At 71.4% G+C, this 57,671-nt stretch carries 46 protein-coding genes and 1 pseudogene (2 of these 47 only partly in view); 29 read left to right on the top strand and 18 right to left on the bottom strand.

Annotated features, from left to right (window positions below):
• Both Aph01nite_RS00495 and Aph01nite_RS00490 read left to right on the top strand, forming a co-directional pair.
• Positions 1-716: the 3' portion of a glycosyltransferase gene (locus Aph01nite_RS00495; RefSeq protein ID WP_239161300.1), read on the top strand. The gene continues 454 nt to the left of window position 1, outside the view; the window shows 716 of its 1,170 coding nt (coding positions 455-1,170); the start codon falls outside the window, past its left edge; its stop codon occupies positions 714-716.
• Positions 713-3,781 carry a non-ribosomal peptide synthetase gene (locus tag Aph01nite_RS00490; protein WP_204038666.1) on the top strand — a complete coding sequence of 1,023 codons (3,069 nt, stop codon included), beginning with the start codon at positions 713-715 and terminating at the stop codon, positions 3,779-3,781. Before Aph01nite_RS00495 ends, Aph01nite_RS00490 begins: the two co-directional genes overlap by 4 nt.
• A 12-nt stretch (positions 3,782-3,793) precedes the next feature.
• Here Aph01nite_RS00490 and Aph01nite_RS00485 read toward each other — a convergent pair whose 3' ends face one another.
• Positions 3,794-4,915 carry a glycosyltransferase gene (locus Aph01nite_RS00485; RefSeq protein ID WP_239161289.1) on the bottom strand — a complete coding sequence of 374 codons (1,122 nt, stop codon included), beginning with the start codon at positions 4,913-4,915 and terminating at the stop codon, positions 3,794-3,796.
• A gap of 11 nt (positions 4,916-4,926) precedes the next feature.
• On the opposite strand from Aph01nite_RS00485, the gene Aph01nite_RS00480 reads away from it, so the two are divergent.
• Positions 4,927-5,481 carry a hemerythrin domain-containing protein gene (locus Aph01nite_RS00480; protein ID WP_204038664.1) on the top strand — a complete coding sequence of 185 codons (555 nt, stop codon included), beginning with the start codon at positions 4,927-4,929 and terminating at the stop codon, positions 5,479-5,481.
• An 80-nt stretch (positions 5,482-5,561) separates the two neighbouring features.
• Here Aph01nite_RS00480 and Aph01nite_RS00475 read toward each other — a convergent pair whose 3' ends face one another.
• The 3 genes from Aph01nite_RS00475 to Aph01nite_RS00465 form a co-directional block, all read right to left on the bottom strand.
• Complete coding sequence (locus tag Aph01nite_RS00475) at positions 5,562-6,062, bottom strand: DinB family protein (protein ID WP_204038663.1); 501 nt, start codon at positions 6,060-6,062, stop codon at positions 5,562-5,564.
• A 99-nt stretch (positions 6,063-6,161) separates the two neighbouring features.
• On the bottom strand, positions 6,162-6,788 hold the full coding sequence (locus tag Aph01nite_RS00470; protein WP_204038662.1) for an NADPH-dependent F420 reductase: 627 nt from the start codon (positions 6,786-6,788) through the stop codon (positions 6,162-6,164).
• A gap of 49 nt (positions 6,789-6,837) precedes the next feature.
• A complete protein-coding gene (locus Aph01nite_RS00465; RefSeq protein WP_204038661.1) occupies positions 6,838-9,315 on the bottom strand; it encodes a GH116 family glycosyl hydrolase in 2,478 nt (825 codons plus the stop codon).
• Between the two features lie 153 nt (positions 9,316-9,468).
• On the opposite strand from Aph01nite_RS00465, the gene Aph01nite_RS00460 reads away from it, so the two are divergent.
• The 8 genes from Aph01nite_RS00460 to Aph01nite_RS00425 all read left to right on the top strand — a co-directional run bounded on the left by Aph01nite_RS00460 (position 9,469) and on the right by Aph01nite_RS00425 (position 18,596).
• Positions 9,469-10,473, top strand: coding sequence for a LacI family DNA-binding transcriptional regulator (locus Aph01nite_RS00460; protein ID WP_204038660.1), 1,005 nt, complete (start codon positions 9,469-9,471; stop codon positions 10,471-10,473).
• Between the two features lie 129 nt (positions 10,474-10,602).
• Positions 10,603-11,931 (top strand): ABC transporter substrate-binding protein, encoded by a 1,329-nt coding sequence (locus Aph01nite_RS00455; protein ID WP_204038659.1) that lies wholly within the window; start codon positions 10,603-10,605, stop codon positions 11,929-11,931.
• Between the two features lie 26 nt (positions 11,932-11,957).
• Positions 11,958-12,908, top strand: a complete 951-nt coding sequence (locus Aph01nite_RS00450; RefSeq protein WP_204038658.1) for a carbohydrate ABC transporter permease — start codon at positions 11,958-11,960, stop codon at positions 12,906-12,908.
• The gene (locus Aph01nite_RS00445; RefSeq protein WP_204038657.1) at positions 12,905-13,786 is read left to right on the top strand and encodes a carbohydrate ABC transporter permease; all 882 of its coding nucleotides are present in this window, start codon (positions 12,905-12,907) and stop codon (positions 13,784-13,786) included. The genes Aph01nite_RS00450 and Aph01nite_RS00445 overlap by 4 nt, the downstream gene beginning before the upstream one ends.
• Entirely contained in the window at positions 13,786-14,424 is a 639-nt protein-coding gene (locus Aph01nite_RS00440) for a hypothetical protein (RefSeq protein ID WP_204038656.1), read from the top strand. Before Aph01nite_RS00445 ends, Aph01nite_RS00440 begins: the two co-directional genes overlap by 1 nt.
• 46 nt (positions 14,425-14,470) lie before the next feature.
• On the top strand, positions 14,471-15,463 hold the full coding sequence (locus Aph01nite_RS00435; protein WP_204038655.1) for a LacI family DNA-binding transcriptional regulator: 993 nt from the start codon (positions 14,471-14,473) through the stop codon (positions 15,461-15,463).
• The gene (locus Aph01nite_RS00430) at positions 15,460-16,959 is read left to right on the top strand and encodes an FGGY-family carbohydrate kinase (RefSeq protein WP_204038654.1); all 1,500 of its coding nucleotides are present in this window, start codon (positions 15,460-15,462) and stop codon (positions 16,957-16,959) included. Before Aph01nite_RS00435 ends, Aph01nite_RS00430 begins: the two co-directional genes overlap by 4 nt.
• Positions 16,956-18,596 carry a hypothetical protein gene (locus Aph01nite_RS00425; RefSeq protein WP_204038653.1) on the top strand — a complete coding sequence of 547 codons (1,641 nt, stop codon included), beginning with the start codon at positions 16,956-16,958 and terminating at the stop codon, positions 18,594-18,596. The genes Aph01nite_RS00430 and Aph01nite_RS00425 overlap by 4 nt, the downstream gene beginning before the upstream one ends.
• A 45-nt stretch (positions 18,597-18,641) precedes the next feature.
• Here Aph01nite_RS00425 and Aph01nite_RS00420 read toward each other — a convergent pair whose 3' ends face one another.
• A complete protein-coding gene (locus Aph01nite_RS00420; protein ID WP_204038652.1) occupies positions 18,642-21,431 on the bottom strand; it encodes a hypothetical protein in 2,790 nt (929 codons plus the stop codon).
• Positions 21,432-21,597: 166 nt separating this feature from the next.
• On the opposite strand from Aph01nite_RS00420, the gene Aph01nite_RS00415 reads away from it, so the two are divergent.
• Both Aph01nite_RS00415 and Aph01nite_RS00410 read left to right on the top strand, forming a co-directional pair.
• A complete protein-coding gene (locus Aph01nite_RS00415) occupies positions 21,598-22,170 on the top strand; it encodes a DUF6232 family protein (protein ID WP_204038651.1) in 573 nt (190 codons plus the stop codon).
• A gap of 10 nt (positions 22,171-22,180) precedes the next feature.
• Positions 22,181-22,528: a hypothetical protein gene (locus tag Aph01nite_RS00410; RefSeq protein WP_204038650.1), complete on the top strand. Its 348-nt coding sequence runs from the start codon at positions 22,181-22,183 to the stop codon at positions 22,526-22,528.
• Between the two features lie 338 nt (positions 22,529-22,866).
• On the opposite strand, the gene Aph01nite_RS00405 is transcribed toward Aph01nite_RS00410, so the two are convergent.
• Positions 22,867-24,660 (bottom strand): sensor histidine kinase, encoded by a 1,794-nt coding sequence (locus Aph01nite_RS00405; RefSeq protein ID WP_239161288.1) that lies wholly within the window; start codon positions 24,658-24,660, stop codon positions 22,867-22,869.
• Positions 24,647-25,348 carry a response regulator transcription factor gene (locus Aph01nite_RS00400; protein ID WP_204038649.1) on the bottom strand — a complete coding sequence of 234 codons (702 nt, stop codon included), beginning with the start codon at positions 25,346-25,348 and terminating at the stop codon, positions 24,647-24,649. The genes Aph01nite_RS00405 and Aph01nite_RS00400 overlap by 14 nt, the downstream gene beginning before the upstream one ends.
• 182 nt (positions 25,349-25,530) lie before the next feature.
• On the opposite strand from Aph01nite_RS00400, the gene Aph01nite_RS00395 reads away from it, so the two are divergent.
• From Aph01nite_RS00395 to Aph01nite_RS00380, 4 genes are all read left to right on the top strand, one after another.
• Positions 25,531-26,595 carry an efflux RND transporter periplasmic adaptor subunit gene (locus Aph01nite_RS00395; RefSeq protein ID WP_204038648.1) on the top strand — a complete coding sequence of 355 codons (1,065 nt, stop codon included), beginning with the start codon at positions 25,531-25,533 and terminating at the stop codon, positions 26,593-26,595.
• Complete coding sequence (locus tag Aph01nite_RS00390) at positions 26,592-27,272, top strand: ABC transporter ATP-binding protein (protein ID WP_204038647.1); 681 nt, start codon at positions 26,592-26,594, stop codon at positions 27,270-27,272. Before Aph01nite_RS00395 ends, Aph01nite_RS00390 begins: the two co-directional genes overlap by 4 nt.
• Entirely contained in the window at positions 27,269-28,480 is a 1,212-nt protein-coding gene (locus Aph01nite_RS00385; protein WP_204038646.1) for an ABC transporter permease, read from the top strand. The genes Aph01nite_RS00390 and Aph01nite_RS00385 overlap by 4 nt, the downstream gene beginning before the upstream one ends.
• An 89-nt stretch (positions 28,481-28,569) precedes the next feature.
• The gene (locus tag Aph01nite_RS00380) at positions 28,570-29,178 is read left to right on the top strand and encodes a hypothetical protein (RefSeq protein ID WP_204038645.1); all 609 of its coding nucleotides are present in this window, start codon (positions 28,570-28,572) and stop codon (positions 29,176-29,178) included.
• 108 nt (positions 29,179-29,286) lie between these two features.
• On the opposite strand, the gene Aph01nite_RS00375 is transcribed toward Aph01nite_RS00380, so the two are convergent.
• Positions 29,287-31,575 (bottom strand): NACHT domain-containing protein, encoded by a 2,289-nt coding sequence (locus Aph01nite_RS00375; protein WP_204038644.1) that lies wholly within the window; start codon positions 31,573-31,575, stop codon positions 29,287-29,289.
• A 229-nt stretch (positions 31,576-31,804) separates the two neighbouring features.
• Here Aph01nite_RS00375 and Aph01nite_RS00370 point away from each other — a divergent pair, with 229 nt between their 5' ends.
• Positions 31,805-32,305, top strand: coding sequence for a hypothetical protein (locus Aph01nite_RS00370; protein WP_204038643.1), 501 nt, complete (start codon positions 31,805-31,807; stop codon positions 32,303-32,305).
• Positions 32,306-32,336: 31 nt separating this feature from the next.
• Here Aph01nite_RS00370 and Aph01nite_RS00365 read toward each other — a convergent pair whose 3' ends face one another.
• Both Aph01nite_RS00365 and Aph01nite_RS41955 read right to left on the bottom strand, forming a co-directional pair.
• Positions 32,337-33,185, bottom strand: a complete 849-nt coding sequence (locus Aph01nite_RS00365) for an SAM-dependent methyltransferase (RefSeq protein ID WP_204038642.1) — start codon at positions 33,183-33,185, stop codon at positions 32,337-32,339.
• A gap of 279 nt (positions 33,186-33,464) precedes the next feature.
• Positions 33,465-33,587, bottom strand: coding sequence for a hypothetical protein (locus tag Aph01nite_RS41955; RefSeq protein ID WP_275418137.1), 123 nt, complete (start codon positions 33,585-33,587; stop codon positions 33,465-33,467).
• A 226-nt stretch (positions 33,588-33,813) separates the two neighbouring features.
• Between Aph01nite_RS41955 and Aph01nite_RS00360 the strand changes: the two genes are divergently transcribed.
• Positions 33,814-38,745 (top strand): hypothetical protein, encoded by a 4,932-nt coding sequence (locus tag Aph01nite_RS00360; RefSeq protein ID WP_204038641.1) that lies wholly within the window; start codon positions 33,814-33,816, stop codon positions 38,743-38,745.
• Between the two features lie 12 nt (positions 38,746-38,757).
• On the opposite strand, the pseudogene Aph01nite_RS00355 reads toward Aph01nite_RS00360, so the two are convergent.
• Positions 38,758-38,937, bottom strand: a pseudogene (locus tag Aph01nite_RS00355) (dihydrofolate reductase family protein); the annotation flags it as partial.
• A gap of 49 nt (positions 38,938-38,986) precedes the next feature.
• Positions 38,987-39,397, bottom strand: a complete 411-nt coding sequence (locus tag Aph01nite_RS00350; RefSeq protein WP_204038639.1) for a questin oxidase family protein — start codon at positions 39,395-39,397, stop codon at positions 38,987-38,989.
• A 116-nt stretch (positions 39,398-39,513) separates the two neighbouring features.
• Between Aph01nite_RS00350 and Aph01nite_RS00345 the strand changes: the two genes are divergently transcribed.
• Positions 39,514-42,054, top strand: a complete 2,541-nt coding sequence (locus tag Aph01nite_RS00345; RefSeq protein ID WP_204038638.1) for an ATP-binding protein — start codon at positions 39,514-39,516, stop codon at positions 42,052-42,054.
• A 6-nt stretch (positions 42,055-42,060) separates the two neighbouring features.
• Here the strand turns inward: Aph01nite_RS00345 and Aph01nite_RS00340 are convergent, their stop codons facing one another.
• On the bottom strand, positions 42,061-42,210 hold the full coding sequence (locus Aph01nite_RS00340; RefSeq protein ID WP_204038637.1) for a hypothetical protein: 150 nt from the start codon (positions 42,208-42,210) through the stop codon (positions 42,061-42,063).
• Positions 42,211-42,273: 63 nt separating this feature from the next.
• On the opposite strand from Aph01nite_RS00340, the gene Aph01nite_RS00335 reads away from it, so the two are divergent.
• Positions 42,274-42,915, top strand: a complete 642-nt coding sequence (locus Aph01nite_RS00335) for a response regulator (RefSeq protein WP_204038636.1) — start codon at positions 42,274-42,276, stop codon at positions 42,913-42,915.
• Between the two features lie 3 nt (positions 42,916-42,918).
• Here the strand turns inward: Aph01nite_RS00335 and Aph01nite_RS00330 are convergent, their stop codons facing one another.
• The 3 genes from Aph01nite_RS00330 to Aph01nite_RS00320 all read right to left on the bottom strand — a co-directional run bounded on the left by Aph01nite_RS00330 (position 42,919) and on the right by Aph01nite_RS00320 (position 46,208).
• Complete coding sequence (locus Aph01nite_RS00330; protein WP_204038635.1) at positions 42,919-44,616, bottom strand: sensor histidine kinase; 1,698 nt, start codon at positions 44,614-44,616, stop codon at positions 42,919-42,921.
• A gap of 60 nt (positions 44,617-44,676) precedes the next feature.
• On the bottom strand, positions 44,677-45,111 hold the full coding sequence (locus Aph01nite_RS00325) for a pyridoxamine 5'-phosphate oxidase family protein (RefSeq protein WP_204038634.1): 435 nt from the start codon (positions 45,109-45,111) through the stop codon (positions 44,677-44,679).
• Between the two features lie 116 nt (positions 45,112-45,227).
• Positions 45,228-46,208, bottom strand: coding sequence for an Acg family FMN-binding oxidoreductase (locus Aph01nite_RS00320; protein ID WP_239161287.1), 981 nt, complete (start codon positions 46,206-46,208; stop codon positions 45,228-45,230).
• Positions 46,209-46,407: 199 nt separating this feature from the next.
• On the opposite strand from Aph01nite_RS00320, the gene Aph01nite_RS00315 reads away from it, so the two are divergent.
• The 8 genes from Aph01nite_RS00315 to Aph01nite_RS00280 all read left to right on the top strand — a co-directional run bounded on the left by Aph01nite_RS00315 (position 46,408) and on the right by Aph01nite_RS00280 (position 55,135).
• Entirely contained in the window at positions 46,408-46,956 is a 549-nt protein-coding gene (locus Aph01nite_RS00315; protein ID WP_204038632.1) for a calcium-binding protein, read from the top strand.
• A 295-nt stretch (positions 46,957-47,251) separates the two neighbouring features.
• Positions 47,252-48,358 (top strand): alcohol dehydrogenase catalytic domain-containing protein, encoded by a 1,107-nt coding sequence (locus Aph01nite_RS00310; RefSeq protein ID WP_204038631.1) that lies wholly within the window; start codon positions 47,252-47,254, stop codon positions 48,356-48,358.
• Positions 48,355-49,134 carry an SDR family NAD(P)-dependent oxidoreductase gene (locus tag Aph01nite_RS00305; RefSeq protein ID WP_204038630.1) on the top strand — a complete coding sequence of 260 codons (780 nt, stop codon included), beginning with the start codon at positions 48,355-48,357 and terminating at the stop codon, positions 49,132-49,134. Before Aph01nite_RS00310 ends, Aph01nite_RS00305 begins: the two co-directional genes overlap by 4 nt.
• An 8-nt stretch (positions 49,135-49,142) precedes the next feature.
• A complete protein-coding gene (locus tag Aph01nite_RS00300) occupies positions 49,143-50,885 on the top strand; it encodes an IlvD/Edd family dehydratase (protein ID WP_204038629.1) in 1,743 nt (580 codons plus the stop codon).
• A 107-nt stretch (positions 50,886-50,992) separates the two neighbouring features.
• Positions 50,993-52,048, top strand: coding sequence for a LacI family DNA-binding transcriptional regulator (locus Aph01nite_RS00295; RefSeq protein WP_204038628.1), 1,056 nt, complete (start codon positions 50,993-50,995; stop codon positions 52,046-52,048).
• Between the two features lie 149 nt (positions 52,049-52,197).
• Entirely contained in the window at positions 52,198-52,944 is a 747-nt protein-coding gene (locus Aph01nite_RS00290) for a ribonuclease activity regulator RraA (RefSeq protein ID WP_204038627.1), read from the top strand.
• Entirely contained in the window at positions 52,941-54,098 is a 1,158-nt protein-coding gene (locus Aph01nite_RS00285; protein WP_204038626.1) for a mandelate racemase/muconate lactonizing enzyme family protein, read from the top strand. Before Aph01nite_RS00290 ends, Aph01nite_RS00285 begins: the two co-directional genes overlap by 4 nt.
• Positions 54,099-54,133: 35 nt before the next feature.
• Positions 54,134-55,135 carry a Gfo/Idh/MocA family protein gene (locus Aph01nite_RS00280; RefSeq protein ID WP_204038625.1) on the top strand — a complete coding sequence of 334 codons (1,002 nt, stop codon included), beginning with the start codon at positions 54,134-54,136 and terminating at the stop codon, positions 55,133-55,135.
• Between the two features lie 93 nt (positions 55,136-55,228).
• Here the strand turns inward: Aph01nite_RS00280 and Aph01nite_RS00275 are convergent, their stop codons facing one another.
• Together Aph01nite_RS00275 and Aph01nite_RS00270 are read right to left on the bottom strand one after the other, a co-directional pair.
• Complete coding sequence (locus Aph01nite_RS00275; RefSeq protein WP_204038624.1) at positions 55,229-57,592, bottom strand: beta-glucosidase family protein; 2,364 nt, start codon at positions 57,590-57,592, stop codon at positions 55,229-55,231.
• 25 nt (positions 57,593-57,617) lie between these two features.
• Positions 57,618-57,671, bottom strand: partial view of an aldo/keto reductase gene (locus tag Aph01nite_RS00270; RefSeq protein ID WP_204038623.1) — the final stretch only. Its footprint extends 924 nt past the window's final position; the window shows 54 of its 978 coding nt (coding positions 925-978); its start codon lies off the right edge, out of view — the gene reads right to left on this strand; its stop codon occupies positions 57,618-57,620.

Below are 57,671 nucleotides of genomic sequence, written 5' to 3'. Positions count from 1 at the left end.
CGCCCGGCATGGACACCGTCCGCCGAGACCTCGGCCTGAACCCTGTCACCGACTGGCGGGCCTGGTTCAGGGAGGTCGACCTGGAGCTCGGCCTGTGGCCGGAGTGGTTCGACGAGGCGGGGCTGCGCACCCCGGCCCGGGTCGTACGGACCGGGTTCGTGGTGCCGGACGAGAGCCCGGGGGAGACGCTGCCCGCCGCGGCGGAGGAACTGCTGGCCGAACGCCCGGTGCTGCTGACCGGCGGCACCAGCCGCATGCAGGACCGCGGGTTCTACGAGGCCGCGGTCGGCGGCTGCGCGGGCCGGCGGGTGATGCTGGTGGCGCGCCACGCCGACCTGCTGCCCGATCCGCTGCCCGGCGGCATGACCTGGTTCCCGCGCCTGCCGTTCCGCGAGGTCGTGCCCAAAGTCTCGGCACTGGTCCACCACGGCGGCGTCGGCACCCTCACCCGCGGCCTGGCGGCGGGCGTCCCGCAGGTCATCCTGGCCGACACGGTCGACCGGCCCGACAACGCGGCCCGGCTGGCCGGGGCCGGGCTGGCCGCCTGGCTGCCGAGCAGCCGCTGGAACCCCGGGGAGGTCTCGGCCGCGGTGGCGGCCGCGGTCGCCGACACCGGTTACCTGGAACGCTGCCGGAAGATCACCGGCGATCTCGATCCGGCGGCAGGGCCCGCCGAAGCCCGTATCCGCATCGAACACCTGGTAGGCCCGCGATGAACACGCTCCCGCTCTCCGCCGACCAGGAACGCCTGTGGTTCCTGCACCAGGTCGACCCGGCCGACCCGACCTTCCACCTCTCCCACACCGCCCGGCTCGCCGGCCCGCTCGACCGGTCCGCGCTGGCCCGCGCGCTGACCGAGATCGTCGCCCGCCACGAGTCGCTGCGCGCCCGCTTCCCGGCCGTGGACGGCAGCCCCGCCCAGGTCATCGACCCGCCCGGCGGCTTCGCGCCGGCCGTCCTCAGCCATCGGGGGCCGGTGGAGCCGCTGGTGGCCGAGCTGGCCGCCCGGCCGTTCGACCTGGCCGCCGACCGGCTGCTCCGGGTCACCCTGATCGAGACCGGTCCGGAGGAGCACGTCCTGTCGGTCGTCGTGCACCACATCGTCGCCGACGGGCGCTCGATCGGCATCCTGCTCGGCGAGCTGTCCACGCTCTACGCGGCGTTCAGCAAGGGCGAGCCCGCGCCGCTGCCGCCGCTGCCGGGCCGATGGTCCGACTTCGTCCGCGCGGAGAGCGACGACGCCGAGTCGCTGGCGTACTGGAAGGGGCAGCTGGCCGACGCGCCGCCGCTGCGGCTGCCCACCGACCATCCCCGGCCGTCCGTCGCCAGCTCCGACAGCGCGCTGTTCCCGTACAAGCTGCGGGGGCCGCTCGTGGCGCGCTTCTCGGTGATGGCCGCCGCCGCGCGCTGCACGCCGTTCATGGCGCTGATGGCCGCCTACCAGACGCTGCTCGCCGCCAGGAGCGGCCAGCACGACTTCTGCGTCGGCTTCCCGACAGCCGGGCGGGACGGCGCGGAGGACGACGAGCTGATCGGCTACTTCGCCACCAACGTGGCGCTTCGGGCGGACCTGTCCGGCGACCCCACCTTCCGGGAGCTGATGCACCGGACCAGGTCCCGCCTGCTGGCCGCCCGCCGGCACCGCACGCTGCCCCTCGACCGGCTGCTCACCGCCCTCGACATCGAACGCGACCTCAGCCGCGCCCCCCTGTTCCAGACCACGTTCGGCATGACGTACGAGGCCGGCGACCAGGCCATCCGGCTGGCCGGCCTGGAGACCCAGTGGCTGGAGTCCGGCTTCTCCCACTCCCCGTACGAGCTGAAGCTGGACATCTTCGAGAACGGCGGCGAGTGGCTCATGATGCTCGTCTACAACCGCGACCTGTTCGACGCGAGCACGGCCGAACGCTACGCCCGCGACTTCGAGGCCCTGCTGTCCCGCGTCGCCGACGACCCCCTGGTACGGCTGTCGCGCCTGACCGCCCCCGCCGGCGAGGAACGCGACCTGCTGATCCACGAGCGCAACCGGGTGGCCCCGCCCGCCACGGCCCTGTTCCCCGACCTCTTCCAGGCCCAGGTCGAACTCCGGCCGTCCGCCCCCGCGGTGAGCTGCGGGCCGGTCCGGCTCACCTACGCAGAACTGGACCGCCGCGCCGACGAACTGGCCGCCCGCCTGCGCGTACGGCCCGGCGACCACGTGGCCGTCTGCCTGCCCCGCTCGGTGGAGGCGGTGGTGGCGCTGCTGGCCGTGCAGCGTACCGGCGCGGCTTATGTGCCGCTCGATCCCGGTTTCCCCGCCGCGCGGCTGGAGTTCGTGCTGGCCGACTGCGGCGCGTCCCTGGTGCTCGCCAGCGCCGAGACCGCCGCCGTGCTGCCCGCCCACTCCGTGCGCACCCTCATGGTCGACGAGCCCGCGGAGCCGGAGCCTTTCCAGCGGGTTGCCGTGCGCGGCGTGGACACCGCCTACGTGCTCTACACCTCCGGCTCGACCGGCCGTCCCAAAGGCGTCGCCGTCCCGCACGGGGCGCTCGGCAACCTGCTGGCCGGCATGGACGACATGGTCGGCGCCACGCCCCAGGACGTCTGGCTGTCGCTGACCTCGCTGTCCTTCGACATCTCCGCCCTGGAGCTCTACCTGCCGCTGGCCACCGGAGGCCGGGTCGAGATCGCCGACGCGGAGACCGCCGCCGACGGATTCCGGCAGATCCGGCAGATCCAGCAGGCCGGGGTCACCCACGTCCAGGCCACCCCGTCCGGCTGGCGCATGCTGCTGGACTGCGGGATCGCCGAGCCGGCCCTGACCGCCCTGGTGGGCGGCGAAGCCCTCGGCGGCGAACTCGCCTCCCGCCTGCGCGCCGCCGTCGGCCGCCTCTTCAACGTGTACGGCCCGACCGAGACCACCATCTGGTCGACCGCCTGGCCCGTCCCCGCACCCCCGGGCAACCCCCTGGTCGGCGTCCCCATCCGAGGCACCCAGGTGTACGTGGTCGGCGAGCACCTCGAACTCGTCCGCCAGGGCGTCCCCGGCGAACTCCTCATCGGCGGAGCCGGGGTCGCCCACGGCTACCTCGGCCGGCCGGCCCTCACCGCCGAACGCTTCGTCCCCGACCCGTACGGCCTGCCCGGCGGCCGCCTCTACCGCACCGGCGACGTGGTGCGCTGGCGGGACGAGCACGGGCTGGAATTCCTCGGGCGCGCCGACAACCAGGTCAAACTGCGCGGCCACCGGATCGAGCTGGGCGAGGTCGAGGCGGCCTGCGAGGCGGTGCCCGGCGTCGCCACGGCCGTCGCCGCCGTCCACGAGGAGAACCTCGTCGCCTACCTCGTCGGCGACGCCGACCCCGAGGCCGTACGCGCCGCGCTGGCCGAACGGCTGCCCGCCTTCCTGGTGCCCGCCTGGTTCATCCCGCTGGCCGCGCTCCCGCTGACCCCCAACGGCAAACTCGACCGGCGCGCGCTGCCCACCCCCCAGGCTCCCGAGACGATTTTCGTCGCCCCGAGCGGCGACGCCGAGGAACTCGTCGCGGACGTCTGGTGCGAACTGCTCAGCCTGGACCGGGTCAGCGCCACCGACGACTTCTTCCGCCTCGGCGGGCACTCGCTGCTCGCCGTACGGGTCAGCGCCCGGCTCCGCGCCACGGTCGGCGTCGAACTCCCGATCCTCACCATGTTCACCCACCGCACCGTGCGCGAACTCGCCGCCGCCCTGGAAGAACTCCTTCTCACCGAACTCTCCGACCTCTCCGACGAAGAAGCCGAACGCCTCCTCAACAGCCCCTGATCGCCCCGGGCCTCAAGGCGTCGTCTGCCCGGCCGCTTCCCGCTCCGCCAGATAGTCGGCGCACCGCGGCAGTCCGCGCTCCCTGATCACGTCATTCAGTTTGAAGAAGTCGAGATTGCCGACCGCGTCCCCGACGTCGAGCAGCAGTTGAATGATGGGCGTGCCGTACTTCTCCGCCATGTACTTGTAGTTCTCGCTGACCTGGGCGATGTTCGAGTCGAAGTCCTTCTCGTGCGGGCAGTGCACCCCGGCCGCCTCCCGGTTCACCATGAACCGGGCGCCGTCCCGGTGCAGCCGGTAGCCGAGGTCGATGTCCTCCCCGCCCCAACTCCGGAACGCCTCATCGAACATCCCGATCGACCGCAGTTGCTCCGTCCGCGCCGACACGTTGCAGGTCCAGAAGTTCAGCCACGGCGCGGGCAGGTCGCCGATGTCGTCGCCGTACCGCCCGTAGAAGGTCTCCCGCACGTCCAGCCACAACTTCCTGGCCTTCAACTTCGCGACGGTGAGATCCGGATCGTCATAGTCGATCACCTGATCCATCAGCTTCGCGAAGTCGTTGTTGACGTGGAAGCAGTACACGTATCCGCAAACGGCGAGCGGCACGTCGGACGCGTCATGGCTGTCGAGATGCGCCCGCAACAACTCCGAATGAGCGAGCACCCCGCAGTCCAGCATCACGCACACCTCACCCTCGGCATGGGAAATGCCGAGGTTCCGCGCCTTCGCGACCTGAAACCCGTCCCGCTCCTGAAAGAAATACCGCACGTTGAGCCGCCCCCGGAACGACTCCACCATCTCAGCGGTCGAGTCGTCCGAGCCATCGTCCGCGACCAGCACCTCGAACTGCTCTTTCGGCAGACTCTGCCACACGAGCGAGTTGAGCGTATGACGAAGCAATTCCACCCGGTTGTACGTCGGAATAACCACACTGCACTTCAACGAGCCCGCCCCCTTCGCTGTCACGTTCCGATTACCGGAATTCTCCCCCAGAACTGATCTAGGCGGAAGCGGGAGCGCTCCCACAACCGGGCCGGCCGAGGCGGCCGTACGCGGCCCGATATGACCGGGGTTCCAGATGTTTCCGGAGGCGGCGGCGGGTAGGTGCGGCTGAGGACGACCGGCCGCGAGCATGAGGAGAGAGCATGACCCAGAACGTCATCGATCTGATCATGGCTGACCACCGCGACGTGGAAATGATCTTCGAGAAGCTGAAGAGCCAGCCGGAGAACCGCCCCGCGCTGGTGGCCGAGCTGGCCGCGAAGTTCACCGCGCACGCCCGCGCCGAGGAGGCGGAGGTCTATCCCGCGCTGGCCAAGGCCGCCCCGAGGGAGCGCGGCGAGGTGCACCACGGAGTCGAGGAGCACCACGAGGCCGAGGAACTGCTGGCCCAGCTCATGGAGGCCGACCCCGACCGCCCGGAGTTCCTGACCGTGCTGGCGCAGATGGTCAAGGCCGTCCAGCACCACGTCGAGGAGGAGGAGAGCGAGATCCTCCCCGCCATGGCCAAGGCCATCCCCGGCGACAGACTCGTCAAGCTGGGCCGGGTGTTCAGCCAGGCCAAGGCAGAGGAACTGGCCAAGCCGCCCAAGCCGAAAGGCCGTACCAAGCAGGAACTGCTCGAACAGGCCAAGGAGAAGGGCATCGACGGCTACAGCTCGATGACCAAGGACGAACTCGTCACGGCTCTGGGCAAGTGAGCGGCTCGGCCTGCCGTCCACTCGGACATCGCGAACCGGATCGCTGAGTTTCGGGAGGCGGCGAGCGTCCGCTGGGGGCGTTATTCGCCGGTGGTGCCGTCGATGCGTTCGCGGAGGAGGTCGGCGTGGCCGTTGTGGCGGGCGTACTCCTCGATCATGTGGACGAGGATCCAGCGGTGGGTGCAGTCCTGGCCGTTGCGGTCGCCGACGGCGTCCAGGGGTTTGGCGGCGGAGATGGCGCGGGCGTGTTCGATCTCGGCCTGCCAGGTGGCGAAGGCCTCGTCGACGGAGGCGGCGTCGACCTCGTTGAAGTCGGCGTCGTTGTCGCGGTCCTTGTCCCAGAGCTTGGGCAGGTCCTCACCGTTGAGCACGCGCCGGAACCAGGAGCGCTCGACGTGCGCCATGTGCCTGACCAGGCCGAGCAGGGACAGGGACGAGGGCGACGCCGAGCGCAGGCGCAGCTGGTCGTCCGTCAGGTTCGCGCATTTGACGGCGAGGGTGCCGCGGTGCCATTCGAGCCAGTTGTTCAGGGTGGTCAGTTCGTCGCCGGTGAGAGGCGGGGGAACGCGGGTGTCAGTCACGAGGGCCGACCTTATCCGTCTCCGCCCACACAACGGTGAGGCGGGACCTCGTCGAGAACCCCGGGGCCCGCTGGTCGGCGGGTCCCGGGGAAGGGGAGGTCACGCCTTGGCGAGGGCCTCGCGGAGTTCGCCGGCGGTGAGGCGGGGGCCGTAGGCGGGCTTGTCGCGCTGGAAGCGCCGGCCCTCCGCGAGCGGGCCCGCGTCGACGCTGTCGAAGCCGAAGGAGTCCAGGAGTTCGGCCACCACGCGCTTGGCGTCCGGGTCGTCGCCGGCGATCGGCAGGGCCCGGCGGGCGGGGTCACCCGCGGGGAGCCCGTCGTCGCCGAGTTCCACGTAGTAAATGGAGTTGAACGCCTTGACCACGCGCGCCGTCCCAAGATGGTCGGCGAGGGCTCCGCTGTCGGTCTGACGGCCCTCGTCGATCTCCGGATAGCGGCCGTCCCGCTCGTGGTAGTAGTTGTTCGTGTCGATGACGATCTTCCCCGCGAGCGGATCGACCGGCACCTTCGTATGAGCGCCGAACGGCACGCTCACCACCACGACGTCCCCGGCTCCCGCCGCCTCCTCCGCGGTGGCCGCCCTGGCGTTCTCCCCGAGTTCGGCGACCAGCCCGGCCAGTGTTTCCGGCCCGCGTGAATTGCTCAGGACCACGGAGTGCCCGGCGTCAACCGCCAGCCGCGCCACGGTCCCGCCGATGTTCCCACTGCCAATGAATGCGATGACCATAGCCCCTGCAACACCCGCATCCCGCGAATCGATTCCGCCACGCGCAGCTTCAGGGCAGGTCGGTCACTTCGACGGTCAGGTCGGAGGGGAGTTCGCCGCCCAGGATCTCGATGGTGGCGGTGGCGTCGGCGGTGATCGTGACGGTGCCCCAGGCTGTGCCGGCGACGAAGGGGAAACGGCCGGGGCGGCGGCCGACGCGCAGGTGGGCGGCAGGGGCGTCGTAGTGGAAGCCCGTGTACGCGTCGAGCAGCGACCACCCGGCCATCGCCCGGACGTAGTGGTCGCCGCACTCGATCTCGTTGTACGGGTTGCGGCGGGTGCCGTCGTACCGGGCCTGGAGGGCTTCGACGATGCGGAGGGCCTCGTCGGTGAGGCCCTCGTGGAGGCAGTGGGCGGCGACCTGGTATTCGACGCCGGTCCAGACCTCGTCGCAGTAGCGCAGGGGCACGACCGGGCGGCCCCCGTTGGGCCAGCTGCACACCACGAGGCCGGTCTCGTCGCCGTCGGCGAAGACCCGGTAGCCGTGGTCGGTGAAGCCGGTGCGCAGGTTGTAACGCACGATCGAGGCGAGCGCGGCCCGTACGCGGTCGGGGGGCAGCAGGTAGCCGAGGCCGAGCTGGTGCGCCCACCACTGGCCGAGCAGCTGGTCGGACAGGCAGCCGAGGCCGAAGTCGTGGGCTTCGCCGGTGACGGGCTGGGCGTAGTACTCGCCGTTCCACAGGAGTTTGTCGTAGCCGTCGCGGCCGGCCGCGAACCGGTCCGCGAACGCCGCCGAGGCGGACGGCTCGACCAGGTCGGCCATCGCGCGCATGGCCTGGAGCGCGGCCAGCCAGAGCGCGCCGACGAACATGTTGGGCCCGTGCAGGCTGATGTCGTAGGTGACCGGCTGGTCGCCGTGGAGCACGCCGTCGCCGTCGGAGTCCCAGGTCCTGGTGATGTGGTCCATCAGGCGGCGCAGCCCCGGCCACTGCTCGCGCAGCCACTCGAGGCCCGCGCCGTCCAGGACGGAACGGTAGGTCTTCAGGACGGCGCCGAGCATGCCGTCGAGCGCCGGGCGCTCCGGGCCGCCGATCCCGACGTCGTGCAGCTGCGGCAGGTAGAGGGGCAGCACCACGCGGTGCGGCAGCGAGCCGTCGGGGGCCTGCACCTCCAGCTCCGTCTCCCGCATGCCGCGGCCGAGGGCGGGGAAGAGCCGGGCCATGGCCTGCTCGTAGTTGAAGACGTGGTTGCAGTTGAGCGGGCAGGAGCCGCCGACGTCGCCGTTCCAGTTGCGGGTGGAGGCCCCCAGCGCCCCCTCGAACCCGTACGCGCGACCGTCGGCCGTGCGGAACAGGGTCGGGGAGCGCACCAGCGTGCCCTGCGCGGAGATCACCTCCCGCAGCGGCTCCGGCAGGTCGCTCCCGGCGACCGCGTCGGCCCACGCCCGCGAGGCGCCGTCCAGTCCGTCCCGGCCGGCCAGGTACGCGTCGAGCACGTCCAGCGCGCCCCCGAACCGGGTCGCGTAGTGGTTGCCCACCCAGAACCGGCTCCGCCCGTACGACCTGGCCGGGCCGAACCGGTCGAAGTCGGCGTACCGGTTGGGAAACCACCAGGCGTGGACGAAATCGATTGTCGTGGTCTCACCCGGGTGCAGCGCGAACGCGACGGCCACGGCGGCGTCCCAGGTGTGCCCGGCCGGGCTCGGTCCCGCCGGGGCGCGCACGGGGGAGACGCCGTCGGCGACGGCGGCGCGCAGGGCGGCCTCGCTGTAGTCGCCCAGCTGGATCGGGGTGACCAGCTTGGCGGTCTCCGCGAAACGCAGCATCGCCTCGGCGCTCGCCGCGCGCGGCAGCGCCGCCGCCGGGCCGTCCGTCCACAGCAGCATCTGGCCGTACGCGGGGTCGTCCTCGGCCAGGCCGGGGTGGTCCATGAGCACGCCGGTCTGGCCGGGCCGGTGCAGCAGCCGGTTGACGTTGCCGCCGTACCCGGCGCCGCGGGTGCCGTCGACGGGGGTGACGCCGTCCCAGCCGACCGCGTTCTGCAGCGTGCCGAGCAGCCAGCCGTGCCGGAGTTCGGCGCTGGTGTTGCGCACGGTGAACCGGTAGCGCACCAGGGGCAGCGCGCTGGCGTCCGGGTCGAGGGGGACGAACGGGGTGAACGCCGACAGCGACACCTCGACCGGCAGCTCCTCGTCCAGGTACGACACCTCGGCGAACGGGTACGAACCGCGGAACTCGGTCCCCGCCACGGTGGGCCAGGGCGGCAGCCGGTCGGCGTCGGGCACTTCGGCGTCGGAGACGTTCGGGGCCGGGCGCTCGTGCGGCGGCAACGGCGCGGAGCGCAGCAGCCGTACCACGTCGGAGGGCGGCTCGGTGGAGGAGACCCGCAGCGCGAAGAAACTGTCGGGCAGGAACCCGAGATGGTTCGCGACCCCGGACAGCTGCCACTGGCGCAGCGCGCCGTCGCCGCCCAGAGCCACGTGTCCGGTGCCGAAGCCGCCGAGCGGGAACGCGACCGCGCGCCGAGCCTCTCCGGTGTACCGCCTCACCGACGCCTACCCTTCGTGGTGCGATCGCCGGCCGGACGGCTGGCGACCTTGATCATGAAATCGGTTTCACAAACGTAGGGCGAGGTCACGGCGGGTGTCAAGTCCGGGCGGGGGAGGGGCCGGTTTCACGCCGGGTCGGTAAAGTGGGGGGTCATGGCCACGATCTACGAGGTAGCGGCGCTCGCCGGGGTCTCTCCCGCGACGGTCTCGCGCGTGTTCAACGGGCTCACCGTCTCCGAGGAGAAGCAGCGGCTGGTCCGCGACGCGGCCGCGCGGCTGGCGTTCACCCCGAACAAGACGGCGCGGCGACTGCGCAAGCAGAGCTCGGAGATCATCGCCCTGCTCATCCCCGACATCGAGAACCCGTTCTACACGGCGCTCGCCCGGGGAGTGGAGGACCGCGCCCAGGAGTCGGGCTTCTCCGTCGTGCTCTGCAACACCGACGACAACCCCGCCAAGGAGCTGCGCTACCTGCAGATAGCCGCGTCCGAGCAGATGGCGGGCGTGATCCTCTCGCCGGCCTCGGACGAGGTGGACCTGGGCGCGATCGTCTCGCTGGGGCGCCCGGTCGTGGCGGTGGACCGCACGACGCCGTACCCGGTGGACGCCGTGAAGATCGACAACCGGGCGGCGGGCATCGCGGCGACGACCGCCCTGGTCGAGGCCGGGTACCGCAGGATCGCCTGCATCGCCGGCCCCGCCGGGATCGAGATGACCGAGGACCGGTTCCTCGGCTGGCGGCAGGTGGCCGCCGCGCGCGGGACCGGCGTGCACGAGGGCTATCTGCGCCACGCCAACTTCCGGGTGGACGGCGGGCACGCGGCGATGCGGGCCCTGCTCGCCCTCGACACCCCGCCGGACGCGGTCGTGACGACCAACAACCTCATGGCCATCGGGGCCCTCCAGGCGCTCGCCGAGGCCGGGATCTCGCCGGAGCAGTTCGGCGTCGCGGCGGTCGGTGAGCTGCCCTTCGTGACCATGGCCCCGGCGGCCGTGGCGAGCGTCGTCCAGGTCCGCCTTCCGGCCCGCTACCTGGGCAGAACCGCCGCGACGATGCTGCTGGAGCGCATCGCGGGGGACACCCAGCCGCTCAGGACCGTGGTGCTCCGCGCGGAGGTTAGCCCGCCGCCGCTGCCGGGCAAAGACCCAGCCCTGTAATCGATGCCATGACGTTATCTCCCTGATCAGAGGCTGTCCTGGCGACTTTGCCCGCGATGCTTGACGAAATCGATTTCTTAGACTTCACTGTGGCGCACCCCACGGCTGTTAGGAGAGGGACGCAGGCCTATGAACATCCCCCGGCGCAGAGTCGCGCTGGCCTGCGCGGTCACCGCGCTGGCGGCGACCGCCCTTGCGGGTTGCGCAAGCGGTTCGGACACGTCGTCGTCGTCCGGCAACAACAACAAAGCACTCGAGATCGTCTACTGGAACTACGGACCCGCCGCCGAGAGCGGCAACAAGTCCACGGCCGACGCCTTCATGGCGTCCCACCCCGATGTGAAAGTCACCCTCACCCCGGTCACCGGGGAGAACTGGGGAACCTACTACGCGAACGTGGCGACGCTCATCGCCTCCGGCAAACGCCCCGACCTGATGGTCATCTCCGGCGAGGGCGCCCAGTTCGTGCACTCCAACAACCTCGTCCAGCCCATCAACCAGTACCTGGAGAAGGACGCCGGGGCCAAGGCCATCACGGCCGACATCGCCCAGGGCCTCATCGACGGCTTCACCGTCAAGGGCGACGTCATCACGCTGACGTACGGCTGGAACGACATGGTCGTCTACTACAACACCGACGCCTTCACCAAGGCCGGCCTCGAACCCCCGAGCGCCGACTGGACCTGGGACGACTTCAAGGCCACCGCCAAGAAGCTGACCGCCGACACCAACAACGACGGCAAGCCCGACCAGTACGGTTTCACCTGGGCCAGCAACGAGATCTTCCCCGGCATCATGCCCTGGGTGGCCAACGCCGGCGGCAACCTCACCAGTGACGACGTCTGCGCCGCCACGGTGGACACCCCCCAGGTCAACAAGGCGGTGACCTTCCTCAACGACCTGATCAAGGAGGGGATCGCGCCGGCGCCGATGCCGATGAGCGACGTCTTCACCCGGTTCCAGAACGGCCAGGTCGCCATGTTCGGCGCGGGCCGGTGGCCGATCGCCACCTTCCTCCCGGCCGGTTTCAAGGCATTCGACATCCAGCTCTACCCTAAGGGCGACACCTACAAGACGGTGTTCGGCGGGGCGGGCTACCCGATCCTCAAGTCGTCGCAGAACCCGGACCTCGCCTGGGAGTACCAGAAGTTCACCGTCAGCGACGAGATCGAGAAGCAGTACGTCGGCACCCCTGACAAGCCCGGCGACTCCATCCCGTCCCGGCGCTCGGTGGCGGAGACGATCTCCAAGGTCGGCGTTCCCCCTGCCAACTCCGACCTCTACTACAACAGCATCGACAAGTACCCGACCCTCGTGCCGTACCCCGCACCGGCGAAGTACAGCACGTTCGAGTCGACCGTCCTCCGCCACCTGCAGCAGATCTTCGCGGCCGAGACGTCCGTGCCGGACGGCCTGAAGAGCCTGCAGAGTGAGCTGAGCGGCATCGTCACCTGCTGAGTCCGACCCGATCCCGCTAGGCAGACATGACCACCAGTAGCACACTCCGGCCCGGGACCGGCGACCACGCGGTCGCCGATCCCGGGCCCCCGGCCCCGCGCCGGCGCAGGGGGGACGGGGCCGCGGCGCTCGCCTTCCTCACGCCGTCGATCATCATGTTCCTCGTCTTCGTCCTGGCCCCGACGGTCGGCGTGCTCGTGCTGAGCTTCTACAACTGGAACCTGCTCAGCGACGGCACCTTCGTCGGCCTGGACAACTTCGACCGGCTCTTCCACGACGAACGCCTGCTCGGCGTGTACGGCTCGACGACCTACATGGCGCTGGCCATCCTGGCCGTCAACGTCGTCCTCGGGCTCCTGCTCGCGGTGCTGCTGGAGACGCGGATGCCGAACTGGCTGCGCGGCTTCTTCCGGCTCTCCTTCCTGTTCCCGTTCGTGGTGTCGGCCTCCGCGGTCGCGCTGATCTGGCGGTTCCTGCTCAACAAGGATCTCGGCCTGGTCAACTACCTGCTCGGCCTGGCCGGGGTGGACCGGATCGACTGGCTCGGTTCCTCGGCGTTCGCGCCCGTGTCGATCATCATCGTGAACTCGTGGAAGACGATCGGGTTCTCCATCCTCGTCTACATCGCCGGCCTGCAGTCGATCCCCAAGCAGCTGCGGGAGGCGGCCATCGTGGACGGCGCCGGGGCCTGGACGAGGTTCTGGCGGATCACCTTCCCGCTGCTCTCGCCGACCATCTTCTTCCTGGTCGTGATCAACACGATCAACTCCTTCCAGATCTTCGCCGAACCGCGGGTGCTCACCCAGGGCGGGCCGGGCGACTCCAGCCGCACCATCGTGGAGTACCTCTACGACCGGGCCTTCGGCGACTTCGACCTCGGTTACGCCTCCGCGATCGGCATCACGTTCGCGCTGGTGCTCGTCCTGCTCACCGCCATCCAGTTCTGGTTCTCGCGCAGATGGACGCACTACTCATGAGCACCCTGACGACATCACCGGCGACATCACCGGTCACCCCGCCCTCGCGGGCCGGCCACCTCGCCGCCCGCGTGCTGACCTTCCTGGTCCTGGCCGTCGCGGCCGTCGCCATCACCGCGCCGTTCCTGTGGATCTTCCGCGGCGCCTTCTCCGGCTCCGACGCCGAGCTGTACCGCCTGCCGCCGACCTTCCACGCCGAGAATCTCACGCTGCGCAACTTCGGCCAGGTCACGGAGCAGGTGCCGTACTTCCGGTTCTTCCTGAACTCGATCATCGTGTCGGGCACGGTCACGCTCGCGCAGCTGGTCACCTGCTCCACCGCCGCGTACGCCTTCGCGCGGTTGCGGTTCCGCGGCAAGGGCCTGCTGTTCGCCATCGTGATCGGCTCGCTCATGATCCCGATCCAGGTCACGATCGTCCCGCTGTTCCTGGTCATGTCGAAGCTCGGCATGACCAACACGCTGTGGGCGCTCATCCTGCCGGGGATCTTCAGCGCGTTCGGGATCTTCCTGCTGCGGCAGCACTTCATGGCGTTGCCGTACGAGCTGGAGGAGGCGGCGAAGATCGACGGCGCGGGGCGGTTCCGCACGTTCGCGCGGGTGATCCTGCCGCTGTCCGGGCCGTCCATCGCGACGCTGGGCATCCTGTGCTTCACGTACTGGTGGAACGACCTGCTGCTGCCGCTGGTGATGATCAGCGACACCGAGCGGCAGACGCTCCCGGTCGGCCTCGTGCTGCTCGCCGGGCGGTTCTCCACCGGGTCGCTGGGCACCATCGCGGCGGGCATCGCGATGGCGATCGTGCCGGTGCTGATCGTGTTCATCGTGGCGCAGCGGTACATCGTGCAGTCCATCGCGTCGAGCGGGCTGAAGCTCTGATGGCGGCCCCGCCGGTTTCGACACTGCCGTGGCTGGTACGGCGTGGCGCGCTCGGGTTCTGGCACGAGCTGCCCCGCTCGCTGGTCGCGGGCCTGGCCGGGCTGGCGGCGGCGGTTCCGCTGGCCGCGGCGATGATCTCCGGGGCCCCGGACTGGATGATCGCCGCGGCGACCGTGCCGCCGGCGCTCGCGCTGACCGGACTGGCCCGGTTCGCCGCCGCCGCGGCGCGCGGGGAAGGCCCCCGGCTGGCGATGCTGCGCGAGTTCGACCCCGTGCTCGCGGTGCTGCTCGCGGCGGGGGTGTCGCTCGCCTGGCTCGGCCTGGCCTCGGGCGGGGCGGCCGCGCTGGCCGCCACCCTGGGCGGCGCGGGGCTGCTGCTCGTCTTCCCGTACGCGCTGGCCTACGGCGCCCTGCGCGGACGGCAGGGCCTGGCGGCGCTGCGCGGCGGGCTGATCCTGGTCGCGTTCCGGCCGAGCTGGGCCGTCACGCTCGTCGCCCTCGGCTGGCTGGGCGGCTTCGCCGTCGCTGCCTCCGCCGGGGTGCTGGCGGCCGTGGTGCTGCCGCTGTTCCTGGCCGTCACCGCCGCGCAGACGATCGGCCTCCTCGACGAGATCGACGCGCTCCAGAGCCGGCGATGACCCTCGCACTCGCCGCCGGGGGCGGCGCGGACCTGAGCGAGAGCGGATGGCCGGCGCGAAGGTGACGATCTACCAGGTGGCGGCCCTCGCGGGCGTGTCGCCTGCCACCGTCAGCCGGGTGATGAACGGAGCGCGGGTCTCGCCCGAGTCGGAGCGGCTCGTCCGGGCCGCCGCCGAACAGCTGGCCTTCACCCCGAACCGGACCGCCAGGCGGCTGCGCCGCCAGTACTCGGAGGTCATCGCGCTGATCATCCCGGACATCGAGAACCCGTTCTTCACCGCGCTCGCCCGCGGCGTGGAGAACCGGGCCAGGGCGGGCGGCTACTCGGTGGTGCTGTGCAACACCGACGACGACCCCGTCCGCGAGTCCACGTACATCGACATCGCGCTGGCCGAGCACATGGCCGGCGTGATCCTGGCCCCGGCCGACGCCGCCAGCGACGTGAGCAGGCTGGTCGCCCGCCAGCGGCCCGTCGTGGCCGTGGACCGGAGCCTGAACCGGGCCGACATCGACGCGGTCACCGTCGACAACAGGGCCGGCGGCCTGTCGGCCGCGGAGTCGCTGTTCGCCGCCGGTTTCTCGCGGGTCGCCTGCATCACCGGGCCCAGCTCGGTGGAGACCGCCCAGCTCCGCATGGAGGGCTGGCAGCAGGCCACCCGCGACCGCAGCGAGGCCGGCGACGCCGAGCTGCTGCGCTACGCCGACTACCGGGTGGACGGCGGCCGGCTGGCCATGGCGGAACTGCTCGCGCTCCGCGAGCCTCCGGACGCCGCCGTCGTGGCCAACAACCTGATGGCGGCTGGCGCGCTCGACGCGCTCCAGGACGCGGGGCTGTCGCCGGCCGCGTTCGGCCTGGCCGTCTTCGGCGACCTGCCGTTCGCGTCGTTCGAGCGGCGCGGCATCCGCGTCGTGGACCTGCCCGCCAGGGAACTCGGCGAGGCGGCCGCGGCGCTGCTGCTGGACCGCATCGCCGGCGACGACGGCCCGGCGCGGACCGTGGTGCTGCGCACCGACCACAGAACCAGGGAGAGGCAGTGAGCGGAAGGGCTTTTCTGGGCGTCGACATCGGCACGTCCAGCAGCAAGGGCGTCCTGGTGGACGAGGACGGCCGGCTGCTGGCGTCCGCCGTACGCGAGCACGAGGTCAGCCGCCCGCGCCCGGGCCACGTCGAGATGGACGGCGAGCTGTGGTGGACCGAGTTCCGCGAACTCGCCGCCGAGCTGACCGCCGCCTCCGGCGTGACGGTCGCGGCGGTGGGCGTCAGCGGCATGGGACCGTGCGTGCTGCTCACCGACGAGGACGACCGGCCGCTCCGCCCGGCCATCCTGTACGGCGTCGACACCCGCGCGGCCACCCAGATCGAGGAGCTGACCGCCGAACTGGGCGGCGCGGACGCGATCCTGGAACGCTGCGGCTCCGTGCTGTCCTCGCAGGCCGTCGGGCCGAAGCTGCGCTGGGTCGCCGACCGTGAACCGGAGGTGTGGCGCCGCGCCCGCCGCCTGTTCATGCCGGCCTCGTGGCTCGTGCGCCGCCTCACCGGGGCGTACACGCTGGACTACCACTCGGCCAGCCAGTGCACGCCGATGTTCGACCTCGGCGCGGTGGACTGGTACCGGCCGTGGGCGGAGCGGGTCGCACCGGACCTGGAGCTGCCCCCGCTCGCCTGGTCCGACCAGGTCGCCGGCACGACCAGGGAGCCGGTCGCGGGCATCCCCGCCGGCACCCCCGTCATCACCGGCACCATCGACGCCTGGACCGAGGCCGTCAGCGTGGACGCCCAGAACCCGGGCGACCTCATGCTGATGTACGGCACGACCATGTTCCTGATCGCCACCGTGGAACGCCCGCTCCGCACCCCGTCGATGTGGGGCACGGTCGGCGCGTTCCGCGGCTCGCACAACCTGGCGGGCGGCATGGCCACCTCCGGCGCGATCACCACCTGGCTGCGCGACCTGGCGGGCGCCGACTACGCCACCCTGCTGGCCGAGGCCGAGGAGTCGGGGCCGGGGGCGCGGGGGCTGCTGATGCTGCCGTACTTCGCGGGAGAGCGCACGCCGCTCCAGGATCCGGACGCGCGCGGCGTCGTCGCGGGACTGACCCTCAGCCACACCCGGGGCGACCTCTACCGGGCCGCCCTGGAGGCGACCGCCCTGGGCGTGCGGCACAACGTCGAGGCGCTGCGCGACGCCGGCGCGCCCGTCGACCGTGTCGTGGCGGTCGGCGGCGGCACCCGCGGCGGGCTGTGGACGCGCATCGTCAGCGACGTCACCGGCCTGCCCCAGGTCATCCCGGCCACCACCATCGGCGCGGCCTACGGCGCCGCCCACCTGGCGGCGCGCACCACCGTCGCCGCCGACATCGCCGCCTGGAACCCGCCGGCGGAGACCATCACGCCGGATCCCGCGCAACGGGCCGGCTACGACGAGCTCTACGCGCTGTACCGCGAGCTCTACCCCGCCACCCGCACCATCGCCCACGCGCTCGCGGCCCGGCAACGGACGCCGGCCAGCCCCCCTTCGGAGGAGACACCATGACCAGCTACACCCTCCCCGTCCCGGCGAGCCGCCCGGCGGCGCCGCCCAACACGGCCTACCTGATCGCCAGCGGAGACCTGCGGCTCTCGGCGAACCTCGCCGGCTGGCCCACCCAGCAGCGCATGGAGGCCGACGTCACGGCCGCCTTCGCCGAGCTGGGCTGGACGGTCGTACGGGCCAACCCGGTCGACCCGGCCACCGGCCACGGATTCATCTCCAGCCAGCGCATGGGCCTGGAGGTGTTCAAGAACATCCCCGCCGACGCGCCGCTCATCGTCGCCGAGGCCGTCTGGCAGTACAGCCACCACGTGCTGGCCGGGCTGCGCACCCACCGGGGTCCGATCCTGACCGTCGCCAACTTCTCCGGCGAGTGGCCGGGCCTGGTCGGCCTGCTCGGGCTCAACGCCGGGATGACGAAGATGGGCGTCGCGTACTCGACGATCTGGAGTGTCGACTTCACCGACGACTGGTTCAAGGCGGGCATCAAGGGCTGGGTGGAGAACCAGGCCATCCCGCACGACGCCGCCCACGTCCGCGACCTGCCCGCCCTGCCCGGCAACGCCGAGACCGAACTCGGCCGGGCGATCGCCCGGCAGCTCCTCGCCGACAAGGCCATCATCGGCGTCTTCGACGAGGGCTGCATGGGCATGTACAACGCGATCATCGACGACGAGCTGCTCAACCCGATCGGCGTCTACAAGGAGCGGCTCTCCCAGAGCGCCCTCTGGGCCGAGATGCAGACCGTGTCCGACGAGGAGGCCGACGCGGTCGGCGCGTGGCTGCTCGGCAGGGGCATGACCTTCCGGCTGGGCACCGACGAGGCGACCGAGCTGACCGAGGCGCAGCTGCGCTGGCAGTACAAGATGTACGTGGCGGCGCTGCGCATCAGCGACGACTTCGGCCTCGACGCGGTCGGCATCCAGTACCAGCAGGGCCTCAAGGACCTCTCCCCGGCCTCCGACCTGGCCGAGGGCATCCTCAACAACGTCGAGCGCCCGCCGGTGACCTCCCGCGACGGCTCCCGCGTGCTCTGGGACGGGCAGGCGCTCCCGCACTTCAACGAGGCCGACGAGGGCGTGGCCGTGGACGCCCTGGTGACCAACCGCATCTGGACGGCCATGGGCCTCGACCCGGCGACCACCCTCCACGACGTGCGCTGGGGCGAGGAGTACGACGGGGAGTTCGTCTGGGTCTTCGAGATCTCCGGCTCGGTACCGCCGTCCCACTTCGCCGACGGCTACGCGGGCGCGGTCGGCTGGCGGCAGGACCCGGTCTACTTCCCGCTCGGCGGCTCCACCATCAAGGGCGTCTGCAAGCCGGGCGAGATCGTCTGGAGCCGCGTCTTCGTCCAGGGCGGCGCGCTCCACGTCGACCTCGGCCGGGCGTCGGCGATCTCGCTCCCGGACGAGGAGACCGAACGCCGCTCCCGGGCCACCACCCCCGCCTGGCCGATCATGCACGCGGTCTTCCACGGCGTCAGCCGCGACCAGTTCATGGCCCGCCACAAGGCCAACCACCTCAACGTCGCGTACGCCCCCGACGCGGCGACCGCCGACAAGGCCCTCCTGGCCAAGGCCGCCCTCTTCGCCGAACTCGGCGTCCAGGTGCACCTGTGCGGGGAGACGTCCATCGCCTGACCCTCCGTTCCGCGGGGCTTCCGTCTCGTACGGCGGGAGCCCCGTTCACGGGCGTGGGCTCGGCGCGGTCTGACCTGGGGGCCCGGTCTGCCCTCCGGTCTGTCCCGTGGTCTGCTCCGCGGACGGTGACTGGAAGATCTCGGTGGCCGCGGCTCCCGCCAGGGACGTCGCCGCCGCGGTGCCGGCCGCGATGAGGATGGCCGCGAGCGGCGCGGTGAGCGAGCGGACATTGCGGACGTTGCGGATCCGTGACCACGGTTCGCCCGCGAGGCGCATCAGCCGCCACTCCCAGAACAGCCCCAGGCCGAGCCCGAGGATCGCGGTGTTGCCCAGCACGATCGCGATCACGTAGAGGCGGTCGGCCAGATCGGTGCTGCCGTCGGTCAGGCTGGGCAGATAGCTCGACAGCTCCGTCACCAGGGCCGCCACCATGAGGAACAGGCCCTTGGTGATCGGAAGCTCGCCGCGGATCCTCGGGTAGAAGTAGCCGTAGACCAGCCCGAAGGCGGGCAGCGCGATGAGGAACCGGCTGTTGTACATCTCCTGGATCGAGAGCCCGGTGTTCTCCAGCCCCTGCGTGATCGTCAGCGGCAGGGTGAGCACGAGCGCCACCGCGGCGGCGGTGAGGCCGTTGGCCGCCGGGGTGCGGCCACCCGAGGTGGCGAAGGCCAGGTCGGGATCCAGACCCTCCTCCCGGCGCGCGATCGCCTCCTCGAGCTCGCGCGCCTTGCCGTCGAGTTCGGACACCGTCATCTCGCCGCCGGCCAGGCGGGCGCCGCTGGTCCGGAAGAGATCCTCCTCCGAGGCCCGCAGCAGCCGCAGGCGCAGGGCCGACCGGACGAGCCGCCGATGCTCGGCGGGCGAGACCTCGGCCAGTTCGATTGCCGGCTCGGTGGCCAGTTCGGTGGCCAGTTTGGTGGCCTGCTCGTTCGAACGGCGGGCCGGAGCACCGGTCGTCAGCCAGACCATGGAGGCGAAGGCGACCAGGGCGGCGAGTTCGTCGCCGCCGTTGCCGACCATGTAGGCCACGACCAGGATGCCGGCGACCGTCGCATACGGCTCCCGAGCCACGATCGCGCCGGGCGACCGGCCGAGACGGAAGAGCCTCAGCAGCATGAGCAGGCACACGAGCAGGACCAGGAGGCCCAGACTCTGAACGACGAGGGAGAACAGCACAGCCTTCGCATCGTCGGCGGAGAGGTACGGTGTCGAATCGCTCCTGGAGATCGGCCAGACGAAGATGACGACCGTGGCCGCGAGGCTCAGCAGAGCGTGTGGCCGGGACCATCGGCCCACCGCGAGCGCCACCCCGGCGATGGCGATCGGTGACCAGAGAACCGCGAAGACCAGGCCGATGACCCACACGGCGGGATACAGACCGATCAGCAGGTTCCGCGTGAAGACCAGTAGAGCGAGGCAGGACAGCGCGGCCGCGATCGCCACGGTCGCGCGCAGATAGGAGTCCGGCATTCTCGTAGGCTCTGCGAGCACTGCGGCACCCACGGGACACAGCAGCGCCAAGGCCAGCCATGGCGCATACTCCGGGCCATCCTCGACACGTGCCGACACGACGAGGAGGATCGCCGGGACGATGGCCAGGGTGACGACGAGATCGCGGAGTGCCCAGCTGGACCAGGGCATCTGGCCGCGCCGTTTGATCGTGTGCGAGACCAGCAGGGCGGGAAGGGCCAGCAGCACCAGACCCACGCTCGTCCACAGCGCGAGCGCGCTCAGGTCCTCCCAGCTCCGTCTCGCCAGCGTGGTCCAGGCGGCGGACAGCACCCGGTTCGGCGCTCCGGGAAGCAGGCTCGGCTCGGCCTGCGCGGCGACTGCGGCGACGCCACCGGACACCGCCGCCGTCACGGCCACGAGCAGGTGGTTGCGGCGGTCGCGCCACCAAGTTCGCCCGAGGGCGCGCACCCCGCATCCGGCGGCGATCAGCAGGGCCGCGACCGCGGACCAGACCGCGACCGTGTTCCACTCGACGCCTTCTTCGGTGTCCTCGTCCTCTGCCGTGTCCGGGAGGAACAGTTCCACGTACGGGTTATGGCCTGTTCGGGTCAGCGCGACCTGGAAGTCCGACTGGCCACGCAGTTCCATTTGGTGATCAGCCTGGGAGGTGGGTGTCTGCCCGGTGACCCCCGCGATGTCCCAGCCGTCCGCGACGATTCGTACGGTGTGGGCGTCGATGGCCGGTCCGCCGTAGGTGCGTAGCCTTGAGGGCGGATACGGGGCGAAATAGTTGAGTTCGAGGGCTGCGCTGTTGGCGACTGTGCCGAGATATGTCCACCTCGTCGCCACTGTCGCGCTGGTCTGCCCGCCCGCGAACCTGAGGGTGATCGCGGAATCCAGACCCGCCCGGAGATCGTTGCGGGTGGTTTCGGGGTACAGGCTGCCGTGGCCGTATTCGAACAGTTCGTAAGCCTGCATTCCCCCGGTGCGGACCTCCTCGACGATGGGATCGGCGGGGTCGGCCGAGACCTCGATCGTCATGGTCACCTTGACGGGGGTCTCACCTTCGGAGAGATCGACGCCCTGGAGAACGGCCAGGTCCGCCTGGGTGGCCTGGGCGATCCGCACGGTGGTCACGGCCGAGCGGCGGGGATGGCCGAGGGCCCACCAGCTCGCGCCGTTGACGGGCGGGTCGGGCTCCGCGCCGGAGGGACCCGGGAGATCGGGAGTCGGCGCGTTCGCGGGGGCCCGGGTGGGCAGGCGGGAGGTGTCCGTCGCCACCTCGCGGATGAGCAGCGCGTACACGGTCACGGTGCCTGCCGCGAGGATTACGGCGAGTATCCGCCGGAGCGTGCTCCGCCATGGGGAGTGCCTCGGCGCCACGGTTCGATGGTGGGTCCGTGGCTCCGCCCGCGCCAGCGGAATGCTCAAACCGTGACGAGGCGGGCTACGTCGGCGACGGGTTGAGTAGGGGGATACTCTCTCGCCGCCTCCTGTGGCCGGGTGACCATGAAGCCGTTCTTCGCGTGAACGTGAAGGTGAGGCCGAGATGGGAAAGCGGCAGGTAGGCGAGATCCGGATCAGCAAGCGGGTCGTCCGGATCGGGCATGAGGTGTACCCGCTGGCGAACATCTCGCGGGTACGGACCCTGCGGCTCGTGTGGAGCGGCCGGTCGGCGACGTTCTACCCGCTGAAGGGCATCGCGGTCACCCTGGCGCTGGTCGGCGCGCTCGCGGCGGCGGCGTACGTGGCCCTGCCGGAACTGGACGTGGACGCGGGATTCAACCTGGAGGAGGCCGCCGGCCAGTTCACGACCGGCGCGGCCATCCTGGGCGGCGTGCGGATCGTGTACCTGCTGGGACTGCTCCTCTACCGGCTGATCTTCCGCCGCCGCCGGTACGCCCTGGTGATCGAGACGGCCGGCACCCAGTTCACGGCCCTCTCCGGCACCGCCAGAGACGAGATCCACCGGATCGAAGGCGAGATCGTCAGCGCCATCGAGGACCCGCCCGATCAGGAGCGCATCGTCCACGTCGGCGGCGACCTGGTCCTCGGCGACAAGGTCGCCCGGGACAAGTACGAGCAGCGCGGCGCGGACAGCCGCATCACCGTCAACGGATGAGGTGTACGAAATGCCCGACTACGTATACGGGACCAGCGTCGGCCGCGACAGCTACGTGCAGCACGGCTCCGGCAGCATCATCACGGTCAACAACTCCGGCGAGGGAGCCTCCCGCGCCGAGATCGACGCCGCCGTCGCCGAACTACGCGCCTTCATCACCACCCTGACCCGCACCGGCGCGGTCACACCAGACGGCACGGTCACCGACCCCGCCGCCGTGGTCGCCGCCGTCGAATCCGAGCCGGGCCGCCTCCGCGCCCTGGGCACAGCCATCGCTGGCGGCGCCAAGGAAGCAATCCTCACCGCCGTCCAAACCGGCGTCGCCACCTTGATAGTGGCCCTCGTCGGCAAGCTGTGACCGCCGGAGGGGTGACGTGTGACCGCCGGAGGGGTGCGGTCACACGTCGCCGGGGCCGGGCACACCAACTATCGCCTGCCTGAATTCGGGCACCGAGAATCGCGGCGGGTGCGCTCGCACGTCGCCGCGGCCGGGGCACACCAACTTTCGCCTGTCTGGATTCGGGCGCCGAGGATCGCGGCGGGTGCGCTCGCACGTCACTGCGGCTGAGGCACACCAACCGGGACAAGAAGAGCGTAAGTAGGGTCCAGAGGAATGCCCCGGCCGCTCTTGGCGCCGGTGCGGCGAGAAGCGTCACCTGTGTTAACGGCGCCGGATAACGGCGCGGGCCCGGCAGGTCAAGCCGGGTGATCGTCCCCCCGGGGCAGGCGGAGGGCGAATGTGGAGCCGTGGCCGGGGGTGCTGGTGGCGGTGGCGGTGCCGCCGTGGGCTTCGGTGAGTTTGCGGACGATGGAGAGGCCGAGGCCGCTGCCGCCGGTGCGGCGGTTGCGGGACAGGTCCACGCGCCAGAAGCGTTCGAAGATCAGGGGCAGGTCCTCGGCGCCGATGCCGGTGCCGGTGTCGGCGACCTCGATCACGGTGGCTGGGCCGTCGCGGTGGGCGCTGAGGGTGACGGTGCCGCCGGGGGGCGTGTGCCGTACCGCGTTGGAGACGAGGTTGGCGACGGCCTGGCGGAGCCGTACGGGATCGGCGTGGAGGTCCAAGGGGGCGTCGGACGGGGTTGAGAGGGTGACACCGGCGGTGGTCGCGTTGCCGCGGTGGACTTTGGCGACCTGGGCGAGCAGGTCGGTGACGTCGAAGGTCTCCTTGTGGAGGCGGAGTTCGCCGGCGTCGGCCTCGGCCAGGTCGCGCAGGTCGTCGATGATGTGCTGGAGCAGCAGGGCCTCCTCCAGCAGGGACGACATGAGCGCCCGGTCGGGGGCGACGACGCCGTCCTCGGCCGCCTCCAGCCATCCCCTGATGTTGCTCAGCGGGGTGCGCAGCTCGTGCGCGACGTCGCCGACCATCGCCTTGCGCAGTTCTTCCAGCTGGGCGCGCCGGGTGGACATGGCGTTGAACGCTTCCGCCAGGCTGCCGATCTCGTCCTTCCTGCCGATGCGCACGCTGGGGGAGAGGTCGCCTTCCTCCATCCGCCGTACCGCGCCGGTGAGCGCCCGCAGCGGCCTGACCAGCTGCACCCCGGCCAGGACGGTCACGGTCAGGGTGACCAGCAGCACCGCCGCCGCGACCCCGGCGATCCTGACCTGGTTGGCCGACGACAGGTCGAAGATCGTCGAGGGCGGCCCGGCGCGGCTGCCGACGAAGAGCAGCGCGGCCGGCGCGACATACGGTTCGAGCTGCTCGCGGCGGCTCCCGACGATGCACTCCTGCACGGTCTTGGTGAGATTCCCCGCGGGTGCCGCGTCCCGGGCGGCCGGCGCCGGGAGAGGCGACCAGCTGAAGTCCAGCCCGAGCCGCACCTCGGGCATGTCCCGCTTCTTGAGGCAGCCGTTCACCAGCTTCCCGAGCTGGGCCAGCGCCTTCGTCTCCGTGGGCGTCAGCTCGTCCAGGACCGTGCTGGCGCACCTGGACGTGGCCGGGTCGATGTTGCGGATCTCCAGAAACGACCGCCCGCCGGGTCTCTCCGCGACGGTCGCGGTGACGTTCACGAAGGCGTCCCGCAGGCAGGCGGCGCGACGCTGCGCGGCGGCCCGCAGCAGGTCGCGCTCACCGGCGGGCAGCCGGAAGGGCCCGACCGCGCGCGGATCGATGTGCTCCGGGGTGTCCACGGCCAGCGGCTCGATCACCGCCGTCGGCTTGGCGGGCAGCGTCACCGGCCCGGGGTCGGAGTCGAACAGCGGCTCCCGCTCCTCGGTGGTCAGTGTGATCCGGTGCCCGGTCTCCCGCGCCAGCCGCTGTACGGTCTGCGACGCCCCCCGCCACGACGAATGACCGGCCGCGTACCCCAGCAGGGCGTCATAGACACGCGCGTCGTCGGCCAGCGCCTGCCCCTGCTCCTGACGCAGCGCCACGGTGGTGCTCCGCACGGTCAGCCAGGCGGTCGCCGCGATCGAGCAGACCGACACCAGCATGGTCACCGCGAGCAGCCGGAGCAGCAGGCTGCGGCGCAGCGGCACGTCACGCCGCGTCATGCGGGCCGTCGGTCAGCTTGTACCCGACGCCGTACACGGTCACCAGCCGTACCGGCCTGCGCGGCTCCGGCTCGATCTTCCTGCGCAGGTTCATCACGTGCACGTCCACCGTACGGGAGGTGATGTGCCGGTCGAAGCCGTGCAGATGCTCCAGGATCTGCGCCCGGGTGAACACCCGGCCCGGCTGCGACACCATCAGCTCCAGCAGCTGGAACTCCCCGGGGGTGCACTCGACGGGCTTTCCGGCCACGCTGACCTCGTGCCGTACCGGATCGACGGCCAGGTCGCCCACCCGCAGCAGCGGATCGGCGGGCGTGGCCACCCGGCGGGTGCGCCGGAGCAGGGTGCGGATGCGGGCCATCAGCTCCCGCGGGCTGTACGGCTTGGTCACGTAGTCGTCGGCGCCCAGGTCGAGGCCGAGCAGCAGGTCGTCCTCGGTCGCGCGGGCGGTCAGCATGAGCATCGGCAGGTCCGACTCGGCGCGCAGGATGCGGCACACGTCCAACCCGCTGACCCGCGGCATCATGACGTCGAGCACGAGCAGGTCGGGGGCCCGGCGGCGGACGGAGTCCAGCACCGAGCGCCCGTCGTGCACGAGCCCGACGGTGTGGCCCTCCCACTCCAGGTAACGACGGAGCAGGTCCGCCTGCTTCTCGTCGTCCTCGGCAACCAGGACATAGGCGCACATAACGGCGAGTTTAGGGTGGCCGGTGAACCGGCCTGGACGGTTCACAGAAGGACTATGGGTTCCTGACGGGTTCCTAACATTTCCCCACGATCCTCGCCGTCATGCCGAGCTGGACACGAGCTGGACACGACGAGGATGGGGGCTCCGGTGACTGTTGACACGGACACGGCCGAGGTCAGGAGGTGGCGGCGGGTCGCCGCCGGGGCGCTGGCGCGGTGGCGCTGGCCGCCCGGGGCGAACCGGAGCCGCCCCCGCCCGCCAAAGCCTCCGTCGCGACCACCGAGGTGGTCAGGACCGACCTGTCGGACACGCGTACGCTGCCCGGCACGCTCGGGTACGGCGCGGCACGACCGGTGCGCGGCGCGGGCGAGGGCCTGGTGACCCGCCTGCCGAAAACGGGCGCGGCCGTACGGCGCGGCACACCGCTCTACTGGGTGAACGACCGTCCCGTGCCGGCGTTCTTCGGCGCCACCCCGCTCTTCCGCAGACTCGACAAGATCGGGCTGCGGGGCCGGGACGTGACCATGGTGGCCGACAACCTGACCGCGCTCGGCTACGACATCGGCCCGAGGTCGTCGCCGGCCGCGCGCGTGTCGCGCGTGTCGCGCGTGTCGCGCGCCAAGCCGCTCCCGGGGGACGTCCTCACCGCCGGCCTGCGCGCCGCCCTCAAACGCTGGCAGCTCGACTTCGGGCTGAAGCCCACGGGCACGCTCGACCTGGGACAGGTCGCCGTCCTGCCCGGTCCCGTCCGGGTCGGCTCGATACAGGCCCGCCTCGGCGACCCCGCCGCCGGAGACCTGATCACGGTGACCCGGGCGGTGAAGGTGGTGACCGTGCCGGTGAACGCCGTCGACGTGGGCACGATCCGCCGGGGCATGCGCGTCACCGTCGTCCTGCCCAGCGGCGACGAGATCCCCGCCAAGGTCACCGCGATCGGCGCCGCCGTCACCGACGGCGGGTCCGACGGCACCGTCCCGCAGGTCAACGTCACCGTCACGCCCAGCAAGGGCTCCGACGTGAAAGCCGTCGACTCGGCCAGGGTCGAGGTGCGGTTCACGGTCAAGGCGCGCGAGGACGTGCTCGCCGTGCCGGTCGGCGCGCTGCTCGCCCTCCGCGAAGGCGGTTACGCCCTCCAGCTGCCCGGCGGGAAGCTGGTCGCCGCCGAGACCGGCATGTTCACCCGGGGCATGGTCGAGGTCAGCGGCTCCGGGATCACCCCCGGCCTGACGGTGGTGACCAGCTCATGACCCCCGTGCTCCGGGTCCGGGACGCGAGCAAGATCCACCCGGGCGGGGTGACGGCGCTCGACGGAGTCTCCCTGGAGATCGACGCGGGGGAACTCCTCGCCATCCTCGGCCCGTCCGGCTCGGGCAAGTCCACCCTGCTCAACATCATGGGCACCCTCGACCGGCCCACCAGCGGCACCGTGGAGATCGGCGGCCAGGACGCGGCCGGGCTCTCCGACCGGCGCCTGTCCGCCCTGCGGGGCCGTTCACTCGGCTTCGTCTTCCAGCAGTTCCACCTCACCGACGGGCTGACCGCCGCCGAGAACGTGGCCACCGGCCTGCTCTACGCCGGGGTGCCGCACCGCAGGCGCCGCCCGCTCGCCCTGGCCGCCCTCGACCGCGTCGGGCTCTCCCGCCGCGTCGGCCACCTGCCGCACCAGCTCTCCGGCGGCGAACGGCAGCGCGTCGCCGTCGCCCGCGCCCTGGTCAACGAGCCCGCCCTGGTCCTCGCCGACGAGCCCACCGGCGCCTTGGACACCGCCAACGGCCAGGCCGTGCTCGACCTGCTGGTACGGCTCAACGCCGAGGGCACCACCATCGCGATCGTCACCCACGACCGGGACCTCGCGGCCCGCCTGCCCCGGCGGGTCGAGATCGTCGACGGCCGCATCGTCGCCGACACGAAGGGCGCCCCATGACCCACCCGTCTCCCTCCGCCCCCGTACGGCTGGCACCCGCCGACGTGGTGCGTCTCGGGCTGCTGGGCATCCGTACCAGGAAGCTCAGGGCGGCGCTGTCCGCGCTCGGCATCTCGATCGGCGTGGCCACCCTGATCGTCGTGACCGGAATCCCGGCCGCCGGGCAGCAGGCCCTGCTCGACCGGCTGGCCGCGCTCGGCACCAACCTGCTGCGCGCCGAGCCGATGCCCAACCAGGACCCGCCGGTCCTGCTGCCGGAGCAGGCCGACGCCATGGCGGCCCGGATCGCCCCCGTCCAGGTGGCGAGCGCGGTCGCCAACACGCACTCCTTCGTGGCCCGCTCCGACCGGGTCGACGACACCGACGCCGCCGGCGTCAGCGTGCTCGCCGGCCGGGACAACCTGCTGGCGGCGGTCCACGGCACCGTGCGCACCGGCCGGTTCCTCAGCCCCTCCACCAACGCCTTCCCCACCGTCGTCCTCGGCTACCACGCCGCCTCCCGGCTCGGCGTCGACGACCTGCCCGCCGGCCGCGAACCCCCGCAGGTGTACGTCGGCGGCCAGTGGTTCACCGTCATCGGCGTCCTCGACCCGCTGCCGCTCGCCCCCGAACTGGACCGGGCCGTCCTGGTCGGCTGGGACGCCGCCCGCCGCTTCCTCCGCTTCGACGGCCACCCCACCGTGATCTACGTACGGGCCGACGAACCCTCGGTCGAGGACGTCCGGGCGGTGCTGCCCGCCAGCGTGCACCCGGAGGCGCCCGGCCTCGTCCGGGTCAGCAGGCCGTCGGACGCGCTGGCCGCCAAACGCGCCACCGAGACCGCCTTCTCGGCGCTGTTCCTCGGCCTGGCCGGGGTCGCGCTGCTGGTCGGCGGCATCGGGGTGGCCAACACGATGGTCGTCTCGGTGCTGGAACGCCGCCGCGAGATCGGCCTGCGGCGGGCGCTCGGCGCCACCCGGGGGCACATCCGCGCCCAGTTCCTCACCGAGTCGGTGGCCCTGTCCGGGCTGGGCGGCGGCATGGGCACCCTGCTGGGCCTGCTGGCGACCCTCGGCTACGACGCCTACCAGGGCTGGCCGCCCGTCATCCCCGGGATCGCCGTGGCGGGGGGCCTCGCCGGCGCGGTCGTGGTCGGCGTGGCCGCCGGGGTCTACCCGTCGATCCGGGCCTCCCGCCTCACGCCCACCGGCGCGCTGGCCGCCGCGTGAACCCGTGTCAAGCCATAAGAGAACCTCATCGGTCCCTGACAGGTTCCTCACATCCGGTCGCCATCCTGCCTCGCATGACTCTTCGAACAGTGAGAACCCTGGGGAGACTCGCCGCGCTGACGCTCGCCGGATGCCTGCTCACCGCGTGCGGCGGCGGTACGGGCACCGAGCAGGCGGCCGCGCGGGACGACGGGGTGGCGACCCTGGTCACTCAGTCCCCGGTGAAGGACGACGGCGCCGCTGAACCGACCCCGTCGAAGAAGCCCGACGCCGAGTCGAAGCGCCCCCAGTTGCGGCTGGACAGCACGGAGGAGGAGATCGCGGAACTCCGCCGGGCGTACGCGGCCTGCCTCGGCGAGCACGGCATGCCGCAGGGCGACGGCGAGGTCACCGCGGCGATGACGAAGGCGATCGACAAGGCCAGGAAGGCCTGCGAGGACAAGATGCCCCTGCTGCCCCCGGAGATGGACCCCGACCAGAACCCGCACTACGCGGACGCCGTGCGCAAGCAGGTCAAATGCATGAAGGAGCACGGCTTCGACGTCAGTATCACCCCGGCCACCGGCTCGAACCCGAACGCCATCGGCTGGACGTACAACAGCGTGCCCGGTCCCGGCGTGGACATCGGGAAGATCCAGGACGACTGCCGGGCGGCGGGCTTCGGCGGCGGTGCGGCCCTGCGCCCGGGTCCCGCCTGACGTCGGGGGAGCGGGTCCGGGACGCCGGGCCCGCTCACGGCGGCGGCAGGCGTTTCCAGAACCGGTCCAGCGCCTGCTCCCCGGCGGGGATGTCCAGGTGCTCCTGGATCATCCGGTGCGGGAAGGTGAAGCCGCTGCCGGTGCGGTAGAGCAGGATGCGGTGCTCGGCGTCCTCCAGGAAGCGCAGGTAGCGCAGCGGCACGCCGCCCAGCCGGGCGAGCGACAGCCGTACGCCCCAGTACTGGACCAGGGCGAGGCCGCCGTAGCGGTAGGCGCGGGCCAGGCCGTACAGGCCGGCGAAGAGGCCGGCGAGGAGCCAGGCGGAGGTCGTGTCGAGGCGGCCGGTGGCGGCGGCGACCAGCAGGAGCAGCGCGAGGGTGACGATCGCCGCCGCAGCCGCTCCACCGGCTGGAGCGTCGTCGAGAACGAGCCTTCCAGCGTGCTGATGTAGCCCCAGGCCGCGACGAGCACGGCCAGCGTGACGGCCTGCGAGCCCCAGTCGATCCGCTGGAGCACGACGCCGCCGACCAGGATGGCGGGGATGTTGTAGGCGACGGCCACGCCCGGCCTCGACTTGCCCTGCTGCTCGGCCACCCGCTCGCCGACCAGCAGCTGGCAGAGGGTGACCACGATGGTGGCGCAGGCGAGCAGCGCCACGTCGGGGAGGCTGCCCGTGACCGCGCCGGTCCGCAGCGCCACCGCCATCCAGCAGATCGCCAGCGCCCAGATCGTGATCGTCGTCGCGCCGGTCGTGGCCATGCGCGGCGCCCTCCGCGCCGCCGGGGGCAGCCAGTCCAGATTGAGGCGGTCGAGGTAGAGCACCTGCTCGTCGCGCTCGCCGAGCTTGCGGGCCAGCAAGGTCAGAGCCCCGAGCGCCCGGTACGGATCGGGGTGCCCCTTGAGCCGTTCCGCGACATAGGTGTCGAAGATCCGTTCGCGGCGTTCGGCGGGTCTGCCGGGACGGCGGAGATCGTCGGCCGAACGGCCGGTGTACGTCAGGCGGATGATGTCCAGCATCAGCGGCGACTGGAGCAGCGGCCACAGCTTGGTGTCGGCCTTCAGCGCGTCGTGGACCGGCTGCAGCCCGCCCGGGTTCGCGACCAGATACTCCTGCACGTCCGTCTTGGACGGCCTGGCCAGCTCGGCGCAGAGCGCCGTGTCCACCGTGAGGGCCAGCTGCACGTCGCGGACGCGGCAGCTCAGCGCCAGCCCGGCGGCCGACCGCCGGAAGCGCGCGATCTGCGCGGCGCACTCCCGCCGGTGCGCGGCGGGCACGTGGTCGAGACCGTCCAGGATCGGCAGCAGCAGGTCCTCGGCCAGCCAGCCCCGGACGAGCTGCTCGGGGAAGTCGTCGTAGGCGCGGTGCACCTCGGCGACGATCCAGTCCGCGAACTCCTCGCCCCGGTAGGTCGCCAGATGCAGCAGCACCGGCAGCGGGCGCTGCGCGAAGCCCGGTTCGGCCTCCAGCTCCGCGATGGCCTCCTCGGCGAGTACGGTCGCGAGCTTGGCCAACTGGGCGGACTTGCCGAGGCCCGCGTCGGCCAGCAGGGTCAGCTCGTCGCCGCCCTGCTCGAAAAGCACCCGGATATCGGTCACGTCGGTATCCGTCCTGGCCAGTTCCGGACGGCTCCCGCGCTTTTTCCCTTCCTCGTGCAGAAGGGTGAACCGGGGAATCAGATATAAATGCTCCTCCGCGCGGGCGGCGTCTTTTCCTGCCCTCTCGCGGACTTTTCTCAGGAGTTTGAGCCGCTGCCGGTGGGTCGCGTCCGCGCGCCGCCGCAGCCACCAGCGGCCGAGCAGCGCCGCGAGAGCGGCGGCGGAGGCTCCGGCGAGATACGAGCCGGGCGCGGGCAGGGTGAACGCCAGCATCACCAGCGTGGCTTCGAGCGCGGCGGTGAACGCGACCGCGCCGAGGCGTGCCGGCCATCGGGACACGCGCCTGATCGGCGGCTTCCCCGGTGAGCGCCAGTCGCCGACGGCCCGGTCGGGCGGGGCGCTGTCCGGGCCGCCGTCCTGGTCGAAGCCGGGCAGCGGCAGCAGCCCGCGCAGCTTCGCCTCGTCGCGGTGGCGGCGCGCGGTCGCGTCCCAGCGCGCCTTCCACTCGCCGGGGCGTCCGCCGAGCGCGCGCACGATCGCCCGGCAGACCTGCCAGCTGTAGGTGCGGCGGCCGGAGAAGACGTAGGAGATCGTGGCGCCGGCGTACCTGGTCGCCTGGGCGAGTTCGTTGACGCCCGGTCGGTCGGGGTGGGTGGCGTACAGCTCGTCGTACAAGCGGCAGGAGAGCTCGGCCCACGGGCGGAATTCCGGCGGCACGCCCGCCGGGTCCGGCCGGGTCACGCCCTTCGGGTTCGAGCCACCCCGCCCGAGTTTCTTGGTCGATCCACCGTCGCTTGTCATTCCTGCCCATTCACTCATTAACACCTGGCCACAGGCCCTTTCGGCGGCCGGCGCCTGCCGATAAATCTCGACTCGTGTCGATGACGTAACAATTGGCGGCCCGCACTATTTGCGGGCCGCCAATTTATTAACATTCATACGATTTGTGTCACATCGGCACGGGATCGTTCCGCATCCCAGGCCCATAGGGGGCGATCATCGTTTCGATGAGCATCGTCGGCGGATCGCCGTGACCGAGGAGACCCCCGCCGAGGAACCCGAGTCGCTGCCCGCCTGGCCGTGGTGGCGGTACGCGCTCGGCCTGCTGGGCGTCGGCTTGTTCGTGGGCTTGTCCCGATGGCTGGACAACACCTTCGACACCCGCGACTCCACGGGCGAGGACGTCGGCTTCTTCGACCACATCGTCGAGAATCCCCTGCAGTTCCTGGCCCACAGCTCGAACAAGCTGGTCACGTACCTGGCGCTGCCGATCGTCTTCATCATGTGCCGCCGGCTGCGCGCCACCGTCTCCCTCCGCCGGTACGCCCTCGTCTCCGCGTCCTTCATCGTCCTCGCCGCCCTGCTGGCACTGCTCGGCCTGGCGTCGATCGGTGACGACGCGCCCAAGGACGGCTGGTTCTACCTCACCATCGGCGCAGTGCTCGGCACGCTCACGCCCGGCCTCGCCGGGCTCGGCCACGTGCTGTTCGCCTGGTTCAGGCAGCGCCGCCGTTCGCTCCAGGACATCTGACGGCACGGGTCCCCGCCTTGTGGGAACGGCCTCAAGGCTTGACGGCGACTCCGCCGTACGCCCAGGCGTGGCCGCCTGGGATGGGCTCCTGGTACTCGTCCTCGTCCGGGTGCCAGTCGACCACCTCGACGAGGCCGGGTTCGATCAGTTCCCAGCCGGTGAAGAAGCGTGTCACGTCGGCGTGCGTGCGGGGAACCATGGGGGCGGTGCCCTTCTCGTACGGCTTGCTCAGGTCCTGCCGCTGGACTTTGGGGGCGAAGTCGAGCGTGATGTGGGAGAGCAGGAGGTGGCTGCCGGAGGGGACCGCCGCCTTGCAGTAGTCGACGAGGCGGTGGGGGTTCTCGTCGTCGGTGAGGAAGTGCAGGACGCCGGCCAGGATGAGGCCGACCGGCTTCGAGAAGTCGATCACCTGCCGTACCCCGGGGTGCGAAAGGATCACGTCCGGCTCGCGGAGATCCGCCTCGATCACCGTGGTCATCCCGGTCTCGGTGCCCGTCAGCAGCGCCCGCCCGTGAACGAGCACGATCGGATCGTTGTCCACGTACGCCACCCGTGCGTACGGGTTGACGTTCTGGGCGATCTCGTGGGTGTTGCCCTGCGTGGGGATGCCCGTCCCGATGTCGAGGAACTGGGTGATTCCCGCCTCTGCGGTCAGATGCCGTACTGCCCGGCGGAGGAAGGCGCGGTGGGCGCGCACACCCTCCCGCGTTCCCGGCGACACCTTGAGCAACTGCTCGGCCGCCTCCCGGTCGGACACGAAGTGGTCCTTGCCGCCCAGCAGATAGTCGTAGATGCGAGCCGGGTGCGGGATCGTCGGATCGATCCGCCCGGCGGGAACTTCGTCACGCGCCGGAGGCAGGGCGTCCTCGAAATCGGTCATAAGCGCTCCCCGGCGTACGTGTGGTGCATGGTTCTCCCTCATCAGCGAACTGGGCACGACCACGGCGAAACTCACATTCGCCAGAAGCGTCCAGTGCAGCGATGCTAGGGATGCCGGGAGATATGTCAAGTGCGGCGCTAGCCGGATTGATGAAAGATTCGAGAGGCCGGCGCGGCGCCACTCAGCGTGACCGGGATCGATGCCGGATATTCGGCGTCCGCGCGGCCCTCCCGAACCAGGGATATTGCACCAAAAGTCATCGTAGTGGCGCTTTCCGCCTTAACGGGTGATCCACCAGAAGGCGAGCCCGACAATTCCGGAGCCGACGGCGGTGGCCGCGCCGCGCAGCAGAGCGAAGGCGACCATGCGGGTGAGGCGGCGAGTGGCGGGGGAGAGTTTCACTGCTGTTGTCCCTTCGGGGTGATGGCCAGCGTTTTGTGTCGCGGTCGGCACCATGGCAGCTCGGGTCACCCGCCGATCCCAGGCATTCCGTATCCGAGATAGATCGCGGTAGTTAAACTCCATTTCAGGGGGAGATCCGGAGGGATGCGAGTCGGATCGTGCCGGGTGAAGGAGGGCACTCTTGGCCAGGCCCTTCCGCCCTGTCTCGGGACCGTATGCGGGGTCGGTGGTTCTCGCGGAATTGGCTCGACTGTGGGATCAGGCGGAGAACCGCGAGGCGAGTAAAGGCAACAGGCTCACGCAGAAGCGGGTGGCGGACGCGTCGGAAGTGCCGCCGACGACATTGAACTCGTGGGCGACGGGGTCGAGTTTCCCTCGCGACCTGGACCAGCTAGTCGCGGTCGGCAATGCGCTGGCGGCCTGGGCCGGGGAGCGGACGCTGAGCGGGGTGGAGTGGTCCATCCGTATCCGCGCGGATGAAAGCGTTCGCGCCGGTGTCGCGTCGGAGCAGGTCCAGACGTCGGTAGGCCGACCTCTGGAGCTGGTGACGGATCCGTTCACGTTGGAGGTCCACAGACCGATCGATCTCGACGACTCGCCTCCCGAGGGGAGCATCGCGCTACCGCCTTACATATGGCGTGACCACGATGACGTTCTCGCGGGAGTCGTCGGCAGGGTGCTGTCCGGGCAAAGCGCGATGGCGGTGCTGGTCGGAGGGTCGTCGACCGGGAAGACGCGCGCATGCTGGGAAGCCATCGGCGCGTTGCGGAGGCGAGGAGGATGGCGGCTGTGGCATCCCTTCGACCCGACACGTCCCGAGGCGGCGCTGGCCGAACTGCCGCGCGTGGGCCCGCGCACGGTCGTCTGGCTGAACGAGACGCAGTTCTACCTGGAGACCTCCGGAGATATCGGGGAGCGGGTCGCAGCCGCCCTGCACACATTGCTGACGGAACGGAGCTCGGCTCCCGTGCTGGTGCTCGGAACGTTGTGGCAGGAGCATTGGGACACGCTGACACGTCCGGTGCCCCGCGGTGCCCTTGATCGGCACGCGCAAGCCCGTGTGATCCTCTCAGGGACGGATATCACCGTTCCGGGCAGTTTCAGCAGCGTCTCCACGAATGCGCTGGATCGGGCTGCCGCCACCGACGCCCGGCTGGCCAAGGCCATGGCCGAAGCAGAAGACGGTCGCCTCGCGCAGTATCTGGCCGGGGTACCGGAACTGCTGGCCCGCTATCGCAATGCCACCCCCGTGGTGCGGGCGATGATCCACGTGGCCATGGACGCCCGGCGTATGGGCCACCGATACGCATTGCCGCTCGGATTACTGGAATCCGCAGCACCGGCCTACCTCGCCGACAACGAATGGGAGGCGCTGGGCGAGGACTGGCTGGAGCAGGCCCTGGCTTACTGCGCCACCCCGTGCAAAGGCGTGCGCGGCCCCATCACACGGATTCGATCGCGCACCAGGCCATCCCTGGTCCGGAGAGACCGGCCGGGGTCACCCGACGCCACAGCGCCGCAAGCGGAAGACAATCTGTACCGACTTGCCGACTATCTGGACCAGTACGGCCGCCGGCATCGCCTTGACCAGATCCCTCCGCGCGAATTCTGGGCGGCGCTGGCCGCTCACGCCAATCCGAAGGACCTGGCCAATCTCGGCGTCGCCGCCTTCGAGCGTGGGCTTTACCAGGCCGCTGCTCAGTTCTACAAATACGCGGCCGACTTCGGTGACACCGTGGCGGCCGATCGGCTGCTCCAGGTCCTTGACCTGATCGATCCGGCGGACCAGCGCCCCACCGTGTGGGTCGCCGCGAACGTCGCTCTCGATGATCCGTACGCGCTGGCCCGGTTGCTGATGAGGCAGCGAGGGCGGGCCATCGCAGGTACGGGGCTGGAGGATCTGGCCCATCGGGTGGCGCAGGACGCTCCTGTCGACAGCCCCGCCGCCCTCATCGAGCTCTTGGACGGGTTGCAGGGAATCGGGGCGCATGAGCAGGTGCGGGAGCTGGCCGAGAGAGCCGCGGCCGAGGTTGCCCTGGACCACGCGCCCGCTGTCGCGCAACTGCTGGCCAGAGTTCGAGATGTGCCCGGATTGTCCGCGCGTCTCCTGGCTGAGCGAGTGGCGGCGCATGTCCCTGTCCACGATTCGTCCGCCGTTTCCGCGCTGCTGGTCCGGCTTCGCGAGATAGGAGTGGGTGAACGGCTGCTGGTTGAACGGGCGGCGGCGCAGGTGGGCTTGGACGACCTGGCCATGGTGGATGACTTGATCGTCACGCTGCGCCGCATGGGCTCTCCCGACCGAGCGCGTCTGCTGGCGGAAAGGGCTGTCGCGCAAGCTCCGCTCCATGAGTTCTCCGCTGTGATCCAGCTGCTGGATGACCTGCGCCTCTCCGGAGCGAACGCCCTGGTGCACGCATTGGCCGACCGCGTGGCCACGGAGGTTTCCGTCGAGGATCCATCAGACGTGGCAGGGCTGCTGACCGGGCTGGAACGCGTCGGCGCGGTGGAACAGGCGAAGGTTCTGGCCGAGCGTGGCGCCCGGAACGCCCGCTTGAAGAATCCCCATGACGCCGCGAGACTGCTGGCCAGCCTGGAGCAGGTGGGTGCGGCGGAGCAGGCGCAGAGGCTGATGGAGCGGATCGTCTCGACGATCGGGCTCGATGAGCCGGCAAAGGCGGTGAAGCTGCTGGCGAGCATGGAGCAGCTCGGCGCGATCGATCAGGCGCTGGTGCTGATGGAGCGGGTCGCCATGAGCGCCTCGCTGAACGATCGGTCCAAGGTGGCCGATCTGCTGGTGGGACTGGAGAGGATAGGGGGCGGCGTTCTCGCCCGGGCATTGGCGGAGCGGGTTGCCAGGACCAGTCTGCTCGACGACCCGGCCAATGTGACTGGCATTCTGGCCAAACTTTCGGTCGCGGCGGCCCATGAGCTGCTTCACATGGTGGCGGATCGAGCCGCCGTAAGCGTACTGCTGTCGAATCTTCCGGCAGTCGTGAGGCTTATCGAAATGCTCCGGAATGTCGACGGATATGGATCTGCGAGCACGCTGGCAGCACGAGCGGCCGCATATGCGCCGCTCGACGATCCGTCGGCGTTGACGGACTTGTTGCGCGAGCTACGGGTCACGGGTGCCCAAAAGTGGACAGCAGTGCTGATCGATCGGGCCATCGCGAGCCTCTCGTTCGACGATCCGTCCGATGCGGCGGCTCTGCTGGCGGCCTTCCGGGAGAGGGGAGAGACAGACTCAGCGCACCGGTTGGCCAAACGGGCCGTCACGAAGGTCCCGCTCGACGACTTGAACGCCATTACTGACCTATTCATGGAACTCCATGTATCTGGCATGGAGGTATCGGCGTATGTGTTGGCGGAACGGGTGGCTGAGCATGCGTCTACCGGTGATGCGGCGGCGGTGGCGGTGTGGTTGGCGGCCTCGTGTCGCGGGGCAACGGCCAACTTGGCGCGCAGACTGGCCGAGCGGGTCGTCAAGGTGGTTCCGCTCGACGACTTGAACGCGCTGGCTGTTCTGCTCGTCAAGATCTACGGACTGGGTACGGCAGGTGAGGTCCTCACGGAGCGAGTGGTGCGGGATGCTCCGCTCGGTGACGCCGCGGCTCTGGTGCGATGGATGGCCGGACTGAAGCGGTCGGGAGCGGCGGAGCACCTGCGTACGCTGGCAGACCGGGCGGCAGGGGAGTTCCCGCTGGCCGAGCAGTCGGAGGTCACCCGGTTGCTGGCGGGGATGCGTGTGGTGGGCGCGAACGAGCAGATGCAGGCGTTGGCCAGGCGCGTGATCACGAATTTCCCGCACGAGGATCCGTACATGACAGCGGGCCTGCTGATGAAACTGCGCGGGGTGGAGATGTCCGACGCGCTAGGAGCACTGGCCGGGGCAGCCGTGGTGAGGGCATCGACGGGTGCCGATCCGCACACCATGGCCAGATTGCTGGCGGGACTGCACACCATCGGGGCGACCGATCTGATCAGTGTGCTGGCCGAGAGCGCCACGAGGATACCCCTGGATGACTGGTCCGCGATCGCCAAGGTGGTCACGGCGCTACGGGACGCGGGCGTGCCCGAGAACGCTCGGCTTCTGGCTCTGCGCGCGATGAACGTGTCTCTGGACGACTCCCGGGCGGTGAGCAACGCGCTGAACAGGCTGTGGGATGCGGGTGCGGCCGAGGAGGCCAGGGCTCTGGCCGGACGGGTCGCGGCTCATGTCATCGGGCAGGGCGAGCCCGCTGTGATCGGCTACCTCGGCGGCCTCCGCGGGGTTGGCACTCATGGCCTGGCGCGCCATCTGGCAGAGGAAACCGCACTTCGTGGGTCTCTTGCTGACACCGTCGCCGTCGCCAAGCTGTTGCTGACCATGCGCGACATGGGGCATCGGGATCTGGCGCGGGTGCTGGCCGAACGTACCGCCGCCCAGGTGTCATTGGCCGACATGTCAGCGATCGCGCGGCTGTTCGTCGTGCTGAGAGCGGTGCACGCCGACGATCTGGTGCACGCCCTGGCGGAACGCGCCATCACCGATGGTCCCCTTGACGATCTCCAGGCGATAACCGGTTTGCTGGTGGCGCTGCGCGGCATGGGCGCCGACAGTCAGATGAACGTGCTCGCCTCCCGGGCCGCCGCGTATTTCCCGCTCGACGATCAACCTGCTGTCGAGGAACTCCTCGTGCGACTGCGAGGCGCGGGCGCGGTGGAACAGGCGCACATGCTCGCCGAGCGGGCCGCCGCACACGTGCCGCTCGACAATCTGTCCGCGGTGATCGAGCTGATAAACAAACTCCGGGGTATGGATGCCGACGCCGCGGTTCGCGTACTGGCGGAGCGGGCCGCCACGGACGCCGCTCTCGATGACCCGTTTGCCGTAGTGGAGTTACTGAACCGTTTGTTCAGGCTGGAAATGCACGGACCATTGCGCACGCTGTCGACCCGGGTCGCGGTGAATTTTCCCCTGGGCAATATTCACGCGGTCGCCAAGCTGCTGGACGGACTGACTCGTACCGGCCAGCCTGATCAAGTGCGCATTCTGGCGGAACGGTTATCCCCCGCCGGTCTGTTTCACCTGCTACCTCGCGTGGAAAGCCGGTATCGATTCGGCCGCGAACCCGACGGCACTGAGGCACAGCCGTGGGGTTGGGACGATCTGGCCTGATGCTTGCGCGCGTCAACGCCACGGGACAGGACAAGAAGGAAGCCCTTCGGCCGCGTTCTCGTCGATGGGTTCGAGGCCGGTGGGGATGATGTCGCCGAAAAGGCGTTTGCCGGTGCCGAGGACGACGGGGAAGACCAGGAAGCGGCATTCGTCCACGAGGTCGCCCTGGATGAGGGTCTGGATCAAGGTGAGGCTGCCGGGGACCCTCGTCGACGTGGGAAACGTGGTGACGGTGAGTTTCTTAGCGGGAGGACGGGATGAGGTGGGTGGCGCGGACGGTGGCGGCCAGTGCGCCGGGGTGGTCGGTGCGGGTGTAGACCTCGGCCGCGGTGTCGGTGAACTTGATGACGTGTTCGTCGCCGTGGGCGACGGCCCGGTCCAGGGCGTCGGCGACGGTGTCGGAGTCGGACGGCGGGGCCGGGAGGGTTTCGGGGGGTGCGGCGTCCCTTGGGGCGTACGCGGAGAAGATGGCGGCGGTGGTGGTCCAGATCGCGGTCAGGCTGGGCGCCCACAGGTCCCGGGGGAGCGCGGGCAGGGTGTGCAGGACGGCGTTGGGAGCGGTCGCGGTGTGCACCAGCAGGACGGGGGCGCCGTGGCCGTGGGACAGGTAGCGCAGGGTGGCCGCCGCGACGTTCAGTACTCCGCCAGTCACTGGTCTCGCCTCGTTCCCGTTCGTCGTGGCATCAGTCTTGGCCAGGCCCGCCGGGGGCGGCATCCGTGGCCACCACGCATTCACCACTCAACGGGTACCTATGGTCAGATAGGCGGGTGAGTCCGGAGTCGGTGTCGCCCCGCGAGGCGGAGGTCATGGCCCTGCTCGACGCGCACCTGTCGAACGTGCAGATCGCGGGCCGCCTGCACATCTCCGTACGGACCGTCGAGAACCACGTCTCCTCGCTCCTGCGCAAGTACGGCGTGGCCGACCGCCGCGCCCTGGCCGCCATCGCCAGGCAGGCGGACGACGCCCCGGCGGTCCAGCGGATGACCGGGTCGCCGTCCTGGCGTACCGGGTTCGTCGGGCGGGCGCACGAACGCGACGCCGTCCTGGCCATGCTGCGCCCCGGATCGCTGGTGACGCTGACCGGCCCCGGCGGCGTCGGCAAGACCCGGCTGGCCGCGACGGTCGCCGCCGCGGCGGCGCTGGGCGGCGCGTTCGTGGACCTGGTCCCGGTGCGGGAGGAGCACGTGGCCGCCGCCGTCGCGGCGGCGCTCGGCGTGGGCGAGTCGCCGGGCCAGACGCTCGCGGACGCCGTGGTGTGCGCCCTCGGGCAGGAGCGGCGGCTGCTGGTCCTGGACAACTGCGAGCACGTGCTCGACGGCGTCGCCGCCCTGGCCGACCGCGTGCTGGCCCAGTGCCCGGACGTCACCGTCCTGGCCACCAGCAGGGAACGGCTCGGCGTGCCGGGCGAGCGCGTGGTGCCGGTCTCGCCGCTGCCGCTGGCCTCCGACGCGGAGGCACTGTTCGCGGACCGCGTGGCCGCCGTCGATCCGGCCTTCACGGCCGCCCCGGCGACCGTCGCGGAGATCTGCGCCCGGCTGGACGGTATGCCGCTCGCGATCGAACTGGCCGCGGCCCGCTGCGCCTCGCTGGGCGCGGAGGGCCTGCTGGCCGCGCTGGACGACGCGCTCCGCCTGCTGGCGGGCAGCCGCCACCCCGACGAGCGGCACCGATCCCTGCGTACGGTCATCGCGTGGAGCCACGACCTGCTCGCGGAGGACGAAAGGCAACTCTTTCCCCGGCTGGCCGTCTTCGCCGGATCCTTCGACCTCGACGCCGCCCGCCGAGTCGCCCCGGGCGCGGTGGCGGACGTGCTGGGCAGGCTGGTCGACAAGAGCCTGGTCGTCCGGGAGAACGACGCGGGTTCGTGGCGGCTGCTGGAGACCGTCCGCGCGTACGCCCTGGACCGGCTGGCGGCCGGCGGCGACCTGGACGAGGTCAGGGACCTGCACCTGCGGTGGGCGGCCGAGACCGCGCACACGCTGGCGGATGACCCTGGCCCGGAGTGGGACCGGTTCGACGCCGTACGCGACGATCTGCGCGCGGCGTTGCGGAACGCGCCGCAGGGTCCCGGCGAGCTGCCGCACCGGCTCGCCCGCGCGCTCGGCCACCTGTCCTACGCCCGTCACTCGGCCGGGGAGTCCCTGGAGCACTTCAAGGAGGCGGCCCGGCACGCGCCGACCGCGTCGGCCGCCGCCGAGGACCTCTCCACCGCCGCCCAGGTCGTGTTCGCGGTCGGGCTGGCCCGGGGGGCGTACGACCTGCTCCTCGACTCCGCCGCGCAGGCGCAGGCGGCGGGCGAGTCCGGGGCCCGCGCGCTCGCCCACGCCGTCGCCACGGCGCGCAGGTTCACCTCGGGCTTCCCCGAGCCGATCCCGTTCGAGCGGTTGCGCGAGCTGGTGGATCGGGCCGCCGACGGCAGCGGAGACCCGGTGACGGCCGCCCACCTGGCCATCGCCGAGGCCTGGTGTCCCCGCGCACCCCTGACGTCTCCCGACCCGTCGCTCGCGGTGGTCGCCGTGGCCGCGGCACGCGCCACCGGCGACCCCGTGCTCGTCAGCGCCGCCCTGGACATGCCGGCCGCGCTGGCGATCCGCGCGGGCAGGTTCCGGGAGGCGTACCGCGTGGCCGGGGAGCGGCTGGCGCTGGTGGAGGCGATGGACCGCCGCCATCCGGCGTCGGCGGCGGAGATCCTGGACGCCTTCCACAACGCCTGGCTGTGCGCGTTCGCCTCCGGGGACGTGGAGGGGGCGCTGGACACGGCGGAGCGGATCGCCGGAGACGAGCTGCTCGGCGGGCATCCGTACCGGCCCGCGGCCAAGCTGGTTCCGCCGCTGGTGCTGCTCGGGCGGTTCGAGGAGGCGCTGGAGCACGCCCAGCCCATGTGGGACGCGTGGCGGCGTTCCGGGATGCCGGTCGCCGCCTGGCTCTCGCCCGCCGCCTCCGCGGTGGCACTCGCGTACGGCCTGACCGGCGACCGGGCCGCGTACCGGCTGTGGCAGGGCCGGGCCGAACGTGTCCTGGGCACCGGGAGGTTCGCGCCTACTCCCGACGCTGCGGTTTTCGCCGCTTTCGTGGACGCCCGCGTGGCCGTGCACGCGGGTGCCTTCGAGGACGCGGCGGAGCTGGTCACGCGCGCATTCGCGGAGACGGCCACGGGCTGGCCGGCGCCGTACGCCCGCGCCGCGGGAGCGGAACTGGCACTCGCGGCCGGGCTGCCCGACGCGGACCGCCGCCTGGCCGAGGCGGCCCAGGCGGCGGGCGAGAACGACTGGGCCATCGCCTGCCTGGCCCGCGTGACCGGCTCCTGAGCCGCCTCAGGCAAGAGCCTTCAGGAGGCCGACGGCCAGTGCGGCCGAGGAGGCCGGGTTCTGGCCGGTGCGGAGGTTGCGGTCCGACACCACGTGCGGAGCCCGGGGTTCCTCGTCCGCGAGGCGTTGCTGCGCGCGGCCCCCTCGTGGTGACACGATTGTGGGGGATAGGGACCAAGGTCCCTGTCGGACAGATACGACGGAGCTTACATTTCTGGCATGATTCGTGTTTTTCTCCTCGACGACCACGAGGTCGTACGGCGCGGTGTCGCCGCGCTGCTGGACGTCGAGGACGACATCGAGGTGATCGGCGAAGCCGGGACCGCCGAGTCGGCGCTGGCCCGCATCCCCGCCCTGCGGCCCGATGTCGCCGTGCTGGACGTGCGCCTGCCGGACGGCAACGGGGTGGAGGTCTGCCGCGAGGTCCGCAGCCGCCTGCCCGAATTACGCTGCCTCATGCTGACCTCGTACGCCGACCAGGAAGCCCTGTTCGAGGCCGTCATGGCCGGCGCCGCCGGTTACGTGCTCAAGCAGATCCACGGGTCCGACCTGGTCGGCGCGGTCCGTACGGTGGCGTCCGGGCAGTCGCTGCTGGACCCGCAGACCACCGCCACCATGCTGACCCGGCTGCGGGAGCAGGCCGCGCGTAAGGATCCCCTGGCCGCGCTCTCCAAGCAGGAGCGGCAGATCCTGGAGCTGATCGGCGAAGGGCTGACCAACCGGCAGATCGGCGAGCGCATGTTCCTGGCCGAGAAGACCGTCAAGAACTACGTGTCCAACCTGCTGAACAAGCTCGACATGCAGCGCAGGACCCAGGCGGCGGCGCTGGCCGCCCGGATGCGCGCCGACCGGGGCGAGTGACGGCTAACCGGCCGGGACACTCCACCGCAGCAGGGTGCCCCCGTCCGGCGCGGGCTCGGCGGCGAAACGGCCGCCGAGCTCCGTGGCCCGTTCGCCCATGTTGCGCAGCCCGCTGTGGCGCGCGCCCGGCGGCAGGCCGACCCCGTTGTCCTGGACGGTCAGGCTGAGCGTCCTGTCGCTCACCTCCACCGCCACCGTGGCCTTGGACGCCTTCGCGTGGCGCACGATGTTCGACAGCGCCTCCCGCAGGACCGCCAGCAGGTGCTCGGCCGCCGCTTCGCCCACCTCGTGGTCGAGCTGGCCCTCCATCCGCAGCCCCGGCATGAAGCCCAGATGGCTGCGGGCGCCCTCGACCAGCTCCACGACGCGCGCCCGCAGGCTCGGCTCGTCCGGCAGCTGCGGCGACTGGAGCGCGAAGATGGTGGAGCGGATCTGCCGGATGGTCTCGTCGAGTTCGTCGATGGCGTGCTGCACGCGGCCCGCGGCCTCCGGCCGCTCGATCAGCCGCAGGGTGCTCATGAGCGTCATGGCGGTGGCGAACAGACGCTGGATGACCACGTCGTGCAGGTCCCTGGCGATGCGGTCGCGGTCCTCCAGCAGCCCCAGGCGTTCGGCGTCCTGACGGGCCTCGGCCAGCTCCAGGGCCAGCGCGGCCTGGTCGGCGAAGGAGTGCAGCATGCGCAGCATCGACGGAGTGAAGGGCAGCCGGCCGGGACGTTTGCCGAGCGCGAGCACGCCGCGCACCGAGCCGGGCTTGCCGAGCGGCACCGCCGCGGCCGGGCCGGCGGGCAGCCCTTCGATCACGGAGGGGCCGCCCGCGGCGAGGTCGCTGACCATCTGGGGCAGGCCGCTGGTGTACGCGCGGCCGGGCAGCGAGCCGGCCATCGCGACCTCCACGCCGTCCACGGCCTCGTCCATCGCGTTGTCCACGCCGTCGGAGATCATGACCTGGAGGGAGTCCCCGGCGGGGAACAGCAGCGTGACCGCGTCCGCGTCGGCCATCTCGCGCACCCGCCTGGTCACCTGCGTCAGCACCTCCAGCGGGCCGGCGCCCGACAGCAGGCCGGTGGTGACCTCGGCGGACGCCTGGAGCCAGATCTCGCGGCGGCGGGTCTCCTCGTACAGGCGGGCGTTCTCGATGGCCACGCCGGCGGCGGTCGCCAGGGCGACGACCACGGCCTGGTCCTCCTCGTCGAACTCGCCGCCGCCGCGCTTCTCGGTCAGGTACAGGTTGCCGAAGACCTCCTCGCGGACCCGCAGCGGCACCCCCAGGAAGGAGCCCATCGGAGGGTGGCCGGGCGGGAAGCCGTACGAGCCGGGGTGGTCGGAGATGCGGGCCAGGCGGAGCGGCACGGGCTCCTTGATGAGCAGGCCGAGCAGGCCCAGGCCGTGCGGCCAGTGCTCGATGCGGGCGATCTCCTCCTCGCTGAGGCCCACGGGGATGAACTCCACCAGGGTGTTCTCCTCGCCGACCACGCCGAGCGCCCCGTAGCCGGCGTCGACGAGCCGGGCGGCGGTCTCCACGATCCGGCGGAGCGCCGTCTCCAGCTTCAGGTCGCCGCCGATCAGAACCACCGCCTCCAGCAGGGCGTGCACCCGGTCCCGGGTGGCCAGCACGGCTTCCAGACGGGTACGGAGTTCGGCCAGCAGGTCGTCCAACCGCATGCCGGGCAGGAGGGGGTGCGGCTCAGCCGTGGTCATGTCCCATATTCTGCACGCATACGCCCAGGCACCCGTCCGGGAATTCCTGCCCGGGGCGGATCACAGGGACTGGATGCGGCGGCCGGTGATGCGCTGCGGGGTGATCCGGACGTACTGCTCGCGGGTGCCGCCCGCCCAGGGCTCGACCTGGAGGCCGGTCAGCCCGGCCAGCTCGTCGTCGGTGACGTGGTGGATGGGGCCCTGCACCAGCACGCTCCACCCCTCGCGCCGGTTCTCGTCGATCTCGTCCACCTCGAAGGCGATCTTGATCTCCAGGTTCTCGATGCCGGTGCGCAGGTCGTCGTCCATGGCGCCGCCCGCCCGGGTGCGGAACACGATCGCGCCACCGGCGACCTGGTAGTTGACCGGCAGGATGGTCGGCCCGTGCGAGCCGTTGAAGGCCACCCGGCCGACCCCGCCTGGCGAGATCAGCCGCAGGCACTCGTCCTGGCTGAGCTCCCGCAGCGCGGTGCCGTTCCCGTTCGTCTCGCCCATCGGCGTCCCCTCTGCTCCGTTTCCTGGCTTGAGTCTCCCGTCCGGGGGCCCGGCTCCGGCACCGCCGATGGGCCTTCCCGCATGGGACCTTCGGCCCTGAGCCGGCCTCACCGGGGTCAGGCCTGCTCCAGGACGTCCGGGAGCGTACGGCGGACGCCCCGGGTGTGGCGGACGGGATAACCCAGGCGCATCACCATCTGCGGGAACTCCGGCGAGCAGAGCTCCTCCCTGACGAAGTCCCGCAGGTGCCGGAACTCCAGCAGCTGGGTGTGGAAGGCGGCGCATACGCCGTACGCGGAGGCGTGCAGGAGCACGGCCTGGAGGGCCTGCCCGGCCTGGATCCAGTCCGCGCGGGTGTCGCCGCCGGTGGTGAGCAGCGCGACGACCCCGGTCTGGGTCGCCATCGGCTGGTCGCCGCGATCGCCCCAGCCCTGACCGCGCGCATAGTCCCGCTGCGCGAAATGCGGATAGGTACGGCGAGCCTGCTGCGGGTAGGCGTCCGCGGGCACCCCGTCCCGGTGGCGGCTGCCCGGCGGCCGGCCCCAGCGGATCATCTCCAGGCTGAAACTCCGATCCTGCGCCTGCACGTCCTGGGCGGCCGAGGTGAGCGCCGCCAGCACCCGCACCGCGCCCACCGACCGTACGGGCGTCAGCCGGGCACCCTCCCTCTCCGCCTCCTTGACCAGAAGATCGAGCAGCCGCGGCGGCACCGGCCGGGGAATGAACCCCGCCCGATGGGTACGGCGGCGCGGAATCTCCTCCCGGAGCATCTTGGTCTCCTCCTCGACCGCTCCGGCCGGCCCGATCCGTACCCGGGCCACCAGGGCGGGCCGGTCCGGATCGGGAAGCATCCGCACGAGGGGCTCGCAGCCGGTCGCGCGGATCGCCGTCCTGACGTTGAACAGCGCGGCTCCGCAGCTCAGCAGCAGCTCCCGCCCCTCCGGATCGGCGGCGCGCAGCCGCCGGTCGGTGTCGGCGCGGAGAATGATCTCGTCTTCGTCCAGGGCGAACGACCACGGCTGGCTGTTGTGCACCGACGGCGCCCACGCCGCCGCCTCCACCACCGCTTCCAGGTCGTCTCGCGTACATCTGCCCACGGCGTCTCCCTCGGCGTTTTCTCCAGTCGAACGCGCCGGACCGGCCGCTTCCAGGGCCATAGGTCCCGGCCCGCGAGGCCGTTCAGCGGAAACAGGACCTAGTACCCGCCGCCGGTGCGTCTTTCTGCGGTGAGCGGCCGGGGCGGTTCCCGCAGAGTGTCGTCGGGGCTCGGAACGACACATCGAGGGGAAACCAAGAATGTTCAGCAAGCTCAGAAAGACAGGCACGGCTCTGGGGATCACCGCCGTCCTGTTCGGGGGCGCCGCGGCGCTGGCCGGACCCGCGTCGGCGGCCACGGTCACCGCGCAGCTCGACAGCGGCCGGATCCTCGTCAACGGCAGCACGGTCGCCGACGGGATCACCGTCACCCTCAACAGCGCCGGCACGGTCGTGACGATCATCAACACGCTGGGCGCGGTCGCGGCCGGCCCCGGCTGCGCGCAGGTGGGCCTGTCCGCCCAGTGCCCGGCCGCCGGGATCGACCGGGTGGACGTGTTCGCCGGGAGCGGCGACGACGCGATCCGCAACAACACGAAACTGCCGAGCACGCTCTCCGGCGACAACGGCATCGACACCGTCAACGGAGGCACCGGCGGCGACATCCTGTTCGGCAGCTTCGGCGACGACGTGCTCAACGGCAACGGCGGCAACGACCGCCTGAGCGGCGGCGTCGGCAACGACCGCCTCAACGGCGGCACCGGCACCGACCAGTGCGACGGCGAGACCGAGGTCGCCTGCGAGTTGTAACACCTACGCCGGTCAGCCGGGCGGAGCCGCCCGCCCGGCTGACCGGCACCTGGGCGTTCAGGAAAGTTTCGAAACGTATTCGGACGATGTTCGGTGCTATCGCGGAGCGCATAACACCAGGTCAGACAGGCCAGATCCGCATCGTCGCAGACTGAGTGACAAGGTGGATACAGCCCGAATTCGAGTGAAAAGTTGCGAAACTATTGACGACATGTGTTCGTAACACCTAGCGTTGCCGCGATCGAGAACGGAGCCGCGCGACGAGCGGGGCGGCGGTAGAGGGAGAACGGGCCGGATGAGGGCTGCGCTGCTGGAACGGATCGGGGCGCCCCTCGCGGTGCGGGACCTGCGACTCGACGCGCCAGGCCCGGAGGAGGTGCTGGTCAGGGTCGAGGCGGCCGGGGTGTGCCACAGCGACCAGCACTACCTCGCGGGAGACCTGCGATGTCCGCTGCCGGTCGTGCCGGGCCACGAAGGCGCCGGCGTGGTGGAGGCCGTCGGCCCCGGCGTGACGCGCTTCGCGGCCGGCGACAGGGTCAGCCTGATGTGGCGGCCCCGGTGCGGGCACTGCCGGAACTGCCTCGTCGGACGGCCCGCGCTCTGCGAGGCCGCGGGAATCATGGTCGGATCCGGCGGCCTGCTCGACGGGACCACCCGCCTCCACGCCGGCGGCGAACGCGTGCACCACCTGCTCGGCGTCTCCTGCTTCGCCGAATACTGCGTCGTCTCGGAGCGCGCGGTCGTGCCCGTACCGGACGGCGTCCCTTCGGAGATCGCCGCCATCGCCGGATGCGCCGTCATCACCGGCGTCGGGGCCGTGCTCAACGCCGTCGGGCAGTGCGCCGGCGAGGCCATCGTGATCTTCGGAGCGGGCGGGGTCGGGCTCTCCACCGTGCTGGGCGCGGTCCTCGCCGGAGCCAACCCGATCATCGTCGTGGACGTCGTCGCCGAACGGCTCGCCATGGCCGGGAAACTCGGCGCCACCCACACCATCGACGCCGCACGCGAGGACGTCGCCGCCGCCATCCAGGACATCCGCCCCGGCGGCGTCGAATGGGCGATCGAGGCCATCGGCCGCCCCGCCACCCTGGAGACGGCCATCGACGTGCTCCGCCCCGGCGGCACCCTGGTCGCCGTCGGCCTCGGCAAGGTCGGCCAGACCTTCAACGTGCCGCTCAACATGCTGGTCCAGCGGGAGAAGAGAGTCATCGGCAGCCTGTACGGCTCCGCCAACCCCCTCGTCGACCTCCCCCGCCTGTTCGACCTCTACCTCGCGGGACGCCTGCCCCTGGACCTGCTCATCGGCCGGCGTTACCCCCTGGACCGCATCAACGACGCGTTCACCGACCTGACCGGCGGCTCCGTCGGCCGGGGTGTGGTCCAGCCCTGGGAGACAGCATGACCGCCACCGAATCCCCGTACGCCGTCTACCCCAGCCTGCGGGGCAAGGTGGCCTTCGTCACCGGCGGCGCGACCGGCCTGGGCGCGGAGTTCGTCGCCTCGCTGGCCGCGCAGGGCGCGCGGGTCGGATTCGCCGACGTCGACGACGCGGGCGCCGGGCGCCTGCTGGACCGGCTGGCCGGCACCGGCGGCCCGCAGCCCCTGTACGTGCGCGCCGACGTCTGCGACGTGGCGCAGCTGCGCTCGGCGGTGGCCGCCGTGGAGAAGGGACTCGGCCCGATCTCCGTCCTGGTCAACAACGCCGCCAACGACACCCGTACGGACATCGAGACCGTGGACACGCCCGACTGGGACCACGGCATCGCGGTGAACCTGCGCCACCACTTCTTCGCCATCCAGGCCGTGATGGCCGGCATGCGCGGGCTCGGCGGCGGCTCCATCATCAACCTGGGCTCCATCAGCGCGCACGTGGACTTCACCGGCCTGCCGATGTACATCGCGGCCAAGGCCGCCATCGAGGGCCTGACCAGGACCATGGCCAGGGAGCTCGGCCCGGACCGCATCCGGGTCAACTGCGTCGTCCCCGGCTGGGTCTTCACCGAGCGGCAGCTCACCCACTGGGTCACGCCGGAGGTGCGGGAGAAACTCGCGCGGGTGCAGTCGCTGCCGGACAACGTCATGCCGGCCGACGTGGCGCGGATGGTGCTGTGGCTGGCGGCCGACGACAGCGCCATGTGCACTGGGCAGAAGTGGATCGTCGACGGCGGATGGATGTGAAGGAAACGATGGCGCACAACGAAGGCGGCGGGACCGGGCGGCGCAGCGCGCACTGGTTCGGCGCCGAGGGCCGTTCCGGCATGCTGTACCGCTCCTGGATGCGCAACCAGGGATTCGGCGCGGAGGTCTTCGACGGCCGCCCGGTCATCGGCATCGCGAGCACGTGGTCGGAGCTGGCCCCGTGCAACGCCCACCTCGACCGGGTGGCCGAGGCGGTCGAGCGCGGCGTCTGGATGGCGGGCGGCTTCCCACTGGAGTTCCCGGTGATGGCGACCGGGGAGACGCTGCTGCGGCCGACCGCGATGCTGTACCGGAACATGGTGGCCATGCAGGCCGAGGAGCTGATCCGGGCCAACCCGCTGGACGGCGTGGTGCTCCTGTCCGGCTGCGACAAGACGACCCCGGGCCTGCTCATGGGCGCGGCCAGCGTGGACCTGCCGGCCGTGATGGTGACCGGCGGCCCCATGCTGAACGGCAAGTTCCGCGGCCAGGACGTCGGCTCGGGCACCCACGTGTGGAAGTTCGAGGCCGAGATCAAGGCCGGCCGCATGACCGCGCAGGAGGGCCACGTCGCCGAGGGCTGCATGGCCCGCTCGAACGGCCACTGCATGACGATGGGCACGGCGTCCACGATGGCCTGCCTGGCCGAGGCGCTCGGCATGCAGTTGCCCGGCTCCGCGGCCTGGCCCGCCGTCGACTCGCGCCGCATGGAGGTCGCGCAGGAGGCGGGGCAGCGCATCGTGGCCATGGTCGAGGAGGACCTGCGGCCGAGCGCCATCCTCACCCGCGCCGCGTTCGAGAACGCCGTCCGCGCCAACGCCGCGATCGGCGGCTCCACCAACGCCATCATCCACCTGACCGCGCTGGCCGGACGGCTCGGCGTGGACCTGCCCCTGGACGACTTCGACGCCCTGGCCAGGGACGTGCCGACCATCGTCGACCTGATGCCCTCGGGCCGGTTCCTGATGGAGGACTTCTGCTACGCCGGCGGCCTCCCGGTGGTGCTGCGCCAGCTGGACGAGGCCGGCCTGCTCAACTCGGACGCCCTGACGGTGACCGGCCGCGGCATGGGGGAGAACGTCGCGGACGCGGAGTGCTGGAACACCGAGGTGATCCGCCCGCTGGACGCGCCGCTCCAGCCCGCGGGCACCGGCACCGCCGTCCTGCGCGGCAACCTCGCCCCGGGCGGCGCGGTCATCAAGCAGTCGGCGGCCTCGCCCGCGCTGATGAGCCACGTGGGCCGGGCTCTGGTGTTCGACTCGCCGGAGGCGTACCACGCGGTCTGCGACGACGAGGACCTCGACGTGAACCCGGGCGACATCCTGGTCATCCGGGGCGCGGGGCCGAAGGGCTACCCGGGCATGCCCGAGGTGGCGAACGTGCCGCTGCCGGCCAAGCTGCTGCGCGCCGGGGTGACCGACATGGTGCGGATCAGCGACGGGCGCATGAGCGGCACCGGTTTCGGCACGGTGGTGCTGCACGTCACGCCCGAGGCCGCGCTCGGCGGCCCGCTCGCGCTGGTACGCACCGGTGACAGCGTCGAACTGAACGTGCCGGAACGGCGGCTGACCCTGCTGGTGTCCGACGAGGAGCTGGCGCGCCGGGGGGCCGAGTGGCTGCCGCCCGAGTCCGCGGACGTGAGCGGCTACACCTGGCTGTACCGGGAGCACGTGCTGGGGGCCGACGCCGGCGCCGACTTCGGGTTCCTGCGCGGCAGCCGCGGGAGCGCGGTTCCGCGCGACTCGCACTAAACGATTTCATGTCAAATCAGGACAGACAGGGCAAACTACCAAGCATTAGGTTGGAATGAGCGCCGCCCCGGTAGCATGGGGTTCTACAGTGCTGCCAAGTTTCGGTGATGGAGCAACGGTTGGTTTCCGACTCGATCGAACGGCGCGTCACCGTCGCCGACGTCGCCGCCGAGGCCGGGGTGTCCCGCGCGACCGTGTCCAAGGTGCTCAACGGCCGGTCGGACGTGGCGCCCGCCACCCGGGTGCAGATCGAGGCGGTGCTCGTCACGCGCGGGTACGTCCCCACCAAGCGCACCAAGCGGCCCGTGGTCGCGGTGCGCCGGGGCGGCCTGATGGAGATGCTGTTCAACGACCCCAGCACGCCGTGGGCCGCCGAGATGATCCGCGGCGCCGAGGAGGCCGCCCGGTCCGCCCGGGTCGGCATCGTGGTGTCCGTGCTCGACCAGGCGCGCGGCCAGCAGTGGCTGGAGGACATCGCCGACCGGTCGCCGCGCGGCATCATCCTCGCCTTATCCGAGCTGACGGCGGCCGACCACAAACGCATCGAGAAGCTCGGCGTGCCGGCCATCCTGGTCGACCCGGTCGGGGACTCCGACACCGGGATCCCGTCCATCGGCGCCGGCAACTGGGGCGGCGGGATGGCCGCCACCCAGCACCTCATCGACCTCGGCCACCGGCGCATCGGCATGATCACCGGGCCGATGCGCTTCCTGTGCAGCCAGGCGCGGCTGGCCGGCTACCGCGCGACGCTGGAGCGGGCCGGGATCACGGCCGACGACACGCTCGTCGAGCACGGCGACTTCCACTACTCCTCCGGCCACAAGCTGGCGCTGGCCCTGCTGGACCGGCCGGAGCCGCCCACGGCCATCTTCGCGGCCAACGACGAGCAGGCGCTCGGCGTCTACGCCGCCGTCCAGCAGCGCGGCCTGCGGGTGCCCGACGACCTGAGCGTCGTGGGCTTCGACGACGTGCCGATGTCGCAGTGGGTGACCCCGCCGCTGACCACCGTACGGCAGCCCATCGCGGAGCTGGCCGCCCTGGCCGTGCGCACGCTGCTCGCGCACCAGGACGGCACCGAGATGCCCGAGGGCCGGCTCGAACTGTCCACCAAGCTGGTCGTGCGCGGCAGCACGGCACAGCTGGCCCGGCGTCGTACGCGCTGAACGAAGCCGCGAGTTTCGATCGATGTTTCGGTGATCTGACCTGGGTATCGCCCGGAAAGCTTCCCGAACGCTACTATTACGTCGGCTACTGTTTTCCGAAATTCCTCGAAACTCTTCGGCGAGGACCTCCGGGCGAAAGAGAGACCGACGTGATCGAGACGCACGACATCGTCCGCCCGCCTGGCGAACTCGTCGCCGGTCTGCGGGCCATCGGCAGCGCCACCGCCAGCAGTGAGCTCAACCGCCTCGGCGTCCGCAGCGCGCACATCCGCGGCCCGGTCTCGCACACGCCCGGCGTCTGTGTCGCCGGCCCCGCGCTGACCCTGCAGTTCATGCCGAAACGCGAGGACCTGTACCCGGTCGACGAGTACGCCGAGCCCGAGAAGCAGCTCCACCGCCACGTGCTCTACCACACCCAGCCGGGCGACATCGTGGTGGTGGACGCGCGCGGCGACATGAGCAGCGGCGTGTTCGGCGAGATGATGATGCTCTATTTCAAGAGCCGCGGCGGCCTCGGCGTCGTCGTGGACGGCTGCGTCCGCGACCTGGGCAAGGTGCGGGAGCTGGGCCTCGGCGTCTGGGTGCGCGGCGCGACCCCCAACTTCCACTCCCAGACCGGTATCTTCCCCACCGCCGTCAACGTGCCGGTGGCGTGCGGCGACACCGTCGTGATGCCGGGCGACATCATCGTCGCCGACGACGACGGCGCGGTGGTCGTCCCGATCAAGCTGGCCCCGGCCCTGCTGGCGGAGGCGAGCCTGCACGCGGAGTGGGAGGAGTTCTCCCGGCTGCGGCTGTCCCAGGGCGGCGACCTGCGCGCGTACTATCCGCTTTCCAAGGAGGCCACGCCCGAGTACGAGCGGTGGCGGGACGCCCGGCGCGGAGCCGGCGCGTGAGGATCGCCGAGCTGGTCCCGTGGCTGGTCCGGTCCGGCGGCTCCTTCTGGGGCGAGTTCCTGTTCCTCCAGGTACGCACCGACGAGGGCGTGGACGGCTGGGGTGAGGTCACCACCACGACCCGCGCGGCCAACCGCGGCGTCGCCGCCATGCTGCGCCAGGCCAATGAGCTGGTCGCCGGGCACGACCCGGCCAGGATCGAGGACGTCTGGCACAAGCTCTTCCGGGCGTTCACGTACATGGGCAGCCGGGGCGCCGCGGCCAACGTGGTCAGCGCCGTGGACATCGCGCTGTGGGACATCCGCGGCAAGGTGCTCGGCGTGCCCGTGCACGATCTGCTCGGCGGAGCCGTACGCGATGATCTGCCGCTCTACACCCACCCCGACCAGTCCAGGTTCGGCAGCAGGGACGGGGTGGCCGAGGAGATCGGCAAGATCGTCGAATCCGGGCACACCGCCATCAAGTTCGACCCGTTCCCGCACGCGCCGGGCGAGCCGGAGGCCAACGACCGCTACCTCGACGGGCGGCTCAGCCGGGCCCTGGAACGTGAAGCCGTCGAGCTGACCGCGCTCATCCGCGAGCTGGCCGGGCCCGACGTGGAACTGCTCGTGGACGCGCACGGCCGGTTCGACGTGCCCACGGCCATCCGGCTGGGACAGGCCCTGGACGAGGCGGGCGGCATCCACTGGTACGAGGAGCCGGTGCCCCCGGAGAGCCGCCACGCCCTCCAGCAGGTACGGGACCGGGTGCGGGTGCCCATCTCGGTGGGGGAGCGGCTGCACACCCGCTGGGACTTCGCGCCCGTGCTGGAGAACCGGCTCGCCGACTTCGTCATGCCGGACGTCACCTGGACCGGCGGCATCAGCGAGCTCAAGAAGATCGCCACGATGGCGGAGGCGTACTACGTGCCGGTCTCGCCGCACGACGCGAGCGGGCCGGTGAACCTCGTCGCGGGCGGGCATGTGATGCTGACCGTGCCGAACTTCTACCGCATCGAGTCGAGCGGGTACGACCTCGGCGCGTACAACCGGTTCCTGCGCACCCCGCTGGACAACCGCGACGGCCGGCTGCGGCTGCCGCCGGGGCCCGGCCTCGGGCTGGAGTTCGACCTGGACTACCTGCGGGCGCACGCGCAGGACGGCTTCGGCGGCTGACCCCGGCCGACCCGAATCAACCCCCTTTTCTGGAGATGACCACCTTGACCACGACTCCCGAACCGCTGCGCTGGGCCATCGTCGGCACCGGCGGCATCGCCAAGGCCTTCGCCGAGGACCTGCGGCTGTCCGACGCCGGCACGCTGGTGGCGGTCGGCTCGCGTACGGCGGCCCGCGCCGAGGCGTTCGCCGCCGAGACCGGCGCGCCCCGCTCCTACGGCGACCAGGCCGAGATGCTCGCCGCCGGCGACATCGACGCCGTGTACGTGGCGACGCCGCACAACGCGCACCGGGACTCCGCCCTGGCCGCCATCGAGGCGGGCAAGGCCGTGCTGGTGGAGAAGCCGTTCACCATCAACCGCGGCGAGGCCGAGGAGCTGGTCAAGGCGGCCAGGGCCCGCGGGGTGTTCCTGATGGAGGCCATGTGGACGCGCTTCCTGCCGCACATGGTCCGCCTGCGCGAACTGCTCGCCGAAGGCCGCCTCGGCGACGTGCGGCTGGTGACGGCCGAGCACGGCGTCTGGTTCCGCCGCGACCCGGTCCACCGCATGTTCGACCCGCACCTGGGCGGCGGCGCCCTGCTCGACCTGGGCGTCTACCCGGTGTCGTTCCTGTCCATGGTGCTCGGCACGCCCGCCTCGGTGCTCGCGGCCACGCAGTTCGGCGACACCGGCGTGGACGGCCAGACCGCGGTGATCACGGGGTACGCGGACGGCCGCCAGGGCGTGGCGACCAGCACCATGGAGGCGTTCCTGCCCAACCGGGCCGCCATCGCGGGCACGGACGCGCGCATCGACATCGACGCCTGGTGGTACCGTCCGACGTCCTTCACCCTGACGGCCCGTTCGGGCGCGGTCGAGCGGTACGAGTTCCCCGTGCCGGGCAACGGGCTGCGCTTCCAGACCGAGGAGGTCGCCCGCTGCGTACGCGAGGGCCTGCTGGAGAGCCCGGTCCTGACCCTCGACGAGACCTGCGAGATCATGGGCACGATGGACGAGGTCCGGGCCCAGGTCGGCCTGCGCTACCCGGGCGAGTGACGTAACGGCGAAGGGGTGGTCCCGTGGGCGGGACCACCCCTTCGCTGGTTCCGGTGGCCCCGCCGCCGCGCGGGGCCACCGTCCTTCCCGCCGTCACTCGGTGGTGACGGTGGCCTGCATGACGCGGTCGAAGCCGACCTGGCGGCGCGGGCCGGTCATCGTGACGGCGATGGTCTCCCGGATGTCGGCGCTGGAGGCGCCCACCCGCAGCTCCACCGCGCCCGGATCCACCTGCCGCCGCCAGGACGCCCCCGTGTAGGAGGTCTGGTCGGCGTGGATCGTGAGGGCGACCTCGCGCGTCTCGCCGGGGGCCAGGTCCACGCGGTGCGCGGCCAGCAGCGACTGCACCGGCCGGGCCACCTCCGCGACCGGGTCGTGCAGGTACACCTGCACCACCTCGGACGACTCCCGCTCGGTCTCGTTGCGCAGGGTGACCCGCACGTCGATCGTGCCGTCGGTCGTCCACGACTCGCCGCCGGTGACGCCCGCCCAGGTGACCGGGGCGTACGACAGGCCGTGGCCGAAGGCGAACAGCGCGGTCGGGTCCACGTTGCTGACCTCGCTGCGCAGGGCCAGCGGCGCGCCCAGGTAGGTCGCGGGCTGGTTGCCGCCGTCCCGGGGGAAGCTCACCGGCAGCCGTCCCGCCGGGTTGGCCCGGCCGGACAGCACGTCGGCCAGCGCCGCCGCGCCCTCCTCACCGGGGAAGAACCCGCACACCACGGCCGCCAGCCGGTCGATCTGCCGGCCCAGCTCGTACGGCCGGCCGACCAGCAGCACCAGCACGACCGGTGTGCCGGTGGCGAGCACGGCCTCCAGCAGCTCCTCCTGCCGGCCGGGCAGGCCGAGACCGCTCGCGTCGCAGCCCTCGCCGGAGGTGCCGCGCCCGAACAGGCCGGCCTGGTCGCCGAGGACGGCCACGCAGACGTCGGCCCCGGCCGCCGCCGCCACGGCCGCGGCGATGCCCTCGTCGTCGCCGCCCAGCACCGGCACGCCCTGCGCGTACCGCACGTCGTAGCCGGCGGGGTCGGCGCGCAGCGCGTCCACCAGCGTCGGCACCTCGATGCCCATGCCGGTGTCCGGGTGGTGCACGCCGACGTGCATCGGGAACGAGTAGCAGCCCATCATGGCCTGCGGCGTGTCGGCCCGCGGCCCGACGACGGCCAGCTTCAGGCCCGGCGCCAGCGGCAGCGTGCCCGGGGTGTTGCGCAGCAGCACCACCGAGCGGCGGGCGATGTCCCCGGCCAGGGCGCGCACATCGGCGTCGTCCAGCACGATCTCGCCCTCCTCGTCCAGCACGGGAGGCTCGGGCGCCCAGCCCTCGTCGAGCAGGCCCAGTTCGCACTTCTGCAGCAGCACCCGGCGCAGCGCGCGGTCGATCAGCGCGATGTCCACCTCGCCGCGCTCGACCGCCTCCACCAGCGGCGGCCCGAAGCAGTTCACCGTGGGCAGCTCGACGTCGATGCCGGCGGTGAGCGCCAGCCGGGCCGCGTCCGCCGGGGACTCCGCCACGTTGTGCAGGGTCTGCAGGAACGCCACGGAGAAGTAGTCGGCCACCACCGTGCCGGTGAAGCCGTAACGGTCGCGCAGCTGGTCGGTGAGGAGCGCGGGGTCGGCCGCGACCGGGGTGCCGTCGATGTCGGCGTAGGAGTTCATCACCGAGCCGGCGCCCGCGCGCAGCGCCATCTCGAACGGCGGCAGCAGCACGTCGGCGATCTCGCGGCGGCCCGCCGAGACGGGGGCCAGGTTCCGGCCGCCCTTGGACGCCGAGTAGCCCACGAAGTGCTTCAGCGTGGCGATCACACCCGCGGACTGCACACCCCGCACGTACGCGCTGCCGATCGTGCCCACCAGCACGGGATCCTCGCCGATGGTCTCCTCGACCCGGCCCCACCGCAGGTCGCGGGCGACGTCCAGCACCGGCGCGAGGCCCTGGTGGATGCCGAGCCGCCGCATGGTGGCGCCGATCTGCGCGCCCATGCGCTCGACCAGCTCGGGGTCGAAGGTGGCGCCCCAGCACAGCGGCGACGGGTAGACGCCCGCCTGCCACGCGGCCAGGCCGGTCAGGATCTCCTCGTGCACGACCGCGGGGATGCCCCACCGGCCGGCCGCCATGATGGACCGCTGGGCTGCCGCGAGGATGGCCGCGCCCTTGGCGACGTCCACCGGCGCGGTGCCGAACGGCCGGGTCAGCTGGCCCATGCCGACCTTGACCAGCTCGTCCCACTCGACCGGCAGCGAGGTGAACTCGTGCTGGTGCGGGGCCATCTCGCCGTCGGTGTTGTCGATGCCCACCCAGACGCCGTACAGCTGGGCGATCTTCTCGGGGAGGCTCATCAGGCCCATCAGGGCCTCGACCCGCTCGCCGGGCGAGCGGGTGGCGTCCTTCCACACCTCAGGCGCGGTGTCCGCGTTCGCGGTGGTCGCGGCAGTCGCGGTGGTCGCGGTCGTCATGGTCATATGTCACTCCGTGTGGTACGGCGGGTCATTCCAGCCACCCGCCGGGCGGGGGCGTCAGCCGGTCGAGCTCGTCCCACAG

This window comes from Acrocarpospora phusangensis (assembly GCF_016862995.1).
In the GTDB taxonomy this organism is placed as follows: Bacteria; Actinomycetota; Actinomycetes; order Streptosporangiales; family Streptosporangiaceae; genus Acrocarpospora; species Acrocarpospora phusangensis.
This window is presented reverse-complemented; position numbering and strand designations above follow the sequence as displayed.

What these genes read in the sequence shown, in the direction of transcription:
- Aph01nite_RS00480 (WP_204038664.1), top strand. Translation starts at nt 4,927, where the DNA reads ATGACCCAGAACGTCATCGATCTGATCATGGCTGACCACCGCGACGTG.
- Aph01nite_RS00440 (WP_204038656.1), top strand. Translation starts at nt 13,786, where the DNA reads ATGGCGGCCCCGCCGGTTTCGACACTGCCGTGGCTGGTACGGCGTGGC.
- Aph01nite_RS00470 (WP_204038662.1), bottom strand. Translation starts at nt 6,788, where the DNA reads ATGGTCATCGCATTCATTGGCAGTGGGAACATCGGCGGGACCGTGGCG.
- Aph01nite_RS00435 (WP_204038655.1), top strand. Translation starts at nt 14,471, where the DNA reads ATGGCCGGCGCGAAGGTGACGATCTACCAGGTGGCGGCCCTCGCGGGC.
- Aph01nite_RS00390 (WP_204038647.1), top strand. Translation starts at nt 26,592, where the DNA reads ATGACCCCCGTGCTCCGGGTCCGGGACGCGAGCAAGATCCACCCGGGC.
- Aph01nite_RS00330 (WP_204038635.1), bottom strand. Translation starts at nt 44,616, where the DNA reads ATGACCACGGCTGAGCCGCACCCCCTCCTGCCCGGCATGCGGTTGGAC.
- Aph01nite_RS00455 (WP_204038659.1), top strand. Translation starts at nt 10,603, where the DNA reads ATGAACATCCCCCGGCGCAGAGTCGCGCTGGCCTGCGCGGTCACCGCG.
- Aph01nite_RS00310 (WP_204038631.1), top strand. Translation starts at nt 47,252, where the DNA reads ATGAGGGCTGCGCTGCTGGAACGGATCGGGGCGCCCCTCGCGGTGCGG.
- Aph01nite_RS00385 (WP_204038646.1), top strand. Translation starts at nt 27,269, where the DNA reads ATGACCCACCCGTCTCCCTCCGCCCCCGTACGGCTGGCACCCGCCGAC.
- Aph01nite_RS00400 (WP_204038649.1), bottom strand. Translation starts at nt 25,348, where the DNA reads ATGTGCGCCTATGTCCTGGTTGCCGAGGACGACGAGAAGCAGGCGGAC.
- Aph01nite_RS00405 (WP_239161288.1), bottom strand. Translation starts at nt 24,660, where the DNA reads ATGACGCGGCGTGACGTGCCGCTGCGCCGCAGCCTGCTGCTCCGGCTG.
- Aph01nite_RS00375 (WP_204038644.1), bottom strand. Translation starts at nt 31,575, where the DNA reads ATGACAAGCGACGGTGGATCGACCAAGAAACTCGGGCGGGGTGGCTCG.
- Aph01nite_RS00425 (WP_204038653.1), top strand. Translation starts at nt 16,956, where the DNA reads ATGACCAGCTACACCCTCCCCGTCCCGGCGAGCCGCCCGGCGGCGCCG.
- Aph01nite_RS00450 (WP_204038658.1), top strand. Translation starts at nt 11,958, where the DNA reads ATGACCACCAGTAGCACACTCCGGCCCGGGACCGGCGACCACGCGGTC.
- Aph01nite_RS00275 (WP_204038624.1), bottom strand. Translation starts at nt 57,592, where the DNA reads ATGACCATGACGACCGCGACCACCGCGACTGCCGCGACCACCGCGAAC.
- Aph01nite_RS00365 (WP_204038642.1), bottom strand. Translation starts at nt 33,185, where the DNA reads ATGACCGATTTCGAGGACGCCCTGCCTCCGGCGCGTGACGAAGTTCCC.
- Aph01nite_RS00335 (WP_204038636.1), top strand. Translation starts at nt 42,274, where the DNA reads ATGATTCGTGTTTTTCTCCTCGACGACCACGAGGTCGTACGGCGCGGT.
- Aph01nite_RS00445 (WP_204038657.1), top strand. Translation starts at nt 12,905, where the DNA reads ATGAGCACCCTGACGACATCACCGGCGACATCACCGGTCACCCCGCCC.
- Aph01nite_RS00460 (WP_204038660.1), top strand. Translation starts at nt 9,469, where the DNA reads ATGGCCACGATCTACGAGGTAGCGGCGCTCGCCGGGGTCTCTCCCGCG.
- Aph01nite_RS00315 (WP_204038632.1), top strand. Translation starts at nt 46,408, where the DNA reads ATGTTCAGCAAGCTCAGAAAGACAGGCACGGCTCTGGGGATCACCGCC.
- Aph01nite_RS00280 (WP_204038625.1), top strand. Translation starts at nt 54,134, where the DNA reads ATGACCACCTTGACCACGACTCCCGAACCGCTGCGCTGGGCCATCGTC.
- Aph01nite_RS00295 (WP_204038628.1), top strand. Translation starts at nt 50,993, where the DNA reads ATGGAGCAACGGTTGGTTTCCGACTCGATCGAACGGCGCGTCACCGTC.
- Aph01nite_RS00415 (WP_204038651.1), top strand. Translation starts at nt 21,598, where the DNA reads ATGGGAAAGCGGCAGGTAGGCGAGATCCGGATCAGCAAGCGGGTCGTC.
- Aph01nite_RS00300 (WP_204038629.1), top strand. Translation starts at nt 49,143, where the DNA reads ATGGCGCACAACGAAGGCGGCGGGACCGGGCGGCGCAGCGCGCACTGG.
- Aph01nite_RS00305 (WP_204038630.1), top strand. Translation starts at nt 48,355, where the DNA reads ATGACCGCCACCGAATCCCCGTACGCCGTCTACCCCAGCCTGCGGGGC.
- Aph01nite_RS00410 (WP_204038650.1), top strand. Translation starts at nt 22,181, where the DNA reads ATGCCCGACTACGTATACGGGACCAGCGTCGGCCGCGACAGCTACGTG.
- Aph01nite_RS00325 (WP_204038634.1), bottom strand. Translation starts at nt 45,111, where the DNA reads ATGGGCGAGACGAACGGGAACGGCACCGCGCTGCGGGAGCTCAGCCAG.
- Aph01nite_RS00490 (WP_204038666.1), top strand. Translation starts at nt 713, where the DNA reads ATGAACACGCTCCCGCTCTCCGCCGACCAGGAACGCCTGTGGTTCCTG.
- Aph01nite_RS00485 (WP_239161289.1), bottom strand. Translation starts at nt 4,915, where the DNA reads ATGCTCGCGGCCGGTCGTCCTCAGCCGCACCTACCCGCCGCCGCCTCC.